Annotated in this window: 54 protein-coding genes and 1 pseudogene; 34 read left to right on the top strand and 21 right to left on the bottom strand. The window is 35.3% G+C overall.

Translation table 11 applies throughout. The features are described from left to right. Positions 1–1061 (top strand): FkbM family methyltransferase (locus tag Q0Y61_RS05300; RefSeq protein WP_297812489.1); only part of this gene is annotated, 1061 nt, incomplete at its 5' end. A 104-nt stretch (positions 1062–1165) separates the two neighbouring features. Here the strand turns inward: Q0Y61_RS05300 and ligA are convergent. The 5 genes from ligA to Q0Y61_RS05325 form a co-directional block, all read right to left on the bottom strand. Next, positions 1166–3151: an NAD-dependent DNA ligase LigA gene (ligA, locus tag Q0Y61_RS05305; RefSeq protein ID WP_297812492.1), complete on the bottom strand. Its 1986-nt coding sequence runs from the start codon at positions 3149–3151 to the stop codon at positions 1166–1168. Continuing rightward, positions 3148–3633 (bottom strand): S-ribosylhomocysteine lyase, encoded by a 486-nt coding sequence (gene luxS / locus Q0Y61_RS05310; protein ID WP_297812496.1) that lies wholly within the window; start codon positions 3631–3633, stop codon positions 3148–3150. The genes ligA and luxS overlap by 4 nt, the downstream gene beginning before the upstream one ends. A 50-nt stretch (positions 3634–3683) precedes the next feature. Further along, the gene (locus Q0Y61_RS05315) at positions 3684–4787 is read right to left on the bottom strand and encodes an A/G-specific adenine glycosylase (protein ID WP_297812499.1); all 1104 of its coding nucleotides are present in this window, start codon (positions 4785–4787) and stop codon (positions 3684–3686) included. Further along, entirely contained in the window at positions 4787–5785 is a 999-nt protein-coding gene (locus Q0Y61_RS05320; RefSeq protein WP_297812502.1) for an LLM class flavin-dependent oxidoreductase, read from the bottom strand. Before Q0Y61_RS05320 ends, Q0Y61_RS05315 begins: the two co-directional genes overlap by 1 nt. Before the next feature lie 82 nt (positions 5786–5867). Then, positions 5868–6263: a hypothetical protein gene (locus Q0Y61_RS05325; protein ID WP_297812505.1), complete on the bottom strand. Its 396-nt coding sequence runs from the start codon at positions 6261–6263 to the stop codon at positions 5868–5870. 89 nt (positions 6264–6352) lie between these two features. Between Q0Y61_RS05325 and Q0Y61_RS05330 the strand changes: the two genes are divergently transcribed. Continuing rightward, positions 6353–7558 (top strand): 2,3,4,5-tetrahydropyridine-2,6-carboxylate N-succinyltransferase, encoded by a 1206-nt coding sequence (locus Q0Y61_RS05330; RefSeq protein WP_297812508.1) that lies wholly within the window; start codon positions 6353–6355, stop codon positions 7556–7558. A 155-nt stretch (positions 7559–7713) separates the two neighbouring features. Here Q0Y61_RS05330 and Q0Y61_RS05335 read toward each other — a convergent pair whose 3' ends face one another. Continuing rightward, positions 7714–8928, bottom strand: coding sequence for an NAD(P)/FAD-dependent oxidoreductase (locus tag Q0Y61_RS05335; RefSeq protein WP_297812511.1), 1215 nt, complete (start codon positions 8926–8928; stop codon positions 7714–7716). 238 nt (positions 8929–9166) lie between these two features. Between Q0Y61_RS05335 and Q0Y61_RS05340 the strand changes: the two genes are divergently transcribed. The 5 genes from Q0Y61_RS05340 to Q0Y61_RS05360 all read left to right on the top strand — a co-directional run bounded on the left by Q0Y61_RS05340 (position 9167) and on the right by Q0Y61_RS05360 (position 14378). After that, entirely contained in the window at positions 9167–10915 is a 1749-nt protein-coding gene (locus Q0Y61_RS05340; protein ID WP_297812642.1) for a Na/Pi symporter, read from the top strand. 143 nt (positions 10916–11058) lie between these two features. Then, positions 11059–11412 (top strand): hypothetical protein, encoded by a 354-nt coding sequence (locus Q0Y61_RS05345; protein ID WP_297812514.1) that lies wholly within the window; start codon positions 11059–11061, stop codon positions 11410–11412. A 3-nt stretch (positions 11413–11415) separates the two neighbouring features. After that, positions 11416–12084: a response regulator transcription factor gene (locus Q0Y61_RS05350; protein ID WP_297812517.1), complete on the top strand. Its 669-nt coding sequence runs from the start codon at positions 11416–11418 to the stop codon at positions 12082–12084. 24 nt (positions 12085–12108) lie between these two features. Beyond that, on the top strand, positions 12109–13437 hold the full coding sequence (locus Q0Y61_RS05355) for a histidine kinase dimerization/phospho-acceptor domain-containing protein (RefSeq protein WP_297812520.1): 1329 nt from the start codon (positions 12109–12111) through the stop codon (positions 13435–13437). Further along, a complete protein-coding gene (locus tag Q0Y61_RS05360; protein ID WP_297812523.1) occupies positions 13437–14378 on the top strand; it encodes a phosphatase in 942 nt (313 codons plus the stop codon). The genes Q0Y61_RS05355 and Q0Y61_RS05360 overlap by 1 nt, the downstream gene beginning before the upstream one ends. A 40-nt stretch (positions 14379–14418) precedes the next feature. Here Q0Y61_RS05360 and Q0Y61_RS05365 read toward each other — a convergent pair whose 3' ends face one another. Genes Q0Y61_RS05365 through Q0Y61_RS05375 form a run of 3 tightly spaced genes read right to left on the bottom strand, consistent with a single transcriptional unit; the run spans position 14419 to position 16806 of the window. Then, on the bottom strand, positions 14419–15057 hold the full coding sequence (locus Q0Y61_RS05365) for a protein-L-isoaspartate(D-aspartate) O-methyltransferase (protein WP_297812526.1): 639 nt from the start codon (positions 15055–15057) through the stop codon (positions 14419–14421). Next, on the bottom strand, positions 15045–15788 hold the full coding sequence (locus Q0Y61_RS05370; RefSeq protein WP_297812529.1) for a carbon-nitrogen hydrolase family protein: 744 nt from the start codon (positions 15786–15788) through the stop codon (positions 15045–15047). Before Q0Y61_RS05370 ends, Q0Y61_RS05365 begins: the two co-directional genes overlap by 13 nt. Then, on the bottom strand, positions 15778–16806 hold the full coding sequence (locus Q0Y61_RS05375) for a ribonucleotide-diphosphate reductase subunit beta (protein WP_297812532.1): 1029 nt from the start codon (positions 16804–16806) through the stop codon (positions 15778–15780). The genes Q0Y61_RS05370 and Q0Y61_RS05375 overlap by 11 nt, the downstream gene beginning before the upstream one ends. Positions 16807–16915: 109 nt before the next feature. Between Q0Y61_RS05375 and Q0Y61_RS05380 the strand changes: the two genes are divergently transcribed. The 3 genes from Q0Y61_RS05380 to Q0Y61_RS05390 are packed head-to-tail and all read left to right on the top strand — an operon-like array spanning position 16916 to position 20546. Further along, entirely contained in the window at positions 16916–19057 is a 2142-nt protein-coding gene (locus tag Q0Y61_RS05380; RefSeq protein WP_297812535.1) for a cation-translocating P-type ATPase, read from the top strand. After that, positions 19045–19950 carry a flagellar basal body P-ring formation chaperone FlgA gene (gene flgA / locus Q0Y61_RS05385; protein WP_297812538.1) on the top strand — a complete coding sequence of 302 codons (906 nt, stop codon included), beginning with the start codon at positions 19045–19047 and terminating at the stop codon, positions 19948–19950. Before Q0Y61_RS05380 ends, flgA begins: the two co-directional genes overlap by 13 nt. Next, the gene (locus Q0Y61_RS05390) at positions 19947–20546 is read left to right on the top strand and encodes a UbiX family flavin prenyltransferase (protein ID WP_297812542.1); all 600 of its coding nucleotides are present in this window, start codon (positions 19947–19949) and stop codon (positions 20544–20546) included. The genes flgA and Q0Y61_RS05390 overlap by 4 nt, the downstream gene beginning before the upstream one ends. Positions 20547–20571: 25 nt before the next feature. On the opposite strand, the gene Q0Y61_RS05395 is transcribed toward Q0Y61_RS05390, so the two are convergent. The 4 genes from Q0Y61_RS05395 to Q0Y61_RS05410 all read right to left on the bottom strand — a co-directional run bounded on the left by Q0Y61_RS05395 (position 20572) and on the right by Q0Y61_RS05410 (position 22820). Further along, on the bottom strand, positions 20572–20955 hold the full coding sequence (locus tag Q0Y61_RS05395) for a prepilin-type N-terminal cleavage/methylation domain-containing protein (protein ID WP_297812545.1): 384 nt from the start codon (positions 20953–20955) through the stop codon (positions 20572–20574). A 1-nt stretch (position 20956) separates the two neighbouring features. Further along, on the bottom strand, positions 20957–21427 hold the full coding sequence (locus tag Q0Y61_RS05400; RefSeq protein WP_297812549.1) for a type II secretion system protein: 471 nt from the start codon (positions 21425–21427) through the stop codon (positions 20957–20959). 322 nt (positions 21428–21749) lie between these two features. Further along, positions 21750–22412 carry a 16S rRNA (uracil(1498)-N(3))-methyltransferase gene (locus tag Q0Y61_RS05405; RefSeq protein WP_297812552.1) on the bottom strand — a complete coding sequence of 221 codons (663 nt, stop codon included), beginning with the start codon at positions 22410–22412 and terminating at the stop codon, positions 21750–21752. Next, positions 22413–22820, bottom strand: a complete 408-nt coding sequence (locus Q0Y61_RS05410) for a hypothetical protein (RefSeq protein ID WP_297812555.1) — start codon at positions 22818–22820, stop codon at positions 22413–22415. It lies immediately after the preceding gene. Between the two features lie 136 nt (positions 22821–22956). Between Q0Y61_RS05410 and Q0Y61_RS05415 the strand changes: the two genes are divergently transcribed. From Q0Y61_RS05415 to Q0Y61_RS05440, 6 genes are all read left to right on the top strand, one after another. Then, positions 22957–23808 carry a YaaA family protein gene (locus Q0Y61_RS05415; protein WP_297812557.1) on the top strand — a complete coding sequence of 284 codons (852 nt, stop codon included), beginning with the start codon at positions 22957–22959 and terminating at the stop codon, positions 23806–23808. Positions 23809–23842: 34 nt separating this feature from the next. Then, positions 23843–24586, top strand: a complete 744-nt coding sequence (fabG, locus tag Q0Y61_RS05420) for a 3-oxoacyl-ACP reductase FabG (protein ID WP_297812560.1) — start codon at positions 23843–23845, stop codon at positions 24584–24586. 70 nt (positions 24587–24656) lie between these two features. Continuing rightward, positions 24657–24890 (top strand): acyl carrier protein, encoded by a 234-nt coding sequence (gene acpP, locus Q0Y61_RS05425; protein ID WP_026944368.1) that lies wholly within the window; start codon positions 24657–24659, stop codon positions 24888–24890. An 83-nt stretch (positions 24891–24973) separates the two neighbouring features. Continuing rightward, positions 24974–26209, top strand: coding sequence for a beta-ketoacyl-ACP synthase II (locus Q0Y61_RS05430; RefSeq protein WP_297812565.1), 1236 nt, complete (start codon positions 24974–24976; stop codon positions 26207–26209). Positions 26210–26212: 3 nt separating this feature from the next. Further along, a complete protein-coding gene (gene accA / locus Q0Y61_RS05435; protein ID WP_297812568.1) occupies positions 26213–27139 on the top strand; it encodes an acetyl-CoA carboxylase carboxyl transferase subunit alpha in 927 nt (308 codons plus the stop codon). A 27-nt stretch (positions 27140–27166) separates the two neighbouring features. Further along, positions 27167–28387 carry an aminoacetone oxidase family FAD-binding enzyme gene (locus tag Q0Y61_RS05440; RefSeq protein ID WP_297812571.1) on the top strand — a complete coding sequence of 407 codons (1221 nt, stop codon included), beginning with the start codon at positions 27167–27169 and terminating at the stop codon, positions 28385–28387. Positions 28388–28411: 24 nt separating this feature from the next. Here Q0Y61_RS05440 and Q0Y61_RS05445 read toward each other — a convergent pair whose 3' ends face one another. Beyond that, on the bottom strand, positions 28412–28759 hold the full coding sequence (locus Q0Y61_RS05445; protein ID WP_297812573.1) for a rhodanese-like domain-containing protein: 348 nt from the start codon (positions 28757–28759) through the stop codon (positions 28412–28414). A 50-nt stretch (positions 28760–28809) separates the two neighbouring features. Here Q0Y61_RS05445 and Q0Y61_RS05450 point away from each other — a divergent pair, with 50 nt between their 5' ends. The 16 genes from Q0Y61_RS05450 to Q0Y61_RS05525 all read left to right on the top strand — a co-directional run bounded on the left by Q0Y61_RS05450 (position 28810) and on the right by Q0Y61_RS05525 (position 45198). After that, on the top strand, positions 28810–29529 hold the full coding sequence (locus tag Q0Y61_RS05450) for a uroporphyrinogen-III synthase (RefSeq protein ID WP_297812575.1): 720 nt from the start codon (positions 28810–28812) through the stop codon (positions 29527–29529). A 227-nt stretch (positions 29530–29756) separates the two neighbouring features. Further along, positions 29757–31106 (top strand): MATE family efflux transporter, encoded by a 1350-nt coding sequence (locus Q0Y61_RS05455; protein ID WP_297812578.1) that lies wholly within the window; start codon positions 29757–29759, stop codon positions 31104–31106. Positions 31107–31236: 130 nt separating this feature from the next. Then, positions 31237–32643: an aspartate ammonia-lyase gene (locus Q0Y61_RS05460; protein WP_297812580.1), complete on the top strand. Its 1407-nt coding sequence runs from the start codon at positions 31237–31239 to the stop codon at positions 32641–32643. Positions 32644–32653: 10 nt separating this feature from the next. Next, positions 32654–34000, top strand: a complete 1347-nt coding sequence (locus Q0Y61_RS05465) for an anaerobic C4-dicarboxylate transporter (protein ID WP_297812583.1) — start codon at positions 32654–32656, stop codon at positions 33998–34000. A gap of 246 nt (positions 34001–34246) precedes the next feature. Beyond that, positions 34247–34714, top strand: a complete 468-nt coding sequence (nrfH, locus tag Q0Y61_RS05470) for a cytochrome c nitrite reductase small subunit (RefSeq protein ID WP_297812645.1) — start codon at positions 34247–34249, stop codon at positions 34712–34714. 18 nt (positions 34715–34732) lie between these two features. Then, positions 34733–36586, top strand: a complete 1854-nt coding sequence (locus tag Q0Y61_RS05475; protein ID WP_297812586.1) for an ammonia-forming cytochrome c nitrite reductase subunit c552 — start codon at positions 34733–34735, stop codon at positions 36584–36586. Positions 36587–36806: 220 nt separating this feature from the next. Further along, entirely contained in the window at positions 36807–37622 is an 816-nt protein-coding gene (locus Q0Y61_RS05480) for a peptidyl-prolyl cis-trans isomerase (RefSeq protein WP_297812589.1), read from the top strand. Between the two features lie 9 nt (positions 37623–37631). Beyond that, positions 37632–38555 carry a class II fructose-bisphosphate aldolase gene (locus tag Q0Y61_RS05485; RefSeq protein WP_297812592.1) on the top strand — a complete coding sequence of 308 codons (924 nt, stop codon included), beginning with the start codon at positions 37632–37634 and terminating at the stop codon, positions 38553–38555. Between the two features lie 13 nt (positions 38556–38568). Next, positions 38569–39132, top strand: a complete 564-nt coding sequence (efp, locus tag Q0Y61_RS05490) for an elongation factor P (protein WP_297812595.1) — start codon at positions 38569–38571, stop codon at positions 39130–39132. An 8-nt stretch (positions 39133–39140) separates the two neighbouring features. Next, complete coding sequence (locus tag Q0Y61_RS05495) at positions 39141–39707, top strand: DJ-1 family glyoxalase III (protein ID WP_297812598.1); 567 nt, start codon at positions 39141–39143, stop codon at positions 39705–39707. Further along, positions 39704–40954, top strand: coding sequence for a murein transglycosylase domain-containing protein (locus tag Q0Y61_RS05500; protein ID WP_297812601.1), 1251 nt, complete (start codon positions 39704–39706; stop codon positions 40952–40954). Before Q0Y61_RS05495 ends, Q0Y61_RS05500 begins: the two co-directional genes overlap by 4 nt. Positions 40955–40957: 3 nt before the next feature. Further along, positions 40958–41671: an arginyltransferase gene (locus Q0Y61_RS05505; RefSeq protein ID WP_297812605.1), complete on the top strand. Its 714-nt coding sequence runs from the start codon at positions 40958–40960 to the stop codon at positions 41669–41671. A gap of 2 nt (positions 41672–41673) precedes the next feature. After that, positions 41674–42486, top strand: a complete 813-nt coding sequence (locus Q0Y61_RS05510; RefSeq protein ID WP_297812608.1) for a phosphatidylserine decarboxylase — start codon at positions 41674–41676, stop codon at positions 42484–42486. Beyond that, on the top strand, positions 42487–43479 hold the full coding sequence (gene nadA / locus Q0Y61_RS05515; protein WP_297812611.1) for a quinolinate synthase NadA: 993 nt from the start codon (positions 42487–42489) through the stop codon (positions 43477–43479). It begins immediately after the preceding gene. 14 nt (positions 43480–43493) lie between these two features. Then, the gene (gene nadC / locus Q0Y61_RS05520) at positions 43494–44321 is read left to right on the top strand and encodes a carboxylating nicotinate-nucleotide diphosphorylase (protein WP_297812614.1); all 828 of its coding nucleotides are present in this window, start codon (positions 43494–43496) and stop codon (positions 44319–44321) included. Between the two features lie 7 nt (positions 44322–44328). Beyond that, positions 44329–45198: a thiamine-phosphate kinase gene (locus Q0Y61_RS05525; protein WP_297812617.1), complete on the top strand. Its 870-nt coding sequence runs from the start codon at positions 44329–44331 to the stop codon at positions 45196–45198. A gap of 44 nt (positions 45199–45242) precedes the next feature. Here the strand turns inward: Q0Y61_RS05525 and Q0Y61_RS05530 are convergent, their stop codons facing one another. The 6 genes from Q0Y61_RS05530 to Q0Y61_RS05555 all read right to left on the bottom strand — a co-directional run bounded on the left by Q0Y61_RS05530 (position 45243) and on the right by Q0Y61_RS05555 (position 50097). Next, positions 45243–45386, bottom strand: coding sequence for a hypothetical protein (locus tag Q0Y61_RS05530; protein ID WP_297812620.1), 144 nt, complete (start codon positions 45384–45386; stop codon positions 45243–45245). Then, on the bottom strand, positions 45380–45823 hold the full coding sequence (locus Q0Y61_RS05535) for a DUF1104 domain-containing protein (RefSeq protein ID WP_297812622.1): 444 nt from the start codon (positions 45821–45823) through the stop codon (positions 45380–45382). Before Q0Y61_RS05535 ends, Q0Y61_RS05530 begins: the two co-directional genes overlap by 7 nt. 76 nt (positions 45824–45899) lie before the next feature. Beyond that, complete coding sequence (locus Q0Y61_RS05540) at positions 45900–47225, bottom strand: RNA polymerase factor sigma-54 (protein ID WP_297812625.1); 1326 nt, start codon at positions 47223–47225, stop codon at positions 45900–45902. Beyond that, entirely contained in the window at positions 47222–47944 is a 723-nt protein-coding gene (gene lptB / locus Q0Y61_RS05545) for an LPS export ABC transporter ATP-binding protein (RefSeq protein ID WP_297812628.1), read from the bottom strand. The genes Q0Y61_RS05540 and lptB overlap by 4 nt, the downstream gene beginning before the upstream one ends. Positions 47945–47947: 3 nt before the next feature. After that, positions 47948–48355, bottom strand: coding sequence for a tRNA (adenosine(37)-N6)-threonylcarbamoyltransferase complex ATPase subunit type 1 TsaE (tsaE, locus tag Q0Y61_RS05550; protein ID WP_297812631.1), 408 nt, complete (start codon positions 48353–48355; stop codon positions 47948–47950). 17 nt (positions 48356–48372) lie between these two features. Next, complete coding sequence (locus tag Q0Y61_RS05555) at positions 48373–50097, bottom strand: DNA polymerase III subunit gamma/tau (RefSeq protein ID WP_297812634.1); 1725 nt, start codon at positions 50095–50097, stop codon at positions 48373–48375. Between the two features lie 142 nt (positions 50098–50239). On the opposite strand from Q0Y61_RS05555, the gene Q0Y61_RS05560 reads away from it, so the two are divergent. Both Q0Y61_RS05560 and Q0Y61_RS05565 read left to right on the top strand, forming a co-directional pair. After that, positions 50240–51484, top strand: a complete 1245-nt coding sequence (locus tag Q0Y61_RS05560) for an aromatic amino acid transport family protein (RefSeq protein ID WP_297812637.1) — start codon at positions 50240–50242, stop codon at positions 51482–51484. A gap of 8 nt (positions 51485–51492) precedes the next feature. Then, on the top strand, positions 51493–53181 hold the full coding sequence (locus tag Q0Y61_RS05565) for an N-6 DNA methylase (RefSeq protein WP_297812639.1): 1689 nt from the start codon (positions 51493–51495) through the stop codon (positions 53179–53181). A gap of 67 nt (positions 53182–53248) precedes the next feature. Here the strand turns inward: Q0Y61_RS05565 and Q0Y61_RS05570 are convergent. Continuing rightward, a pseudogene (locus Q0Y61_RS05570) lies at positions 53249–54808 on the bottom strand (major outer membrane protein). Between the last annotated feature and the right edge of the window lie 12 nt (positions 54809–54820).

Here is a 54820-nt window from a genome sequence, read left to right on the forward strand (position 1 = left end):
CCCCTCCTTTCCCCCCCCCCCGCGCCCCCCCCCCGCTCCGCCCGGCGGGGGGGGGGGCCCTTTTCTTTAGGCTTTTGAAAGTAATTCAAAAGCACAAAAAAGAAATCAAAGATTATCAACAAGCTATTCAACATTCCCCCTCTTTGAAATATCCCCCTTTAAAATCTCTCAAGGATTATGCCCAAAGTGTAGAGATTCAAAATCAGCTTACTTATCGTTTAGGAGAAGAGTTCTTAAATGCCTATAAATTTTGGTGGTGTGGAGGATTGCTTTATTTCTTGCTTAGGATTCCAAGCATTAAGGCGGAGGCGAGAAAGCAACCTCAAAACCAATGGAATCGATCTGAAATTTATTTGAAAGAACTTTTGGTGCGCATAAAACACATTGAAGCCATCAGCGATATTTTTTGGACTTCTAAGCTTAAAGACATTGCGTTTCGTGGGCAATTAGGACAAGACGCATTGGCTTATGTGCTAAATGGCTGCAAAAAAGAGGGATTTTTTGTGGATATTGGAGCGCATAATGGGTTGATGATTTCCAATTCGTATTTGTTTGAGCAGATTGGTTGGAAAGGAATTTGCGTGGAGGCAAATCCTAATACTTTTGCGAATTTGGAGAGGAATCGCAAATGCGATGTCTATAATCTCGCTGTATTTTCTAAAAATATCGGAATTACACGTATGGCAATTTCAAAGAATAGTGGATTAGATACCTTGGAGATAAATCTCACAGAAGCACACAAAAGGAGAGTGGAAAAAGGAGGGGAAATATCTTATGTAGAGGTGCAAACGGCAACTTTTAATGAGATTATGGCAAAGTATCCCGAAGTTTCGCATATTGACTTTATGTCCTTAGATGTAGAGGGTGGGGAGCTAGAGGTGCTAAAGGGGATTGATTTTGACAAATATACTTTTGGTTGTATTGCCATAGAACACAATTATTTCAAAGATGCACAAAAAGAAGTGGGTGGATTATTAAAAAGCAAGGGTTATAGAATCTTGATGTGGAATGGTTGGGATTATCTTTTTGTTAGAGATGAAAAGATTCGGTGGAATTGGTAATTCATCATTATTCAAGATAAAATTTGTTAAAAAGTAAAATAATGGAATCTTGTTTTTAATTTATTGGTTTTGTCGATGTTGTGCCTCAATTATTAGAGGGTTTTTTAATTTAGTAAAGTCTTGAAGTCCTCTTCATTGATGATTTTAACACCCAAATCTTGCGCTTTGGTCAGTTTTGAACCTGCATTTGCACCACAAAGTAGAAAATCGGTTTTTTTAGAGACACTCCCACTAACTTTTGCACCAAGTGATTCTAATAATTCCTGATAATCTTGGCGTGCTTTGGAAAGTGTGCCTGTGATGACAAAAGTTTTGCCTTTAATTTTAGAGTCTTGCACAAGGGGTTGTGCGCTACAAAGAGGAGAAATAATCTTTAATAAACGCAAAAGTCGCTCAAGATTGACTTTGCAAAACTCACTTAAGGAAGCCGCCATTTCTTCTCCAAATCCCTCAAGAATGATAAAATCCTCATAAGTTTTTTTGTAAAACTCTAACCCAAAGGCATTAGCTAGTTTTTTGCTTGCTCCCTCACCAATGTGTTCAATCCCAAGCGCATTAATGAAACGCCATAATTCTACCCCGCGCGTTGCTGCAATAGCATTTAGGAGATTACCAATTTTTTTATCCTTAAAGCCTTCTAATCCCTCTAAATCATTTGGTTGTAAATAAAATAAATCTTCTATGGAATGAATTTTTCCTGTATCAAAAAGCATTTCAACGATTTTTTCTCCCAAACCATCAATGTTTAATGCCTTTTTGCTTGCAAAGTGGATAATAGCATTTTTCACACGCGCTTCACAGCTAAGATTTTGGCATTTAATAAGTTTTTCTTCAATCAGTAATTCACTCTTGCAAATGGGGCATTTTGTTGGAATTGGACAAGGAGTTTGTGTGCCATCACGTAGGGCAGGTAAGGATTTGATGATTTTAGGAATCACATCACCACTACGAATTAAAATGACAAAATCATTGATTTGAATATCTTTTTTGGTAATTTCATCAAAGTTATGCAAGGTCGCACGACTGACTTTTGCTCCCTCAATCCTTATGGGTTCAAGTTCTGCAACTGGTGTGATGACACCTGTTCTTCCTACTTGCAGAGTGATTCCTAGAATTTTTGCCTTTTTTTCAATGGCTGGAAATTTATAAGCACAAGCAAAACGAGGTGCTTTGATAGTAAAGCCAAGTTTCCCTTGCAAAGGAATAGAATCCACACACACTACCATTCCATCTAAGGTAATAGGATAGGAATCGCGTTTGGAGATTAAATGAGAATAGGCTGTTTCAATTTCTTGAATGTTGTTACAGAGTTCCACGAAAGGAGATTTTTGGAATCCTAAAGTATAGATTTGTTCCATAAGCGCAAAGAAGCTATTTTGTGAAGTCTTATTCATAGATTCCATAAAGTCTGCAATATCATACGCACCTACGCCCCAAGGAATAAATTGTAATTTTCGTTTTGCAGTGATTTTGGGGTCAAGTTGGCGCAAACTCCCTGCTGCTGCATTGCGTGGGTTGGCAAAGAGATTTTCTCCTTGTTGTAATCGTTCAAGATTCAGCTTTTCAAAGTCATCTTTGGCAATTACACATTCTCCACGAATTTCAATGCGTCCTTTGTAGGCAATTTTTAAAGGAATGCTTGGAATTGTGCGTGCATTTTGCGTTACATTCTCTCCGATAAAAGCATCTCCTCTTGTTGCAGCGCTTTTTAAGATTCCATCTTCATAAAGGAGATTTAAGCTTGCTCCATCAAATTTAGGGCTGATAAAGAAATTTAAAGTCTCACAATTACTTCCACGCAAAATGCGTTCAATCCAATCTTGTAGTTCTTGGAGATTAAATACATCTTCTAAACTCCACATTCTTTGAATATGGGTAGATTTGCTAAAGAATTCTAACACTTTATCACCCACGCGTTGTGTAGGTGAGTCTGGGGCAATCTCGTGAGGGTTTTTTAATTCATAATCTTTGACTTTGCGATAAAGTGTGTCGTATTCCTCATCACTCGCAATAGGGTCGTCTAAAACATAATAATGTTTTGCCCATAAATTTAAATGTTCAATGGCTTGTAAATATTCTTCTAAAGTCATTTTAGATTAAGTTTTAAGGCTTCATTGTCCATAATGCCAATGCCTTTAGACAATGTGTTTTTGGCAATTTCTTGTGCTTCTTGTAAAGAGTGCATTAAGTAAGTTCCACATTGCAGAGGATTTGCCTCTGGAATCTCATTAACTTCTAAAATGTCTTGCATACTTTTCTCCCACGCATTACGCACTTCTTGTGGGGTTGGTTTGCCAATAAGGCTCATATAAAATCCTGTGCGGCAACCCATAGGGGAAATATCAATAATTTCTACCTTTTGGCTGTTTAAATGGTCACGCATAAAGCCTGCAAAAAGGTGTTCTAATGTATGGATTCCTTTTTCGCTTAATATTTCAACATTGGGCTTACAAAAGCGCAAGTCAAACACACAAATTTCATCGCCTTTTGGTGTGTGCATAACCTTCCCAAGACGCACTGCTGGAGCTGGCATAAGTTTATGATCTACTTTAAAGCTATCTAAAAGTGGCATTGAATATTCCTTGATGTTAAAATGGAAGCAATAATGTTAGCAAATTTCTATTAAAATAAGCCTTTTGTGTGTAAAAGGTTTAAGATTTTCAGGCTTAAGGCAGAGAGAGGTAAGGATTGCAAGGAAGTTTGTGTGAAAAACTCTAAGGAATCGTTAATTAAAGAATTATTATTTAACAGAGAATCAAGGCACTCAAAAGGACAAAGATATATTTCTATTTTAAGATTGTATTTTGTGTAAGAATGTTTTGACCCCCCAATTTTTTGACTTACTTCAATTATAGGTGGTGGAATTTGAGGAAAGTTATAAAGTCCGAAATAGAGCTTATCTTGGCTTTTTAAAAGTGCAATTTTGGAATCTTGAATGAAAATCCCAAAATGCAGAGTTTGTTTGATTGTTTTTGTTTGTTTGGTTTGTGTAAAAGTTTGCCAATTTTCTTTACCTAAGCAAAGATTATTTAAAGGACAAATTTCACATTTAGGAGATTTTGGCAGACAAATGAGTGCGCCTAAATCCAATAAAGCTTGATTGTGATTGAAAGCGTCTTTGGGATTTAAAATTAACTTGGCTTTGGATTCTAAAATAGAGGGAGTAGCAGAATGTAAGGCAAAAAGTCGCAAAAGAATGCGTTTGATGTTAGAATCCACAAAGCTAACAGGTAAATCAAACCCAAAACACGCAATTGCTCCAGCAGTGTAAGCTCCGATTCCAGGAAGTTGGCGCAAGAGATGTATATCGCAGGGCAAAGGATTTTCATAAGAAATAAGAGCCAAATTGTTTTTAGAATCCTTATGCAGATTCGTATATCGTGTTGCATTATTTAGGTGATGAATACAAATTTGTGCGAGTTTGTGTAGATTTCTTGCACGGGAGTAATAACCAAGTCCTTGCCAAGCGTGTAATACCTCGGTAATATCCGCTTTGCTTAAAGCTTGGAGATTTGGAAAACGTTGTAAAAAAGGGAAATAGAATCTTTCTAGCACTGTTTTGACTTGTGTTTGTTGGAGCATCATTTCACTAATTAATACGCAATAGGGGCGATTAGGGGCTAGTCTATCACGCCAAGGCAGATGATGGCGACCTTGTTTTGCATACCAACTTAAAAGTGCTTTTTGAGCATTTTTAAGCTTATTTGCATTGAGTTTGGAATCCATTACAGATAAGGATCAACGCGTTCTTTATAAAGTTTAAGGATATTTTTGGAATCTTGAAGTTCGGAGGAAAGGAGTTTTAGGGATAGAGTGTTGAATTGAATTTTTTTGCGCAATTCCAAAATTTGTTCTATGCAGTCCTCTGGAGTGCCGACAATCATACATTCCATAATTTTATTTTTATTAAAAAATGCTGCCCTAAACTCCTCGTAATCACTTGTTTTAATAATGGCTTCAAAGGTTGGATTGGATTCATTGGCACGAAGCATACATTGTGTGAAAATATCTACACCTATTTGTGCTTTCTCTTGCGCGACACTTCTGTCTTCATCAATATAAATTGCGCGCGTTAGCACAAACTCCAAGTCTTTTGCTCCATTTTGGGCAAAAATATCATAAATCTCTTTAGCTCGTTTTGCTTCAAGCGTTAAAGCTCCTAAGAAATTATAGCCTCTTTGTGCCGAAATTTTCAATGTCTCCTCGTGGTCACTTGCGACATAAAATGGAATCAAGCCTAGCGGATGAGGACAAATGCTAATATTGTTGAGGTCAAAAAATTCTCCTTCGTGTGTTACTTGATTTTTAAAAAGCAAGTTATGCACAATCTCGGCATTTTCTAACATAATTTTACGATTATTTTGAGGATTGTTTCCCATTGAAATATCAAAAATTGGAAAAGCCCCACGTGCGAAGCCAAAAAGGAATCGCCCACCGCTTAATAAATCTAGTGTAGCAATTTCTTCTGCTAGTTGAATAGGGTGGTAATGGGGTAGTAAAATAGCAGCACCTCCTACTTTGATTCGCTCCGTGCGTGCAAGTGCATAGCCTATAAGTGCAAGAATGGAAGGGCAAAGTGTGAAGCTATTAAAATGATGTTCTCCAATCCACGCTTCATCAAATCCCAATTTATCAGCATATTCTATTAATTCAATCGCATCTGAAATGGCATTTGCTTCATTATTTTTCCAATTTTCTACTAACTCAAAAATGCTACTTTTCATTTCTTAACTCCCCTTTTGTCTAAATGAAATTTTAAAAAAGTTATAATTATATCATAAAGATAAAGAAAAAATAAACCACGCTCTAACGGTGTTTTAACCCCACATTTAAAGCTTGTTCTAGCAGTTCTTTGCGTGCAGGATTGGCTTGTTTAAAATGTCGCTCTACTTCTAGGATTAATTTGGCATTTACCCCTTTATGTGAAGTGAGAATAGCAAAAAATTCTAAGTCAAAGTCTGGCATTTCCTCCATATAGCGGTCATAGTGGATAAAGGCTAAATCCGCGTATTTTGCTAGTGTGTTTAAATCGTTATTTTGCTTCTTTAAAGATTCTAAAAGAGTGCTGGCATTTGGTATCTCAAAGTTGCTTTCCTCCTGGATTTTTCTTGGTTTCTCTCTTTTTAATGCAATAAATAATGCAATCAATAGAACCAAAACGATAACAAATATAGAACTAAAAATTAAAATTTCTTTTTGCATTTTGCGCCTTTGTGTATAGTCTGTGAAATTATAACAAATTTAAATTTTATAGAGTTTTGGTTATAATCCTAAATTTTAAGGAGTATTATATGAGTAAAGAAAATTTTAAAGCCAAAGTAGAATCATTGCAAAAAGAACCAAACTATAAACAGCCTTTGGGATTTGGAATTTGTTATGCTGATGTAGGAGTGATAAGTAATAAGGTGTTACAAGCGACTTATCCTGTGCTAAATTGGGGTGAAAACTTTGGTTCTTATGCGATTTTTGAATCTCTAAAGAGCGAATGTGAAGTGCTAGAGGAATGTGAAAGTGAATTAGTACTTGGAATCACAGAAGAGTTCGTCCTAAAAGTCCTAGAAAACTTCGCACCTTTTTTGGCAGAGACACAAGAGAATCCAAATGCGCATAAAAATGTCGCAGTGGTTTTAGAGTTGCAACGCGCTTTGCAAGAGGATAGAATCTATACAGAAAATGGAGATTTTCGCTACCGATTTTGTGCAATCTACCAAGATGTGCAATGCAAAAGTGTAGAATCTGCTTATCTGAAATTACTTGCCCTCTCACTTGGCAAAGCACCGCTTAGAAGTTTGCAACTAGAGGGAATCTTTGGGCTATTAACCAATGTGGCGTGGAGCGGTAATGTGCCTTTTGAATTGGAATGGCTAAGAGAAAATGAGATTGCCTTAAAGATGCGCGGAGAGTTTCCAGCCATTGACTTTGTGGATAAATTTCCACGTTACTTAATGCAAGTGATTCCACAATATGATAATATTCGTCTGCTTGATACTGCTAAAACTCGCTTTGGAGCGTATTTAGGCAAGGGTGGTTATACACAAATGCCGGGTGCGAGTTATGTGAATTTTAATGCTGGAGCAATGGGTGCTTGTATGAATGAGGGGCGCATTAGCTCTAGTGTGGTCGTAGGTGAAGGAAGTGATGTCGGCGGAGGTGCTAGTATTTTGGGTGTCTTAAGTGGTGGAAATGCTGACCCAATTAGCATTGGTAAAAATTGCCTTTTAGGAGTGAATAGTTCCACAGGCATTAGTCTAGGCGATGGTTGTATTGTAGATGGTGGAATCGCAGTTTTAGCTGGGACAATCTTTAAAATCAATGAAGAGGAAGCGAGAAAAATCGCGGAAATTAATTCAAATTTTGAAGTAAGAGAAAGTGGAATCTATAAAGGTAGAGAGTTGTCCGGCAAAAATGGAGTGCATTTCAGGCAAGATTCTAAAACTGGTGCAATGATTGCATTTCGTTCTAATCGTAAGATAGAGTTAAACTCGGCTTTGCATTAGATGATGTTAGATATTCCTTGTGCGTGGAGCGAATATTTGCTTACCTTACCTTTTTCAAAGAAGTGCGTGGATTAAAGAGGGAGTTGAAATAGATTGCCACGACTTGCATTGCAAGTCTCGCAGGGACGCAGTAAGAGATGAATACCATCTTAAAGCTAATTGCTTGTGCGGTAGCGGAATTGTCCCTTCTTAAGCACCATATCCATTCCCCCGATACTATAAAGCCATTTGTTTTCAATTGTATTTTTCATAAATGCTGCCATTTCTCCTTTGACATTTTTATGATAAACAATGCCTACACCATCGGTATGCCCGATAGAACAAACTGTCCCACGATGATTAAATTTGAATATTTTTTCAAAAGCTTTATTTTCTAGTTTTGCACAAAGGAGTTCGGCTAGATAATCTCCCATTTGTGCTGATAATTGTGCAGTGGGTGCGTGAATTGCATCTTTACTAGCAACAATTGCACAATCGCCTACTACATAGATATTTGGAAATTTCTCGCATTGTAATTGAGGATTGACTTTGATGCGTCCTTTTTTGTTTGGGATTTCAGAATTTTCTACAATATCACTTCCTTTGACTCCTGCACTCCAAATGATGGTGTTACCATAGACTTCTTGTGTTTGTCCCTCTTTTTCTACGATGACTCTCCCTTCTTGGATTTCTTTAATAGTTGCCCCTGATAGAATCTCTACACCAAGTGTTTTGAGTTTTGATTCTGCAGTTTGAACAAGGTTTTCATTGAACACTGGTAAAATATGTGGGGAGCGCCCAATACAAGTAACTTTTGGAATTTTTCTATCAATCCCGCAAATGAGGCAGAGTTCCTCTAGTTGTGTCGCAAGTTCTGCTGCGAACTCAATGCCTGTAAAGCCTGTGCCGCAAACAATGACTTGTAAATCTTTTGGATTCTTTGTATGCACAAATTCTTTAAATTTATTTTCAATATTTTTTGTTAGTTTGAGTGCTGCATTGAGCGAAGAGAGTTTATAAGTATATTTATCAACGCCAGGGATTCCAAAATTATCAGGCTTGAAGCCAAGCCCAATGATGAGATAATCATAAAAATACTCTCCGCCATTGCCTATTACTTTGTTTTTTTGTGGTTGAAGATTCTTGATTTTATCTTTAATAAATTCCACTTTTTGTGGATTGAGAATCTTGCGATAATAAATTCTTGCTTTTCGTGCGCTTAATGTTCCAATTGCTACTTTATGTAACAATGTGGTTTGGTAGTGATAATCGTGTTTGCTAATTAAAGTTATTTTTGCATTGCCACAATATTTTCTTTGTAATCCTAAAGCAACTTTTAATCCACCATAACCGCCCCCAATAATTAATATCTTTTTTGCCTCTCCACTCATTTGACACTCCTCGTTTGAAAGTCTAAAATTCTATCTTAAAATATTATTGTTAATAAAATCCTAAAAGGTTAAAAATTATTTTATTTCTTAAAGTTAAGTTAAATTAATAAACTGAAATTTAAATTAAATCATAAAAATAGTTAAACTTTTCGTTATAATTAACGATTTAATTTTATATTATAAGGAATGGGGATTGCAAAACTTTAAACGATATTCTCTAATTGTTGTTATTATCTTAATGTTGTATTTTTTGGTTGTGTTTCCAGAAGTGGCACAAATTCTTGCAGGTGTTGCGATTTTGCTCATTGGTATGATGAATTTAAGCTCTGGATTTAAGTCATTTAGTGGGGGACTTTTAGAAAAGATTTTAACTAAATCTACGGACACGCGTCTAAAAAGTATCGTATTTGGTGTAGTTACAACGATGTTAATGCAGTCTTCAACGCTAGTTTCTGTCATTTCTATCTCTTTTCTCTCTGCTGGCTTGATTACGCTTGCGCAAGGAATTGGAATTATTTTTGGGGCGAATTTAGGCAATAGTGCTGGTTCTTGGTTAATTGTAGGATTGACAAGTATTAATATTTCCATCTTAGCGATTCCGCTTATTGTGTGTGGGACGATTTTAAACTTCCAAAAAGACAAAGTTTTTAAAGGAATTGGACTGATTTTTATGGGTCTTGGATTTTTCTTTTTGGGTGTAGATTATATTAAAAGTGGTTTTGAATCTTACAAAGAGATTATGGACCTTTCACGGTTTAACTTTGATGGATTTAAAGGTGTCATTATCTTTGTAGGACTTGGTGCGCTAATGACAGGGATTGTGCAAAGTAGCCACGCAACTTTAGCGATTATCATTTCTGCATTAGTCAGTGGGCAGATTGGTTTTGAAAATGCACTTGCTGCTACGCTTGGAACAAGTGTTGGCGGTGTTGTAACTGCCGTGATTGCAAGTCTTAGTGCAAATATTGAAGGAAAAAAGCTTGCAATTGCAAATTGTATTTTTAATTTTAGTATCGCAATAATTGTGATTATCTTTTTCCCTTATTTTGTCCATTTGGTTAATATAACCGCAGATTTTTTAGGGCTTGCTGCTGATAATGTGGGATTAAAAACTGCACTATTTCATACATTGTTTAATCTTGTAGGCGTGATTCTTATTTCTTTATTTATTCGTCAAATTGTATTTATTTTAGACAAAACAATTAAAGCACCTCGTGATAGAGAGATGGATGCTCCTTTATATTTGGATAACAATATTATAGAATACTCTGACACCGCTATTGAGGCTTTACAGAAAGAATCTGTGCATTTGTATAATAATGCTTATGCGATGATTGCACATACAATTGGCTTTAATCGTAGTGATATTCGTGGTAAAGAAAGTTTTGATACGATAGTAAAAACGAAGAAATGGTTTAGCGGAAATGTAGATTTAGATTATCTTTATAAAAGAAAAATTAAAGTGCTATTTGATGCGATTCTTGAATTTTCCACTAAAGTGCAAAGATATGTAGAAGATGAGGAGAAAAACCAACGCATTTATTCTTTTAAAATTGCAGCACGTAATATCACAGAAGCGACTAAAAACTTGAAACTTATTCAAGCCAATATGAAAATATATTCCGTCTCTACTAATCCTTACTTGGCAGAACAATACAATACGATGCGCAAAGACTTGGGAGAATTGCTACGTAGTATTGAAGAGCTAAAGCTAATGAAAGATGAGAGTGCATATGTGATTTTAAAGCAAATTAGCGCAGCAAAAGATTTGCTAAGAGAATATGACCATCATATAATGCGTGATGTAGAAAAACTCATTTCAGAAGAGAAAATTAGTGCAACTAATGCAACATCAATTCTTAATGATAGTTCTTTTATCGGAGATATCGCGATGAGTTTAATGGAAGCAATAGAGGTTATTTTTACTAAAGAAGAATGGCTAGAGACTCAAGAAAATACAGAAGAAGAGCAAAAAAGCCAAGAATAATTTTCCTAATTACAGGAATAAGGGCAATGGCGTGTCCCACTCTTTCCTTGTGAGTATAAATAAGAATGATGTAGCGGAGTTGTTTAAGTGTAGCTTTATTATGACGCTTTTATAATTTTATATTTTAATTTTCTAGGATATTAATGCGAATTTTAATGATTTTTTGTTTGGTATTTTGTATTCAAATATGGAGTAATGATATTGAAAATACTTTAAAAACCTTGAATCTAACTCCCAAGATACAAGAAAGATTAAAAAGTGCAATGGTGGAGTTTTATGCAGAGAAACACGCCTATCAACAAAACGTTTATCGTATTCGGAATAGATTATTGCTAGACTTAAAAAATAAATCCAAAGTAGATTTGGAGCGATATAAACAAGCATTCAAAGAAGTGAGTGATGAATATATAGAAGCTAGAATTATATTTTATCATTCCATAGTAGAAATTTTAGATACAGAGCAAATGAATAAACTTTTAGAAAAGATTTGGGAGTAGTTGATGTATAAGATTTTGCTTGTAGAAGATGATTTAGAAATGCAGAAATTATTAGTAGATTATTTGCGCCAAAGCGGTATGGAAGTCTTGGCAACGGATAGTCCAAATACAGCGTTAGATTGGGTTAAAAATAAAAGTGGATTTCATTTAGCAGTGTTAGATATTATGTTACCTGAAATGGACGGATTAGAATTGTGTCAAAAATTGCGTAAAATTAGCGATATGCCTATTATTATGTCTTCAGCACGTGCAGATATTAGTAGCAAAATTTTAGGATTTGAACGAGGAGCAGATGATTACTTAGCAAAATCTTATGAACCCATTGAACTTGTTGCGCGAATTAATGCCTTATTAAAGCGATATTCACAACACAAAAGTGTGCGATATGGAGATTTGGAAGTAGATATTGATAAACGCAAAGTAAAAATCGCAGATTATAATGTAGAATTGACACCAGCAGAATTTGAGATTCTAAGCTTGTTGATTGGACACAAAGGAAAGCCTTATTCACGTGAATCTCTAGCTCAAGCAATTTCTAGCATTGCCCCAGATTCCTCTTTACGAAGCATTGATACACATATTAGGAATTTAAGAATAAAATTAGGTGATGATGCAAAAACACCTAAATATATTCAATCTATTTGGGGGATTGGTTATAAGTTTTGTGATTAAATCTTTTTAAAGGGATAATTTAAAATGAAAGATGAGTTGAAAATCCGAGGTTTCATTCCTCCTCTTTTTGTGCAAATTTATCTTTTATTTATTGTTTCTATTGGTATTAGTGGGACGATTATCTATTTAATTAATGTTAATAATCTAAAAAAAAATGAAGAAGCAATTCTTTCTAAAACAACTTTTTTAGCTCAACAATCTTTATTAGAGTTTATTAGCGGCAACACAATACGTTTGCGTGAGATTGTAACAAACAACCATTACAAAATCGTGCGTCAAATGCCAAAAAATGCAACGATATTATTAGAGAATCACGATTCTTTTGTAGAAATGAAGATTTTTAAGTTTGAAAGTCATTATGGCTTTGACTTAGAATACTTAGGAATGAATTTTGTTGCATTAAGAGATTACGAAGTGGAATTGTCTATGGATAGTGGTTTGAATTTATGGATTCTTTTAGATTTTTTAATACAGCTTTTAACCTTTGCAATTCTTTTAGTGTCTTTGTATCCTTTAAAGATTTTGCGAAGTGCTTTGCAAGAATTTACAAAAGGAAATTATAAAATTAAGATTCCAGTGCCAAAAGAGCCACAACAAGCGCAGTTGGCATTGAGTTTTAATGCGATGAGTGTAAAGATTTCTAAACTGATGATGGCACGAGAGTTTGTGCTAAGAAATATCGGACACGAACTAAAGACACCAATTTCTAAAGCAAAACTCGCATTAGAAATGATGCCAGAAAATTTACAAAAACCTCTTGTAATGAGATGTGTTCGTAATTTGGATAATCTTACAAGTCAGATTTTGACTTTTGAGAAAATTCAAGAGGGAGGAGATTTACTTGTATGGAGTAAGTTTGATGTGGAAACATTGATTGTGGAGACTTTACAACATTTATTTTTAGAAGAAGAGGAATTAGAAATTGACATTGAGGAGAATTTCAAAATCAATGGAGATTTGCAGTTTCTCTCTATTGCTTTAAAGAATTTAATTGGAAATGCAAAAAAATATAAAAGCAATGGAAAGATTATTGTACAAGCAAAATTAGAAAAAGGGCTTGAAAATATAATAACTTGGGGTTTAATGTCAGGAGTTAATGAATCTTTTGCGATAAGTGTTAGTAATTTTGGCGCACCCTTAAAACAACCCATTAATTATTATTTTGAGCCTTTTTCACGCGAAGATACCCACGCTTTGATTCAAGGCTATGGGCTTGGGCTTGGAATTTTAAAGGGTATTTTAGAATTACACCATTTAGGATTTGGTTATGTTTATGAGAAAAATCAAGTAAATGAAAACTCAGTAGAGGGGATTCATCACTTTAAAATTATCTTTCCAAAAGGAGTAGAATAATGGAAATTATAGGGATTGATTTGGGGAGTAATTCTTTACGTGGAGTGAGAATCCAAGTCATAGAGAAAGAATCCCACAAGGAATTTCTATTTTTAAGTGAATATGATACAACTGTGCGCACGGCAGAGAGATTAGAAGAGAGTGGTGAAATTTGTCAAGAGGCAAAAGAGAGGATTATTCAAGGTTTGCTTACGTTAAAAAGTGCATTAAAGATTACATCACAAGATAAAGTGATTGCATTAACAACACAAGCAATGCGTAAAGCACGGAATCGTGAGGATATTTTACAAGCCATTTGGGATTCCACACAGATTCAATTTCAAGTGATTTCAGGAGCACAAGAAGCACAAATTACTGCTCTTGCTCCAAAAATTGCAGTGCAAAAAATTGCAAGAACAAATCCAAAATACCAACAAGATTGTTTTTTGCTTGTAGATATGGGAGGAGCAAGTAGTGAGTTTATCCTCTGTGGAGAGGATATGGATTTAGCAAAAAGCTTTGAGATTGGAATCATTAGCGCAAAAGACCGCTATAAGAGTATAGAAAACCTATTAAAACATAAAGAAGAGTTTTTGAAGCCAATCCTTGCATTTATACAAGAATGTGCTAAAAAAGGCAAAAAAGCACATTTTATGATGGCAAATAGTGGAACACCTACAATGGTATGCGCATTTAAATTGGGACTTCAAACTTACAATGCTAGAGCGATTTTTGGGCTAGAATTGACAAGAGAAGATTTTGCAATAGAACTTACAAAGTTTTTAGCACTTTCAAAAGAATCCCAAATAGGACTTGTCGGAATGTATAAAGCCGATGTCGTGCCATTTGGAATCGCATTATTTGCTTGCTTTATGGAAGCTTTAGAATTTCAAGAATGTTTAGTGATAGATGAGGGTTTGCGTGAGGGCGCAGTGATTGCACATACGCTAGGATTATTGTAGTAGAATCTAAAGCGAATTTAAAAAGATTCAAGATAGTTAATTAGGATTCTTTATCTAGTCCATTTAAGACGGGGACAAATACACAATGTTCTAGCTCCTCTCTTTGATTTAAGATTCCGTTGTGTTTGATAAAACGCGTAATGATTTGGGCATTGCCTCTTTCTATAGGTGCGATGAGGATTCCATCTTCACCTAATTGCGCAACAAGACTTTGAGGAATTTCTTTAATAGAAGCAGAAAAAAGGATTCTATCATAAGGAGCATAAGTATTCCAGCCATTTTGTCCATCATCTAACTTGGTGTTAATGTTAGAAATATTGCACTTTTTGATACGCATTCTTGCTTCTAATAAGAGCTTTTCAATGCGTTCAATACTAAAAACTCTGCGAATAAGTTTGCTAAGAATTGCAGCTTGATAGCCACTGCCACAACCAATTTCTAGCACAGAATCCGCACCTTCGCATTGTAGGTATTCTGTCATTTTTGCTACAGTCAAGGGAGAGCTAATCCATTGACTAGCTCCCATAGGGAGTGCGTCAAGCGTATAAGCAAGATGGGTAAAGCCACTAGGAACAAAAATCTCACGATTCACGCTTAAAAAAGCTTTTTCAACTAATGGGCTAAGAGAGAATCTCTTAGAGATTTCAAGCACCATATTGGCGGTTTTTAAGGATTGCATATTGTTTTACTAAGCCCAATGTCAATGAATTTGCGCGCTTGAGTAATTTCATTAAAGTTCGCGTGCAAAGTAATCACTTCTTGGCTGTCTTCTTTGGTTGCATAGCCAAAAGGCGAGATGATTGCACTTCCTTTTGCGCAAGTATCGTTTGCTCCACTACTTGCAATAACAAAGCTTTGTGTGGTAATGGCTAGAGCTTTGCAGAGAGTTTCAAAGTTATCTTTGCGCTCTTTTCCCCATTGTGCTGGAACAAAGATCATATCGCAACCTTTGACGCGTTGCCAAAGATCAATAAAGCGCAACTCAAAGCAGTTAATTGCTCCACATAAAAGCCCATCAATTTCAAAAGGTGCAATTTCTTCTAAATCCCCGCTTTGAAAATGTAAATGTTCATTACCTAATGGAAAAAGTTTGTGTTTGCTTTGTTTGTGTAGCAATTCTCCTTTGTGAAAAACTTTTAAATTATTATAAAATCCCTCACGATATTTTTCAATCATTGTTAGGATAATTGTCCTATCACAACAAAGACGCAAGAGCGATTCTGTTGCGACTTTGGCAAACTCCGCTGCTTCGTCCATTCTCTGATAACAAAAGTTTGTTAAGCAAACTTCTGGTGCTAAAATGATAGAATTGCTCTCGCAATTTAAAATGAGATTCTTTAAATGCGCCAAGTTTTCTTCAAAATTTTGCTTTGTTTTAAGCTGTAATGAATAAAGTTGTTTAGAAATCATCAAAATTTATACTCCCTTTTGCGTAATTGGTTACATTTCCTTCAAAAAAATTCGTTTTTTGTTCATTAAAAGAGCTAAAAGAATCTACCCATTTAATAGGGTGTTTGGCATTATAAAGCGGGGGGAAACCCACACGCTTTAATCTATCATCAGCTAAGTAACAAATATATTCGTGAATAATTTCAGTTGTAAGTCCTAAGATTTGCCCTTGTGTAATGTATTCTCCCCAATTTGATTCAACTTTTACAGCTTCTCTAAACATTTCAATAACTTCTTCTATTAAATTTTTAGTAAAAGATTGTGGCATTTCTTTTTTAAGTGCATTAATCATATTTTGAAATAATAATAAATGTGTAACTTCATCTCTTTGAATAAAGCGAATCATTTGAGCACTTCCTAACATTTTCCCACTTCTAGCAAGGGTATAAAAAAAGGTAAATCCACTATAAAAATAAATTCCTTCTAAGATTTGGTTTGCAAACATCGCTTTAATGAGTGTATATTCTGTAGGATTAATGGCTAATTCCTCATAAACATTGGCAATATAATCATTTTTATTTTTTAATTTAATATCATTTCGCCACATCTCATAAATTTCATCAGTATTAGCTGAAATAGATTCTACCATTACAGCATAGCTTTGAGAATGCAATGCTTCTTCAAAAGATTGACGCACTAAAATTAAATTAATTTCTGGACTTGTAATATAAGGATTCACATTATCAATTAAATTATTAGTTTGCAAAGAATCCATAAAAATTAATTGAGCTAAAGCTCTATCATAACCGATTTTTTCTTCTGGTGTCAAACCATCTGTATAATCCCGTTTGTCTTGTGTCATATTCACTTCTTCTGGAAACCAAGAGTTTGCAAGCATTACTTTCCATAAATTATAAGCCCATTGGTATTTAATTTTATTTAATTCAAAAATACTTGTAGGATTTCCACCAAAAATTTTTCTTTCATTAACACTTTCTTGTGAGTTTGGATTATAAATTTTTTTGCGGTTAATCATCAAATTGCCTTAAATAAACATAAAATATTAAGTATAAAATAAAAGTAGAAATTATAAAATTTTAAAGATTTAAATCTTATTAATTATTTATGAATCACGCTTAAGGTAATCAATGAAAATCGTTAAATTAGATGTTAGTGGAATGCATTGTAGTGCTTGTTCTTCTACGATTGAAAAAAATTTGCAAAAAATTCCAAGCATTCAAAATATTAAAATCAATGCGATTAGTGGAAGGGCAAAAATTGCCTATGATGAAACTCAAATTTCAGAATCCAAAATTATTTCACTCATTACTTCTTATGGATTTCCAGCAAGTCTTGATGATTCTAAAGAGCAAGAGATTGCTTATATTAAAGGACTAAAGCAGAAATTATGGGTTGCGATTCCTTTATTTTTAGTCATTTTTTTATTACATATGCTAGGGGTGCATAGCACTTGGAGTGGAGTGGTGCAATTAGTGCTTGCAAGTGTAGTGCAGTTTTATTGTGGTTCGCCGTTTTATCAAGGGGCGAAAAGTTTTTTTAAAACAAAATCTGCGGATATGAATGTCTTAATTGCGCTTGGCACAAGTGTAGCTTATCTGTATTCGTTGTATCTTTTCATTAGTGGTGAGAGTGGATTCTATTTTGAGGGAAGTAGTGCAGTGATTTGCTTTGTTCTCATAGGAGAATATCTCAAATCAAGTGCGAAAAGAAAAGCAAGTGATGAACTGGAGATTCTAGCCAAGCTTTTACCGGCTCAAGCAAGGTTAATCAAGGATTTCAAAGAGGAACAATGGATTGCAGTAGATAAAATACAAAAGGGTGATAAATGTTTAGTAATAGGGGGTGAAAAGATTCCACTAGATGGTATTATCCTCTCTGGTAAGGCGGAAGTGAGTAGCGCACATCTTAATGGTGAAGAAGCGCCAAAAACATTGGAAGTAGGGGAAGAAGTTATAGGTGGGAGTTTGGTTCTTAATGGAGAGATTCTCATTCGTGCGAGTAAGGATTCTAATGAGTTTTTTGTTTATGAAATGTTGGATTTACTTGAACTTGCGCAATCTCAAAAGCCTCCCATTGGCGCACTTGCAGATAAAATAGCAAGTATATTTGTGCCGAGTGTTGTGTTGCTTAGTCTTGTTTGTTTTGTGGTTTGGTTAGCATCTGGGCAGAGTTTGGGGTTTGCATTATCTATTGCTGCTTGTGTGCTAGTTATCTCTTGTCCCTGCGCACTTGGACTTGCTGTGCCTTTAGCGATTGTGTGTGCAAGTATGAGGGCAAAAAAGGCAGAGATTCTCATAAAATCTCCAGAAATTTATGAAAAAGCTAAGAAGATTAAAACAATTGTGTTTGACAAAACAGGCACATTAACAAAAGGCGAGATTGTCGTCCAAGAATTTAAAATTTTATCCACTGATTATTCTAAAGATTTTATTTTAGGTTTGATTTATGCGATGCAGAGTAACAATCCTCACCCGATTGCTAAGGCAATTTTGAACTTTGCTAAAGATTCAACTACTATAAGCTTGGAATCCAAAAACTATGAAATAGGCAAGGGAGTGCAAGCAAGATTAAATAATACAAACTATTTTTTAGGTTCATTAGAATGGGTGGAATCTCTATGTGCAAGACAATTACAAGAGATTCCACGCGAGAATTGTATTGCACTTGGAGGGGAAGAGGAGATTTTAGCACTCTTTTATTTGCAAGATTCTATTAAAACGAATGCTAGAGCTACGATTGAGGCTTTAAAAATGCGTGGAGTGGAATCCGTGATTTTAAGCGGAGATAATGAGGCAAGTGTGGCAAAAGTGGCAAAAGAACTTGGAATCACACAATTTTTTGCTAGTGTCAATCCACAGCAAAAAGCAGAAACAATCACCCATTTAGCACAAAATGGCGCAGTTTGTTTTGTGGGAGATGGGATTAATGATGCCCTTGCATTAAAAGAAGCAAGTTTTGGAATCTCTTTCACACAAGCGACAGAATTAGCTCAAGAAGTGGGAGATGTTTTGTTGCTTAAAGAGGATTTATGGGGAATCGTGGAAGTCTTTGATGTAGCCAATGCAACTTTGACAAACATTAGACAAAATTTATTTTTTGCATATATTTATAATATTGTTTTGATTCCTGTGGCGGCAGGGGTGCTTTATCCTTATTTTGGAATCGTTTTACAACCTCATTATGCCGGAGCAGCAATGGCTGTAAGCTCACTAAGTGTAGTTACAAATGCGCTTAGAATTTCGCGTTTAAGGCTTAAATGTTGCGCTTAATTTTCATTCTTTTATTTTTTGCGAATTGGGTTTATCCACTTCCTTATTCTGTGCTAGAGGCAGAATATAGATTTAAGAATCAGACGATTTATGCTAAAGATTTATTACCTGATTTACAAAACAACTTTTTACTTTTTGAGATTCCTAAAAGTATCAATAGCTATCAAGTTAAAAGCTCTCAAATCGTTGAAAAATTTGCAAATGAGGGAATCTCTGTGGGAGCGAAAGCGCCAATTATTACTTTTAAACGCATAGTTGGAGGAGAAATTGAGGGGATTAGGAAATATATTTTAGCAGAGTTTTTGCGTGAATATCAGCAAAATAAGATTAAAGTAGATGCAGTGCATTTAGAACAGATTACGCCAATAGATTTTAACGAGGAAGCAATTGTGTCTATTGACTTTCACTCTAAGCTTCTTAAACGTAGGGAGGGGAGCTTTGATATAGTTGTGCAAGAAAAGAATGGGGAGAAACTAAGGAATCGTAAAGTTTATTTCAAATATGCAATAGATGCGACTTTGCAAGCTATTCAAACAAGTGAAGCGATTAGTGGAAGACAAAGTATTAATCACCATAATGCACGTTTGATTCGGATTCCTTTTGAACGAATCAGTAGTGCACTGATGAAAGAAAGCGAAATGGGCAAAGTAGCAGTGCGTTCTTATACGCCAAAGGATATTATTGTTACGCAAGATCGCTTGATTCTTAAACGTGTAGTAAAAAAGGGAGATAAGATTTCCATTAGTGTTACAGAGGAGGGTATATTGCTAGAGTTTATATTAGAAGCACAAAAAGATGGTGCGATAGGAGATGTGATTAAAGCACGTGCTTTACAAGGAAAGAAAACTTATGAAGTAGAGATTATAGAAGCAGGAAGAGGGCGGTTGCTATGAAACGTATTATTGTAGGCATTAGTGGAGCAAGTGGGGTAGAGTTAGGTTTAAGATTCTTAAGCTTTTTGCCAAAAGAGTTAGAAAAATATTGCGTGATAACACAGGGTGCGAAAGATACAATAACTGCAGAAAATTATAAGATAGAAAGCATTCCTAGTTTTTCTACGACTAAGGATATCGCAATTCCTAATCTCCTAGAATCTTTGCAAGGGATTCCTAATCTTGTTTTGTTTGATGATAAGAATTTAAGCGCCAATATCGCAAGTGGTTCGTTTATTTGCGAAGCAATGGCAGTGATTCCATGTTCGCAAAATACTTTGGCAAAAATTTCTTACGGAATTTGCGATTCTCTGCTAACGCGTGCCGCAAGTGTGATGATAAAAGAGAATCGTAAATTGCTTCTAGCCCCTCGTGAAATGCCTTTTAGTCCTATTGTATTAGAAAATATGCTAAAGCTCTCAAGGTTAGGAGTTCAAATCGCTCCACCGATTTTTGGTTATTATGCTGGGAAGAGTTTGGAGGAAATAGAAAGATTTTTGGTAGGTAAATGGTGCGATAGTTTGTTGATTCCTTTTGATTATAAGCGTTGGGGATAAGACGGAATGAGTGCTTATTAAGTCATTAAAAGATGTCACATAGGGATTCACCATTGTGCAAACGCGCACTTTTGGTGTGTTGGCATTCTAAAATGAGATTTTTTAGCACAAAATAAGCTTTACGCCCATTATCATTGGCAATAAAGCCGTTTTTTTGCTTTTCAAAAGAACAAGAGCTAGGTTTCAAATCAAGATTTTGATAAAGTACGTTCCAATCTGTTGGAAGTTTTTGCTGCTTTTGTGCTTTTAGGGTTAGTTTGAGATTTAAGACTTGAAGTTGTAGCTTTTTAATGCAAGCACTTTGGGTGTAATGGCTAAATTGTGGAATCCCAAAAGTAAGTAAAATGCCAAGTAAGGATAACACAAGCACCAATTCTAGTAGGGTAAAAGCAGGTTGATATTTTGACATTTTAAAACACAATAGAGCTACTAAGTAGTGGAATCCTAAGGGTTTGAATTAAGTTAATACTTTCAAGTAATTTTTCACAAGTATCGCCTTGTGCATTAGGATTGGTTTGTGTGGAGAGTTGTAAGAATTGCACATTTTTAGGATTGTTGGTAGTAGAATGGTTAGAATCTAGCAGAGTTGCACTCACACAAGGATTGCCATTTTTGTCTTGCAATTTGCTTGTAATGATATAATCCTGAAGATTCCAATTCGCACTACTTAGTGTAACAGCAGTCATAAAAGTGCCTTCCCCTTGAGCGAGAAAATAGGCAGGAAAAGAGGTTTTAAGCGTATTAATATCACTCTTAAGCGCAACGAGTTTCGCGTCATCACGGCTTGCAGAAATTTTTGGAATCGCAACAGCAGCCAAAATACCTAAAATCACCAAAATAAATACAAGCTCTAGCATAGTAAAAGCTTTTTTCATTTGCATAATTTTCCTTTGATTTAGAATCCTAGAGCTTTAATTTCTTGAGCTTGGATTGTAGCTGTTTTTAAATGGTTTGTAAAGGAATTGTGAAAAATTAAAGACAATCCATTGTTTATTATAGCTTTTAAAATGCTTTGCAAGATAGCAAATCTAAAGTAATCTGTACTAATCTATAATTTTGAATCAATGGATTACTGGAGGCGAGATATTAAATGATAGATTGCCACGATTCTTTACGGAATCTCAAAATGACGAAAAGCTAAGCTGTACCCTTGCAAGGAGAAGCGATAAGTCGCACACCATTTGTGATTGCGCGGAATCGTAGTTAAATCAATTTGCTTGTCGCATAAAGTGCGGCAGTTTCACTACGCAAAATATTGCAATTTGGTAAGCTAAAGCTTGGCTTATCTTGTAAGATTTTGCGTTCTTCTTGACTAAACCCTCCTTCACAACCAACCATTAATGGGATCTCTAAAAGAGAATTTAAAGGTTTTCCCTCAAAGTCTAAAATTGCAAGATTTGGATAATTCCTTAACACTTCGTTTAAGTTTGGTAGTATTTCAAGTTTTAATTTCATAATGCGTCCGCATTGCTCACAAGAGTTTTTTAATATTTTATCTAGACGTTTAAAATCTAGTTTGAAATGTTTTTGTGAATATTGTGCATAAAAAAATGTGATTTTATCTAAATTCAATTCATTGAACATTGGCAAGGTTTTTTCAATATTTTTTGGTTCAATCATCGCCCAAATCAAATGTCCTTTAGGAGGATTTTTAAGTGGAGTTGCTTGGGTTCGTTGTAAGGTCAGTTTCGCTTCTTTTTTGCCTATTTCTGTAATGATATAAAGATAGAGATTCAAATCTCTCCCATTGCGCAAATGTATAGATTCTAGTTTGCGCGTCCTACGAGAGTGAAAGAGATGATGATAGGCTTCATCTTTAAGGATAATTTGTAAATCCCCCGCATTGTCGTGAAGTATAAATTGCATTTAGATTGCCCAAAGTAATAGAGTTACAAAAGCGCATAAATCAAAGCCATATTTGAATTTTGCCCAGCGAAAAAATGCCTCTCGTTTAAGTTTATCCGCTTCTATTCTGATTAATTTTTGATGTTTATGACGTATAATTTCAAGTCCAAAGCATACTAACCATAAAAAGAGCATTGCTAAGATTTTCAAAGTCATCACAAATCCTAACATTGCCCAAATCACAAGTCCGCTAAAGAGACAAGCACTAAGTAATGTGTAATAAGCAGGTGCAGTGATAGCTAGAGCGCGGAGCTTTTGCGTATGGGATTCTTTGGAAAATAAGCAGTAGAGATTCCAAAGAGGTGGCAAAAGCAGAGGAAAAGATAAAAATAGATGAATAAAAAGTAGCTGTTCTCCGACAAATTCCATTGCATTTCTTTTGACTAAAATTTGTGTGAATTGTAACAATAAAAGTTTTCTTTGTAAAGCGTCAGGAATCGTGGAGTTTTAAAAATTAAAATATGTTAAGATTCCTTTTATTTATGTTGCTATTAAAGGAGTTCAAATGTGGATTTTATTTTCTCCAAGTGAGAAAAAACGACTAGAATATCAAGCGTTACAACAAGCAAAGAATCAGCCCTTTTATCAAAATTTTATTTGCAATCTCGGTTTAGAAAATGTTTTAAAGGCTTATATTGGGGTATTACGATGTGGGAAAGAATCGGAAATCCAACAAATATTTGGCGTGAAGAATATCATTTTAAAAGAGTTGGCTGAAGCACAGAATCTAATGCACTCTCCTTTATTACCCGCGGTTTTACGTTATATTGGGGTAGCTTTTAGCGCACTAGATTTTGAGCATTTAGAAAATTATGCCCAAGATTATCTCAAGAAACATTTATTGATATTTTCTAATCTTTTTGGTTTGTTGCGGGCAGGCGATAGGATTCCTTATTATGATTTGAAACAAGGGACAGGATTTAAATGGGGTGCGGTAGAGTTTAATACAAAGAAATTTTATCTTGAAAATTTTAATAAAATTTGGGAATATTTAATTAATAATCAAAAAGAATTGTCAAAGAGTTTTAACGGCACTTTAGAGATTTTAGATTTGCGTGCAGGATTTTATCAGAAATGCTTTGATTTGAGTAAAGTTCCAACTTATTTCCGTTTAAATGATTTATCCGTGTATGAACCAAATTTCATCAAAAATGGCAAAGTCGTGAGCCATTATGCTAAATATTATCGTGGCATACTTCTTAGAACTTGCGCAAAAGAAAGATTAGTGGATTTGGCAGATTTGGAAAATCTTTATCTTGAGGGTTTAGAGTTAGAATCTATCCAAACGAAACAGGATAAAAAGCAAAGACGCGTTGTTTTAACTTATGCGATAAAAAGCAAAGAAAAAAGTGTATAATACTTGCTACCTTTTTATTTTAAGGATTTAAACAATGAAGTTTTGCGGAAAAAATGTTTTAATTACAGGAGCTAGTAAAGGCATTGGTGCAGAGATTGCCAAAGTGTTAGCAAGAGAGGGCTTAAAAGTATGGATTAATTATCGTTCCAAGCCGGAACTTGCCGATACATTAAAACAGGAGATTCAAAAAGAAGGAGGAGAAGCTGCAGTAGTGTGTTTTGATGCGACAAAAGAAGAGGAATTTTTATCTGGAATCAATGCAATCCTTAGCAGTGAAGGGGAACTTGCATTCTTAGTTAATAATGCAGGAATTACAAATGATAAACTCTCTATGCGAATGAAAGTAGAGGATTTTACTTCTGTGTTAGAAGCTAATTTAACTTCAAGTTTTATTGGTTGTAAAGAAGTCTTAAAGATTATGCGTAAGCAAGGTTATGGAGCGGTGGTAAATATCTCCTCTATTATTGGGGAAATTGGCAATGTCGGGCAATGTAACTATGCAGCAAGCAAGGGTGGAATGATTGCGATGACGAAATCTTTTGCAAAAGAAGGTGGCAGCAAAGGAATCCGATTTAATTGCGTAACACCTGGTTTCATTGAAAGTGATATGACGAAGTCATTAAAAGAGGAGATTAAAGAAGCCTATGCACAAAATATTCCATTAGGAAGATTTGGCAAAGGAGAAGAAGTCGCAGGTGCCGTGGCATTTTTGCTTTCAAATAACGCAAATTATATCACAGGAGAAGTATTAAAAGTAAATGGAGGGTTGTATATGTAGCTCTAAGAAGTTTTTTAAGAAAAACTTAGCTACAATACTAACTTATTGAAATTTTTTAAGGAGAATCATAATGGCAATGTTTGATGATGTAAAAGCGGTTGTAGTGGAACAACTTAATGTGAATGAAGGAGAAGTAAAGCCCGAGTCAAAATTTGTAGATGATTTAGGCGCAGATTCTTTAGATGTCGTAGAACTTGTAATGGCATTAGAAGAAAAATTTGAAATTGAGATTCCAGATGAGGAAGCAGAAAAAATTCAAACTGTGGGTGATGTCGTAGCCTATATTGAAAAAGCAAAAGCTTAATTTCTAAAGAAGCAATCATTAAAGTTTAGCATACCTTATAAACTTTAGGTATGCTGTTAAAGCTACTAAAATTAAGGAGAAATATGAGACGTGTTGTGGTTACCGGGATAGGAATGATTAATGCTCTCGGATTAAATAGAGAAGATTCTTTTAAAGCTATTGTAGATGGAAGATGTGGAGTTAAAACAATCTCCTCTTTTGATGTCTCTCTCTTTCCTGTAAAAATTGCTGCTGAAATTACGGATTTTGACCCAACCTCTGTAATGGACGCTAAGGAAGTTAAAAAAGCAGATCGCTTTATTCAGTTAGGAATTAAGGCTTCCCAAGAAGCTATGCAGGATAGTGGTTTGCTAAAGGGTGATGGCAAATTACAAGAAAATATTAGTGCGGAGAGATTTGGGATAAGCTCTGCTTCTGGAATCGGAGGCTTAGGAAATATTGAAAAAAATTCAATCGTAAATTTTGAGCGTGGTCCCAAACGAATTTCGCCCTTTTTTATTCCTTCTGCTCTTGTGAATATGTTGGGTGGATTTATCTCTATTGACTTTTCTCTAAAAGGTCCTAATCTTGCAAGTGTTACTGCGTGTGCAGCTGGAACACACGGAATCAGTGAGGCAGGGAAAACGATAATGCTAAATTGTGCAGATAGAATGTTAGTTGTTGCAGCAGAATCTGCAATTTGTGGTGTTGGTATTGGTGGGTTTGCTGCAATGAAAGCCTTATCAGATAGAAATGACGCACCTGAACTTGCAAGTCGCCCCTTTGATAATGAACGCAACGGCTTTGTAATGGGTGAGGGCGCGGCAGCATTAGTGCTTGAAGAATATGAAACCGCAAAGGCAAGAGGAGCAAAGATTTATGCAGAACTTGTAGGATTTGGTGAGAGTGGGGATGCAAACCATATTACTACACCTGCTCCAGAGGGAGAGGGGGCATATCGCGCGATGAAAATGGCATTACAAATGGCAGGGATTCCTATTGATTATGTCAATGCACACGGAACAAGCACGAAATACAATGATTATTACGAAACTCTTGCACTCAAGAAAGTTTTTAATGGTGCAGTTCCTCCTGTTAGCTCCACCAAAGGGCAGATTGGGCATTGTTTAGGCGCTGCTGGAGGATTAGAAGCAGTGATTTCTATAATGTCTTTGCAAAAAGGAATCTTACCACCAACCATTAATCAAACCCAAAAGGACCCAGATTGTGATTTGGATTATATTCCAAACAACGCAAGAGAAGCAAAAATTAATGCAGTGATGAGTAACTCTTTTGGTTTTGGTGGAACTAATGGAGTGGTAATTTTTAAAAGAGTATAAGTCGTGGCAACTTATTTAGATTTTGAAATAAAGATTAAAACAATTCAGGAGAATATTGCAACGGCGCAATTAAAAAATGATACACCAGCTATTGCAATTCTACAAAAAGACTTGGATAAAGAAGTGGAAAAAGTTTATTCCAACCTTTCAGATTATCAGAAACTCCAGCTAGCGCGCCACCCTGACCGCCCTTATAGTATGGATTATATTACTTTGCTTTTAAAAGAGCCATTAGAGATTCACGGAGATAGGCACTTTTGTGATGATAATGCTATTGTGTGCTTTTTGGGTAAAATTGAGGGACAAAAAGTGATGGTGATTGGAGAAGAAAAGGGACGCGGGACGAAAAATAAATTGCAAAGAAATTTTGGTATGCCAAACCCAGAGGGTTATCGCAAAGCATTGCGTGTAGCTAAACTAGCTGAAAAATTTGAAATCCCCATTTTAATGTTTATAGATACACCTGGAGCATATCCTGGTATTGGTGCAGAAGAGCGCGGACAGAGTGAAGCGATAGCTAAAAATTTGCAAGAGTTTAGTAAGCTAAAAGTGCCAACAATTTCCATTGTAATTGGAGAGGGGGGAAGCGGTGGAGCATTAGCAATTGGCGTGGCGGATAGGCTTGCAATGATGCAATATTCTGTGTTTAGTGTGATTTCTCCAGAGGGTTGCGCGGCAATTTTGTGGAATGACCCAAATAAGATTGAAAGTGCAACACAAGCACTTAAAATTACTCCAGAATCTTTAAAGGAATTTCATCTCATTGAAGCAATCATTAAAGAACCACAGATTGGCGCACATAGGGATAAAGAGGGTGCTGCTCAAGCAATTAAAGATTATTTTTTAAGTGCTTTAAAAGAAATCCGAGCCGATTCTAATTATTTACAAAACCGCTATAATAAATTAATGGCTTATGGGAGTTTTCAATAATTTTTTAGCCCATTTTAGGAAGAAGTTTTGCAAGAGATTCCAAAGGTTGCTATTATTGGTGGAGGAGCAAGTGGAATCTTTTGCGCTATTTGCCTTTTATCTTATGGGATTCCAGTAGTTTTGTTTGAAAAAAACAAAATTTTAGGCAAAAAGCTTCTTGCCACAGGCAATGGGCGTTGCAATATTCATAATCGGCACACGAGCGCAAATCGTTATCAAACCTCAACTTTTAGCCTAAAAGAGATTCAAAATATTTTAGAGAATTTCAATTTTAAAGCCTTTGTAAAAATTTGTCAAAAATTTGGAATCGCATTGGAGATTTGCGAAGACGGCAGGGTTTATCCGCAAAGTAATTCCGCAAAATCCGTGCTAGAAGTCTTTAGCAATATATTAAAAGATTCTGAAAATTTTACAATGGCTTTAGAAACTGAAATTTTGGAATTGCGCCAAACACAAGAGGGATTCTTGCTTAAAAGCTCTCAAGGGCAAGGGGAATATTCTTGCGTAGTGCTTGCCTGTGGAAGCGAAGCCGCACCAAAACTTGGAGGAAGTGATAAGGGGTTGGAGTTAGCCAAAAGTTTGGGATTGGACATTGTCCAAACTTATCCCTCTTTGGTTTCTTTGAAGTTGGAATCCTCGTTGATTTGCGCTCTAAGTGGTGTGAAAATTAAAGCCAAATTGACGCTCAAAAAAGCCAATCAAATGCTAACTGAAGTGTTGGGAGATGTGCTTTTTACAGATTATGGAATCTCGGGTTTTGGGGTTTTAGACATTTCCTCTTATGTCCGATTGGAAAAGGATTTGCAAATAGTTTTAGATTTTTTGCCAAGCTTTGAGGAAAGAGCATTGGAAAATCAGCTCGCAAATCTTGTAAAAACTTATCCTAATCGGAATCTTATTTCGCTACTAAGCGGATTTTTGAATCCTAAAATCGCCAAAGTCTTTGCACAAAACTTTTCTTGGAATCCTAAAAATACGAAGCAGTTGAAGCAATTAGTGTATAGACTGAAAAATTTTGAACTTAAAAATCCAACGACAAAGGGCTTTGAAAACGCAGAAGTAAGTGGCGGAGGCATAAGTGGAAAGGAAATCAATCCAAAAACTATGGAATCCCAAAAATGCCCAAATCTCTATATCATTGGAGAAATGCTAGATATTGTCGGGAATCGCGGAGGATATAATCTTGCCTTTGCATTTTCAAGTGCTTGGATTTGTGCAGAGGCGATAAGGGAGAAATTTTGCCATTAATCAATGGAAGCCTAAAAGATTTTATTATTTAATTTTAGGAATCGTAACATTATCACCCTCTAGCGTAATTCCATATTTTGCAAGGTTAAAGTAATTCTCATCTACATAATAGATATTATGGAATCCCTGCTGTGCAAGCTGTGTGCCAAAGTCTGCTGCAGTCGCTCCGCTGTGGCAATAAAGCAAGATTTTTTTATTTGGATTTTCTTGTGCGATGAAAGCAATGCGCTTGAGGGATTCTATATTGAGTGCGTCTTCGATATGGCTTATCAAAAAATAGCCTCTTGAACGCAAATCAATCACGACAAATTCACTTAGGTTAATGTTTTCTAAATCTGCAGGTATTGCTAAACTTTGATTTTTGATATACATTTTGTGCCTTTTGCTTTGGAATATTCTTTAAATTTTGTTAAAATAAACCGATGAGAACGATTTATTATATCACAAAATTGCCCCCAGATTTGGAAAATTTTAGTAGGGATTTAAAGGAATCTATCACGATTTTGCCACTTTTAGAAATTCAAATACTCTTGGATTTCCAAATTTTAGACAAATTTCAAGCTTGTGATTCTTTAATCTTCACCTCCAAAAATGCTATTTTTGCATTAAAGAAGAATTTAGAATCCTTGCCTAATGCCACAGAAACAATGCGGAGATGGCACAATCTGCCAAATTTTACTTTGGGTAGTGGGTGCAATGAGACTTTAAAGAGATTGGGGTTAAAGTCTGCCTTTCGTGCGAGTAAAGCTTATGGTAATGAGTTTGCTCAAGAGCTAATTCCACATTTGCGAGGAAAAAAACCATTATTTGTTCGGGCGCACAAAATTTCTTCAAACTTCCCGCAAATCTTAGAAAATGAGGGAATCTCTTTGCAACAATCTATTTTATATGAGACTTTGCCACTTCAGCTTAAAGAATCACAAAAGAAGCCTTTGGAGCGAGATTGTGTGATATTTTTTAGCGCACCTTCACACTTGCGTTCCTTTTTATTGAATTACACTTGGGATTCTAGTTTTATCGCGTTATGTATTGGAAAAACTACACAAAAGTGCGCTTTGGAACTTTTGGATAAAGAAGCAAAGATTCTCCTGTCTCCTGAAGTGAGCAAAAAAGCTGCATTGGAATTTGCAAAAACGCTCTAATAGGGTAGAATTACGCAGTAGCTAGGATTTGACTACCTCGTCATTGCAGTGGAAGTTTTTAGAATCTTGCCTGTAAAGATTCCATTGCAGAATCAAGGGTGTATAAAATTTATAGATTGCCACGATTCCACAGGCAAAGTTAAAGTTGTGGTATAATCTGAAATCAATTTAAATTCTTAAAACAAACTTCCTTGCAATTTCAAAATTTATGGAGCAAATTCACATTAATGAAAAAAGCGAATCTTAAAACAACAGCAATTCCAAAGTTATTTTTTACTTATTTTTTGCCCTCACTGATTGCAATGCTTGCACTTTCTACTTATTCTACGATTGATGGAATTTTTGTTGGTAAAAAACTAGGGGAAAATGCACTTGCGGCGATTGGAATTGCTTGGCCTATTTTTCCAATTTTGATTGCTTTTGAATTGCTCTTTAGCGTAGGGGCTGCGGCAATGGCTTCTTATTTTCTAGGACGCGGAAAAGCCTTTCGTGCTAGAATCGTGTTTAGCAGCGTGTTTTATTTCGCGTTAAGCACAAGCGTAATAGGAGGAGTTGTGCTGTATTTTTATAGCGATTCTATTGCTCTTCTGCTTGGAAGCAGTGAGACACTTTTACCCCTTGTTTGTCGTTATACTGAAGTAATTTATCTAGGGGCTTTTATTATTGTGTTGCACCCAATGCTTGATATTTTTGCGATTAATGATAAGCAACCTGTCCTTGCAAGCTTTGCAATGATTGTTGGCTCATTAGTGAATATTTTATTAAATTATATCTTTTTGTTTGTATTAGAACTTGGAATCACAAGTAGTGCATTAGCAACATTACTTGGACACGGGATTGGAATGTGTATTTTGTTACAACATTTCTTACGTAAAAGGGGTGATTTGTATCTGATAAAAACTTTTGATATTTATGCGCTTTTGAGCGCAACTAAAAATGGAATCCCACAAAGTAGTTCCGAGATTAGTGTTAGTATTATGATGTTAATTTTTAATCGCACGATTATGGAGATTGCAGGAGATAGGGGATTGGCAATTTATAGTGTTTTAATGTATATAGGGATTATTCCTTTCACGATTCTGCTTTCTATGGCGCAAGGTGTGCAACCTATTGCAAGTTTTAATTATGGTGCAGGATTGATGGGGCGAGTGAGAGGAATTTTTAACTTTGGTTTAATTTTTAGTTTTTTAGGAGGAATCGTGCTTTATATTTTGTTTTTTGTCTCCTCTCCTTTTCTCGTGTCTTGGTTTTTGCCTAGTGATATTGCAATGCGTGATACAAATTTATTAAATGATACACAAAATGCAATGAAATTTTATTTTTTGAGCTATATTCTTTTGGGTGTAAATATTGTCAGTGCAATTTTCTTTCAATCTATTCAGCGCACATTGAGTTCTTTTGTGATTACCTTTGCTTATACATTGCTTTTTGCGCTTTGTTTTGTGATGATTTTGCCTAAAATCTATGGATTTTATGGAGTGATATTATCGTATCCATTGGGAATTTTATGCGCAACTTTTGTTGTATTAGGAATCATTATTTATGAATATAAACGAGGTATTTTAAAGAATTATTAAATAAATATAAAATTTTTCTATTATATTTTATGTTTTATAAGTATAATAGTTTATTAAGCGTAGTATTACACTTAATAAAGATTATTCGAGGTTAATCTTTAAATTTTAAACTTTTGAAAGAAGGGTTATCATGGGAACTAGAAAAGAACATGACTTCATTGGCGAGTTAGAAATTGATGATTCTGTTTATTATGGAGTGCAGACTTTTAGAGCTGTGGAAAACTTCAAAATGACAGGGAGAACTCTTAAAAACTATCCTTTTTTTGTTAAAGCATTCGCACAAATTAAAAAAGCAGCAGCATTAGCAAATAAGGAAGTAGGAGTGCTTGATGCACAAAAAGCAGATGCGATTGCAAAAGCAGCTGACCGATTAATTGCTGGTGAATTTATTGATCAATTTGTCGTAGATATGATGCAAGGAGGTGCTGGAACTTCTACTAATATGAATGTAAATGAGGTTATCACTAATATTGCATTAGAAAGTATGGGACACAAAAAAGGTGAATATCAGTATCTTCACCCTAATGACCATACCAATTTGGGACAATCTACAAATGATACCTATCCAAGCTCTATTAAAGTTGCAACTCACGAGAAGTTAGGACATTTACTTGAGGCAATGGAAGAGCTTAAAGCAGAGCTTGAAAAAAAAGCAAAAGAATGGAAAGATATTATTAAAATGGGTCGCACAGAGCTAGAAGATGCTGTGCCAACAACACTTGGGAATACATTTAACGCATTTGCAAGTTATATCAAAAGTGATATTACAAAAATTAAAGCAGCAAGAGAATCTATGGCGGTGCTTAATATGGGCGCAACTGCGATTGGAACAGGAATCAACTGCCACCCAGATTATAAATTTGTAGTAGAGAAAAAATTAAAAGAAATCACCGGTGTAGAATTTAAACCCGCAGAGGATTTCATCGCTGCTACACAAGATACAGCAGATTTTGTGCATGTCAGTGGCGCACTTAAAACTGCAGCAGTAAGACTTTCTAAAATTGCAAATGATTTAAGATTAATGAATAGCGGTCCTAGATGCGGACTTGGAGAAGTGAATTTACCAAAAATGCAGCCTGGAAGCTCTATTATGCCCGGTAAAGTGAATCCTGTAATCTGCGAAGTTGTCGGTGAAGCGTGCTATGAAGTGATTGGGAATGATGTAACAATTATGCTTTGTAGCGAAAGAGGTGAATTTGAGTTAAATGCGTTTGAACCTGGTATTGCTTATGCGCTTTTCAACTCTGTGATGGTTTTAGAAAATGCGATGAAAACTCTAGCACAAAAAGCAATTAAGCATTTGACTGCAAACCCTGAAGCTTGCAAACAAGCAGTGCTTAATTCTATTGGAATCGTAACTGCATTTAACCCTGTATTGGGCTATGAAAAGTCTGCAAGTATGGCAAAAGAAGCATTGCAAACAGGCAAATCAGTTGCAGAGATTTGTTTGGAGAGAGGTTATTTGCCAAAAGATGAGATTGATAAAATCTTAGACCCACAAAATATGCTCAATCCACAAATGAAATCAAAGAAATAAGGAATAATTAATGGAAATGTTAATGCTTATCTTGCAAGTTATTGTGCTACTTGGTGCAATTTTTGTAGGAATTAGACTTGGAGGAATTGGGATTGGTTATGCTGGAGGTTTAGGCGTTGTGATTTTGGGATTAGCATTAGGTATGAAGCCCGGTGCGATTCCGTGGGATGTTATTTTAATTATTATGTCTGTTATTGCGGCAATTTCTGCAATGCAATTAGCTGGAGGGTTAGATTATTTGGTTCAGATTGCGGAGAGAATCTTACGTTCAAATCCGAAGTATATTAACTATCTTGCTCCAACTGTTACTTACTTTTTGACTATTTTAGCAGGAACTGGACATACTGCATTCTCTATGATTCCTGTTATCGTTGAGGTAGCAAAAGAGCAAAACATTAAACCCTCCGCACCTCTATCTATTGCGGTGGTTGCAAGTCAAATTGCGATTACTGCAAGCCCTGTAAGTGCAGCAGTTGTCTATATGACAGGTGCATTAGAGCCACTTGGTTGGAGTTATCCACTTTTGCTTGGCATTTGGATTCCGACAACTTTTATTGGTTGTATGCTAACCGCATTTGTGGTTACAATGTTCTCAAATCTTGATTTGAGTTCAGACCTTGTATATCAAGATAGATTGGCAAAAGGCTTGGTAAAGCCATCAGTTGGTGCGCAAAATATGCAACTCAAAGAGGGTGCAAAACTTTCTGTTGGGATTTTCCTTGTTGGCGTTTTGGCTGTTGTTTTGTATGCGACTGCAATTTCAAAAATCGCTGGTAAGCCCGTCTTTATTGAAAATGTTATCGTGCCTAGAGATGCGGCGATTATGAGTTTTATGCTTGGTGTAGCAACTTTTATTACGATTCTTTGTAAAATTGAAGTAGGCAAAATTGCAGAATCTAGTGTCTTTAAATCTGGTATGATTGCGTGTGTGTGTGTGTTAGGTGTAGCTTGGCTTGGAAATACATTTGTAGATGGTTATAAAACACAAATCGGTGAGCTATCTAGTGATTTAGTTAAACAAATCCCAGCTTTACTAGCAGTCGCTTATTTCTTTGCAGCAACTTTACTTTATTCTCAAGCGGCAACTGCAAAAGCAATTACTCCGGTAGTTATCGCAGCACTTGGTATTAGTGTGGCAAATCCGGGAGATTCCTATATGATTGTTGCTTCTTTTGCAGCGGTTTCTGCGTTGTTCGTATTGCCAACTTATCCTACATTGCTTGGTGCGGTTCAAATGGACGACACGGGTTCAACAAGAATCGGTCATTACATTTTTAATCACGCTTTTTTAATTCCAGGTGTATTGGCAATTGTATTTAGCGTTGTCTTAGGATTTGTTGCAGTTGCTTTTGTATAAATCCTAAACTCTCAAGTTTCCCTTGAGGGTTTTTTGGAGCTTTTTACTTTCATTCTACTTCTCTTTAATTCTATTTACTAACCATTTACTTTTTGATTTAAGTCAAGGAGTTCTTACGAAAATCCGATTAAAATAACTCTCTTGAATTTAGAATCTATACTATGAAATGATTTTAGATTCAAAAAATACTAAAAGGAGCGTCACTTGAAAGGTAAAGAGCCTAAAAAACCGCTCTCATTTGTCGCTTTGTTGCTCGGGGTTTTGTGTGTATTTGCTTGTATTATAGGGTTATATACTTTCTATAATGCAAATAGTATGTCCTATTTTAGCAATGAAAGTGAAGCGTGTAACAACTGCCATATTATGAATGATGTTTATAATGATTGGTTAAAAAGTTCGCATTCAAAGAAAATTGCTGGAAAACCACTTGCAACTTGTAATGATTGTCATTTGCCGCATAGTTTTGTAGAGAAGTGGATTGCAAAAGCGGAAAGTGGAATAGGGCACGCGTATGCATTTACCTTTAAACTAGATGTGTTGCCAACAAATTTGAGTGCAACACAAAAATCTAAAGGAATGATTCAAGATAATTGCGTGCGTTGCCATAGCGAAATGGTGAGTAATGTCGTGAATCCTACGACTAATCCACACGGAAATGAGTCTCTTAGTTGTGTTTCTTGCCATACAGGGGTAGGACATAAACGAGGTTTTTAAATTATTTAGGAGGTTAAAATGCAAAAAAAATCGCCTTTAATGCCAATTTTGGTGGTGATTGTTTTAATTGTGATTGCTGGAATGTTTTGGCTAAACTCTGATATTAGCAAGAAACAAGTAGAAAGCACAGGTGGGTTAAGCTCTAAGGGCTTTGTAGAGATGAGTGATGAAAATCCAACTTTTGACCATTGGGGTAAGAATTTTCCAGATTATTTGGATATGTATTTGACGGTAGAAAAGCAAACTCCTATTTCAACAGAGTTTGGTGGGAATTTAGCTTATTCTAAACTAATTCGCTATCCGCAACTTACGATTCTTTGGGCAGGTTATCCTTTTAGCATAGATGCCAATGAAGAAAGAGGACATTTTTGGATTCAAGTAGATCAAATGGATACGGCTAGAAATAACAAAGATTTTTTAAATGCACACGGCTTTGCAGGATTTGGCGGACAACCTACAGCTTGTATGAATTGCCATAGTGGTTGGAGTCCTTGGTTGCTTAAAAATGTCGGAATCGGAGAGACTCTAGAAGAAAAGTGGATTTCTTTTAACTCTACTAAATATTGGACAATGATTAAAAATGTTCCAGCTGTAAATGGAATTGCTGAAAATTCACCAGAACATAGCGGACCTCACGGCGGAAAAAGAATGGGTGTAACTTGTGCAGATTGTCATAATCCAACAGATATGCAGCTTCGTTTAACACGTCAGGCTGCAATTAATGCACTTGTAAGTCGTGGCTATGAAAAAGACCCTATAACAGGAATCAAAGCAGGTCGCGATGAAATGCGCACACTCGTTTGCTCACAATGCCACGTAGAATATTACTTTAAACCAACAGGCACAAAAGTTAAGGTAATGGGAGAATCTATTGCAAATGATTCTAGTAAAAAATGGTGGAATGGCACACAAAAAACTTATGATGAATTTGATTCTTGGAGAGATGGCAACCAACCTACTGAAATTGAAGTTGCAGGTTTAGAGCTAGTATTCCCTTGGAGTGCTTGGAAGAAAAATGAGCCTTTTAGAATTGAAATGTTCGATGAGCATTATGAAAAAGTGCGTGATATTTTCCCCCAAGATTGGCAACACAAAATCACAAAGGCTCCGATGTTAAAGATTCAACACCCAGAGACAGAGCTTTTTAGTGGTGGTGTCCATGCGGCAAATGGTGTAAGTTGTGCGGATTGTCATATGCCTTATAAGCGTAAAGGGGCAAAAAAAATGACAGAACACAATATCACCTCTCCATTGCAAGACATTAACGCCGCGTGTAAAACTTGTCATACACAAAGTGAAGAATATCTAAAAGCACAAATTTTTGATATTCAAAAATCCATTGCATTTGATTTAAGAAGTGCAGAATATGCAACGGTTAGTTTAATTGAAGACATTAAAGTTATGCGTGAAAAACTTGGTGCATTGCCCACTTTCCAAACTGATGGCAAAGCAGATGATAAAAAGATTTCTGTGGCTTTAAAAGAACCATTAGAATTGCATCGCAAAGGGCAAATGAGAGGAGATTTCGTAGGCGCGGAAAACTCCACAGGATTCCATAACCCAAGAGAAGCAAGCAGAATGCTACTTCAAGCAGTTGAAATGGCTAGAATGGGACAAACAAAACTTGTTGAAATTGCAAATGCAAATGGAATCAAAGATTTTGAAACTTCTAATTTAGGATTTGAGGAGATTCAGAAGTATAATCCAGGCGAGATTCGCTACAAAGTGGATTTGAATGGACATAAGGCAGGAGAACGTTATTATCAACATAAAGAAATCAATGGTCCAGCTCCAAAAGAATTAATGGAGTTAGACAAAAACAATAAACCTTATAATTATAAGGTCATTGATTCCAAAACTTCTTCTTATTGATTTTATTTTAAGTTAGAGCGGAATCCTTCGTGATTCCGCCTAAGGTTTTTTTATCTTCTATATATTATCTAACAGATTTTGCTTTGCCAGGTTTTAGGCACTTTTTTCTTGAATAGTAAGGGACAAGGAAATATAAATTTTTATTAAGTTTTAGTTTTATTAATTAAATATTAAAATTTAAAAGGTAAAATTTCACAAATTTTAAAACTAAGGTTAAAACATGAGAAAAATTCTTATTAGTTCTATTGTGGCGTTGTCATTAATGCAAAGTGCAAGTTTTGCAAAAACTTATGCAGAAGTAAATGGTAAGCCAATTACCGAAAAAGATGTCGCTGCTCTAATGCGTTCATTGCCTGGGGTCGCCTTTGAACAGCTCCCAGAAGATGCTAAGGGACAAATCATTAATCAAGCAGTGGAGCGCAGACTTTTAATTGACCAAGCCAAAAAAGATAAAATTCAAAGTTCTAAAGAATATAAAGAGGCACTTGCAAATGTGGAAGAAGAGTTAGCACTTGAAGTTTGGACGAGAAAACAGATTGAAAAAATCAAAGTAACCGATTCAGAAATCAGTCAATTTTATAATCAAAATAAATCAAAATTTATCCAACCAGAAATGGTAAAAGCAAGTCATATTTTAGTTAGCAGTGAAAGTGATGCTAAAGCTATCATTGCAGACCTTAAAAAGACAGGTAAAAATGCTAGTGCAAGGTTGAATGCAATTATTAGAGAAAAAATGCAAAATGGCTCTGCAAAAGACGGAGGGAATTTAGGATATTTCGCTAAAAATCAAATGGTTCCAGAGTTTTCTAATGCAGCCTTTAAACTCAATAAAGGAGCTTATACTACAACACCAGTTAAAACGCAATTTGGCTATCACGTGATTTTGGTTGAAGATAAGAAATCCTCTGGCACTTTAGCATTAAATGACATAAAAGGGCAGATTGAACAAAATCTAAAAATTAAAAAATTACAAGAAAATATTAAAAAAGAAGGTGAATCTCTACGTAAAAAAGCAAAAGTTGAGATTTTTAAATAAGGAATCTTAATGCTAGTTTGTGGAAATGCAATTTTAGAAAAAGCAAATAAAGGGAACTATGGTGTAGGTGCTTTTAACTTTGTAAATTATGAAATGCTAAGTTCGATTTTTGAAGCAGCGAATCTTAAAAATTCTCCTATTATTGTGCAAGCAAGTGAGGGCGCAATTAAATATATGGGTATTGATATGGCTGTTGGAATGGTTAAGATTCTATCTAAACGTTATCCTCATATTCCTGTGGCATTGCATTTAGACCACGGAACAAGCTTTGAATCGTGCGTGAAGGCAATTCGTGCAGGCTTCACTTCCGTGATGATTGATGCAAGTCATCATTGTTTTGAGGAAAATTTAAAAGAGACCAAAAGAGTAGTGGAAGTTGCACATATTGCTGGAGTGAGTGTAGAAGCAGAACTTGGACGTTTAATGGGGATTGAGGATAATATTTCAGTAGATGCAAAAGATGCGTGTTTGGTAAATCCAGACGAAGCAGAAGAGTTTGTAAAAGAATCCAAAGTAGATTTTCTAGCTCCAGCAATTGGCACAAGCCACGGCGCATTTAAGTTTAAAGGTGAGCCTAAACTGGATTTTGGACGTTTGATTGAAGTCAAAAAACGCACAAAGATTCCATTAGTATTACACGGAGCAAGTGCGATTCCGCAAAATGTTAGCGAAGCATTTTTGACAAGTGGAGGAGATTTAAAAGGAAGTAAAGGTGTGCCTTTCACATTTTTACAAGAAGCAATTAAAGGTGGAATTAATAAAATCAACACAGATACAGATTTAAGAATCGCATTTATATCTGAAGTAAGACGCGTGGCTAATGAAGACAAGACGCAGTTTGATTTAAGAAAGTTCTTTGCCTCCGCTAAAGAATTTATGATTAAAGTAATTGCTGAGAGAATGGATATTTTGGATAGTTCTAATAAAATTTAAATAAAGGAATAAAATGGCTTATTCAATGGGAGATTTAAAAAAAGGTTTAAAAGTTGAATTAGAGGGGATTCCTTATAGAATCACAGAGTATCAGCACGTAAAACCTGGGAAAGGTGCAGCATTTGTGCGTGTGAAAATGAAATCATTTTTAGATGGTAGAGTATTAGAAAAAACCTTTCACGCAGGAGATAAATGTGAAGAACCAAATTTGCAAGAACATTCTATGCAGTTTTTATATCACGATGGGGATTATTTTCAGTTTATGGATAATGAAAGTTATGAGCAAGTTGGTTTGAGTGCAGAGCAAGTAGGAGAGGTTGCTAAATGGATGATTGATGGAATGGCGGTTAGTGTTCTATTCCATAATGGCAAAGCTATCTCTGTGAATGTGCCACAAACTGTGGAGCTAAAAATCATAGAAACTCCTCCCAATTTCAAAGGCGATACAACAAGTGCTGGTAAAAAGCCTGCTACACTTGAAACAGGTGCAGTGGTGCAAGTGCCTTATCATATACTAGAGGGGAATGTAATTCGTGTCAATACAGAAACAGGTGAGTATTTAGATAAAGTTAAATAAGGAAAATGATGAGTGCAAGAGTTTTAATTCCAATTGGAAAAGGATATGAAGAGATTGAGGCAATCTCTGTGATTGATGTATTAAGACGTGCAGGTTGTAAGGTAATCCTTGCAGCAGTTGATGAGGAATCTCAAAAGACTTTGGTGGTAGAATCTCAAGGGGGCGTGAAGCTTGTTGCCGATATTAAAATTATAGAAGTTTTATCAAGTAGCATTGATGGTATCGTTCTACCAGGTGGTTGGGAAAATACACAGAATCTTATCAAATCCAAAGAGTTAGGAAAACTCTTGAAGGATTTAAGCAAGAGAAACAGAATTATAGGAGCGATTTGCGCCGCGCCTCTTGCGCTTTTTAAACACAATATCTTAACAACTCAAAGATTTACTTGTTATCCAGGTATTGAAAAAGAAATTAAGAATCCTAACTATGAACCTAATTCTAATGTCGTGTGCGAGGGTAATCTTATTACTTCAAGAGGACCCGCAACCGCATTGGAGTTTGCCTTTTTCTTGGCAAGTGTTTTTGCAGGAGAGCAGCAATCTGAAGAAGTGCAAGTAGGAATGTTGAACGTTTGAAGCCTTTTAAAATCATTAGAAATTGGAGTATTATCGCAGGAATAGGAATCCTGACGAGTGGTTGTTTGATTGGTTATAGAGATTTGATTTATAATCCGCAAATTCTAACACAAGGAATTTCAAAAGAACAAGTGATTAAAAAAGCAGTGAATTATGCACTCAATCCAGAACAACTTGAAAATGATATTAAAAATCTACAAGCAAATTTCAAAAAGGTTGTTGTAACTTTGACGCAGAATGCTTCTAAAAAATGGGGTGAGAATAATACACCCACTGCCTCACAAGATGTTTATGTAAAATACACGGATTCTTATCTCTCAAGGGCGCAAGTAGATTTTACTAAAGGTGTTATTTCAGTAGCGACACTTGATACAGAGAATCCAAAAGATTCACTCAAAAAAGCAATAGTTACAACACTTCTTACACCAGAAGACCCAGAGGATGTAGATTTGTATTCTGATAAAGAGGTTGCTTTTACAGGTAAGCCTTATTTAGCAGATTTGGTAAAAGATAATGAGGGTGAAGTTGTGCTTTATCCTTGGAGGGCAAATCGTTATGCGGATTATTTGATAGAAAATAAATTGCAAACAACAGAGATTACAGAAAAAGGTGAGAAAAAAAAAGTCTATTTTGTGCAGTTTGATATGGTGGAAGACCATATCATTCAAAGTGAGCATAAATATGGAGAATATGTTGCGATTTTTGCTAAAGAGTATAAGCTAGAGCAAGCATTGATTTTTGCAATTATTAAGACAGAATCTAGCTTCAATCCCTATGCCGTCAGTCATATTCCTGCTTATGGGTTAATGCAAGTTGTGCCAGCAAGTGCAGGAAGAGATGTTTATAAGGCATTAAATAATAGAGATGGAATCCCAACTAAAGAAATGCTTTTTACGCCAAAAACAAATATTCAATATGGCTCAACCTATCTTAATATTTTATTTACGCGCTACATTAAAGGAGTCAAAAACTCTTTATCACACGAATATTGTGTCATTGCGGCATATAATACAGGAAGTGGCAATGTGTTAAGTGTGTTTAATAAAGATAGAACAAAAGCAGTTCAAGTGATTAATTCTATGACTTCTGCTGAAGTTTATCGCAAACTTCGCACTTCTTTAAAGTATGAAGAGGCGCGGAATTATTTGCATAAAGTAACAAACGCTAAAAAAGAATTTCAATCACAGAGCCTTACTCAAAATATGGAATCTCAAATCAACCAAACTCTTCATTTAAGTTCAAAATAATCAATGGAAATTTATGAGCTGATTCAAACCCCTAGATCTTGTAGTTATTTGCCTAATTTAGAAGCATTTTTTCGTTATTTTTATATTAAAGATTGTAAAACCTATTTGTATCACGCATTATTGGAACGTGGTTGGAGACGCTTTGGCAATTATTTTTTTGTGCCGATTTGTAAGGCTTGTGATGCCTGTATTTCTATTCGTCAAAATTGTGTGGATTTTGCGTTTTCTAAATCGCATAAGCGCACATTAAAATCCCCACTTACTTTGCAAATCACGCGGCCAAGGGTTAGCGACACACATCTAGCGCTTTATGATAAATATCATCAAATAATGCAAAAGAAAAAAGGATGGGAATATCAAGGAATCACTTTAGAATCGTATTATGATACTTTTGTGCAAGGTTTTTTAGACTTTGGTTATGAATTTGATTATTATATTAAAGATAAATTGGTTGGTGTCGCGTATGTAGATATTTTGCCTCCCGCAATTTCAGCAGTTTATTGTTATTACGACCACGATTTTGAACATCTTTCTATTGGCACTTATTCTATTCTTAAACAGATAGAAGTTGCAAAAAGGTATAATATCAAATATCTTTATCCTGGTTATTGGATACAAAACCATCATTCAATGGGCTATAAAGAGCGGTTTAAGCCTTTTGAGATTCTTTGTAATCGTCCGGATTTACACGAAAATCCCCTTTGGGCTAAGGAGTAGTTTTGCATTATACAAATAGACTTTCTTGGTGTTTTGAAAAGATTGCCCATCACGCATTTTATCCAACAATACAACGATGGATTAATAGAGCGTATGTAAAAATCTTTAATGTAAAGTTAGAGGAGTTTGATACTTTAGCAAATTATCCTACACTTAATGCGCTTTTTACAAGGTCGCTTGTTAGAATGCGAAATTTTGATAAAACCGCTTTTCATTTAATTGCACCTTGCGATTCTGTGGTTATGGAGTTTGGTCAGTGTCAAGAAGATTATGCGATGCAAATCAAAGGTAAAAGTTATCGTGTGAGTGATTTTATTAAAACCAAGTTAGCAGAGGGTTATTATTTTATAAATTTCTACCTTTCTCCGGGTGATTATCATAGATTCCACGCTCCTTTGACTTTGAAAGTTAAGCGATTGGAATTTATAGATGGTAGATTACAAAGTGTTTATGAAAAATCACTTTTAAAGCATAAAGAGGTATTTGTTAAAAATAAACGTGTGGTGTTAGAGTGTGAAGATGAATTTGGAGAGATTTTATACTTTGTTGCAATTGGTGCATTAAATGTGGGTAAAATTCAAATAAATTTTGCCCCAGAAGTGGTCAATTTTAAAACTTCTCAAATATTAAATTTTGAACCACCTGTATTGCTTAAAAAGGGTGATGAAATAGGAAGTTTTTTAATGGGTTCTACGATTGTGCTATTCACTAAACATTGGCAATATGATTTAAACGAAAAAGAAAAAGTTTATTTTGGACAATGTATTGCAACACATCTTACAAAAATACAAGCTAAAAACTCTAAGGAGATTTAAGTGAAACAGAGAATTAGAAGTCTATTAAATGAATTAGATGCGCTTTTGGTTGCACATTTTTATCAACGTGATGAAATCGTTGAAATAGCTGATTTGACAGGAGATAGTCTAGAATTAGCACGCAAAGCAAGTCAAAGCGAAAAATCAAAAATTATTTTTTGTGGTGTTGGTTTTATGGGACAGAGTGTGAAAATTTTAGCTCCTCTAAAACGTGTTTTTATGCCAAAAATTGCGTGTTGTTCTATGGCTAGAATGATAGATAGTAGTTACTTTGATAAGTCCATTATGCTTTTAAAGAGTTATGGAATTACCGATATTTTTCCCATTACTTATATTAATTCAAATGCTGAAGTGAAAGCAAAAGTTGCGGAGCTAGAGGGTGTAGTCTGCACAAGTTCTAATGCAACAAAGATTTTGAATTTTGCCCTAAAGCAAAACAAAAAAATATTTTTCTTACCTGATAGATGTTTAGGACAGAATCTTGCGATTCAAAATGGGTTGAAAAGTGCAGTTTTAGGTGTAGATTCTAAGGAGAAAGTTCAAGAAGCGGAGGTGATTTGTTATGATGGATTCTGTTCAGTTCATCAACTTTTTACTCCACAAGATGTTGAGTTTTATCGGACAAAATTTCCGAATATTTTGATTGCTGTGCATCCAGAATGTCGTCCTGATGTTGTCCAAATGGCAGATTTTGTGGGTTCAACAAGTCAAATTATCCAATTTGTGCAAAACTTAGAGGAATCCCAAAAGGTTGCAGTTGGGACAGAGTTTAATCTCGTCCATCGTTTAAGAAAACCCAAGGGAGAGCAAAATACTTTTGTGTTAAGCTCTACAAAACCAGAATGCCCAACAATGAATGAAACCACTTTGCAAGATGTGTTAAAATGCCTAGAGGCGATTAAAGATGGTGAAACTTATAATGAGATTTTGTTGGAAGACTCTGTTGCAAATTGTGCGAAAAAAGCATTGGATAAAATGCTACAATTATCTTAAATAAAGGAGTAAAAATGCATAAAATATTGTTAGATAATTTCTTAAAAGAAGTTTTAAAAGAGGACATTGGACACGGAGATTTATATGCGCGAATGAAAAATGACACAGAAGTGGAAGCTTATGTGCTTGCCAAAGAAGAGGGTATTTTATCTGGAAGAATGTATATTGAACGTCTTTGTGAGCTACTGAATATAAAATGCAATTTTGTTTTTGATGATGGTATGGTTTTTAAGAGAGGAGAGAGAATCGCCTCATTTGAAAGTAATATGAGTGAGTTATTGAGTGTGGAGCGCACAATTTTAAATTTGTTAGAACATTCTAGCGGAATCGCAACGCTTACGCACGAATATGTTAAAAAGATAGAGGATACAAATTGTGTGTTACTAGATACTAGAAAAACGCGCCCACTACTGCGGGATTTTGAAAAATATTCCACGCGCAATGGTGGGGCAGTGAATCACCGCTTGGGTTTAGATGATTGTTTGATGTTAAAAGATACACATTTAACAAGAATCCTTTCTCTTAAAAAATTCATTGAAGATATACGCAATAAGATACCAATCGTTACGAAAATTGAAGTGGAATGTGAGAATATTTTACAAGCCAAAGAAGCATTAGAAGCGCAAATAGATATTTTAATGTGTGATAATATGGAAGTTGAGATGATTAAAGAAGTTGTAAAAATGCGAAATGCACTTGCTCCAAATGTTTTACTTGAAGCAAGTGGTAATATTAACTTGCGTAATATTAGAGAATATGCCACAAGTGGCATAGATGCAGTATCAGTAGGTGCGATTACTCATCAAGCGGTTTGGGTAGATTTGAGTATGAAAATAGATTAGAAGTATAATGCGTGATAGAGAAAAGGCGTTTATCTGTGCATTAAAGCAAAGTGGTGCAACCTTTGGAATCGGAGATGATGGCGTAGAAATTGGTCAATATATTCTTGCTAATGACGCGTTTTTTGAAGATGTGCATTTTAAATTTGAATGGACAGAGTTAGAAAACTTGGTCGAAAAGTGCTTTTTGGTTAATTTGTCGGATATTTATGCGATGAATGCACTACCAAGTTTTTTGTTAATTAGCCTTTGTCTGCCACAACATTTCAAAGAAGTCTCTAAATTGGCACAAATCATAGGTAAAAATGCAAAAAAATATAATCTAAAAATCATAGGTGGTGATACATTAATCGGAGAGAAATTGCATTTTTCTTTAACGATTCTAGGGAGAAAGAGACATAAAACTTTATTAAGAAAAGGTATAAAAAGAGGTAATATCTTAGGATATATTACAACCAAAGGTGCATTAAATCATTCAAAAATGCAGAGTTTTGGACAAAATTTAAAACATTTAAGAAATATCCTACGATTTTATTCTCATAAAAGGATTCCTAAATATTCACGTTTTGCTAAACCGCTTTTATATCCTAAAATGATTTTTGAACTAAACAAAATCGCAAAAGCGGGTATGGATATTTCAGATGGAATATTCTTAGAACTATCGCGTTTAAGTGAAGTGAATCGTTTAGGCTTTAAACTTTTAAAATCTAGTGGGGATTGGTTTTATTCTCCTGAAGAATATCAAATGTTGTATGCAGTCGATAGTAAGAAACTCAAAAAAATGCAAAATACTGCATTAAAATTTCATCATCAGTTCGTGCCTTTTGCTGTGGCGATTCGTGGTAAATACTCTGCAAAAAAGGGAAATTGGCATAGATAAGATTCTATTGTTTTAAAAGTTTAAGAGATGGATTGCCACGAAGTCTAACGACTTCTCGCAATGACTGCGTGGGATTCGTCATTGTAAAGTAGAGGCTGCGGCAATCGTATTTTGCATACTTGCGATGGTTTTTCTATCCTTGCAAGGACAAAGCTAAGATATTCTCGCAAAGGGCAGTGAATTACCAAAAATGGTGGTATCCTTTGTTGTTATAGCAATCACGATAGCCTTTTTTGCTTTTGCCATATCCACCACCTTTGTGATGACCATATCCATAACCCATTAATCCGCTTTCTCTTGCTTGAGATTCGCTCATAGAGCTTAAATGTTTTTGCATTTCTAAATGAATGGCATTATGATAGGCTTGATGTTCTTTTTGTGTCATATTATCACACGCATTCCAATGTGCTTCTCTTAGTCTATCGCGAAATTCTCTTGCGTCTTTGACTTTCATTTCTTGCATTCGCTTATGAATCTCCATTTTGTAATCAGGATAATCTTTGGGTGCAACTTTGCCCGATAGCTTGATGAGTTCCTCATTGCTTGTTTTGGAATAATCTGCCCCAAAGAGAGCTGAAGTTAAAGTGCCAATCAATGCAAGAGATAAGATAATTTTTGTTTTCATTGTTTGCTCCTTAAAAATTTTTTGAACAACGAATTATAATTTGCCAATGTGAAATGAATGTAAAGTGAAAATAAAGTCAATGTGAAGGGGCAGAAATTCTATAAAGTTTTTTGCGCTCACTAGAGCTTGCAATGTTTAGTTGAGCTCGGTATTTAGTAATTGTGCGCCGCACCATTTTGAGATTAAATTTTTCTTCAATGAGTTCTAGGATTCTATTATCACTAAGCGGTTTTTGTTTATTTTCATTTTTGATTAAATCAGAAACAAAATCTTTAATTGTCGTATTTGCAGTTTCTTCATCAATTGCAGTGGCAAAGAAATTTTTAAGAGGAAAGATTCCACGCGAACACTCTAAAAATTTATTAGAAATAGCGCGTGAAATAGTGCTTTGTGCGTGTCCAAACTCTTCGGCTAAATCTTTAAGTTTCATAGGTTTTATCTCACCACCTTTGAAAAACTCATATTGATATTCTACAATCATAAGTCCAATTTTATAAAGTGTAGCTTTGCGCATTTCAAGCGCATCTACAAGGTCGCGTGCTTCTTTAATTTTGGTTTTGACAAAATCATCTTTTAATGCTTTGTCTTGTTTGTTTTGTGTTTGAATTTCAATGCTTGGGTAATATTTTTCGTTGATTTGCACCTGAATATTATTGGTCTCTTCAATCACTAAAATATCAGGGATAATTGCAGCTTCTTTTTGAAAGAAATCCAATGCTGGAGGATTTTTGAAGCTTTGAATCACTTTCATTGCTTTTTCATAAAGTTTAACATTTTTGTGCTTTGTGTGATTTTCTAAATCTTGTAGAATCTCACAAACTAAAGAATAAATTTCATTAGATGCATCCAAGTTTTCTAGTTGAAAATAAAAAGATTCTATCAAATTAATTGCTGCGATTCCGGGTGGGTCAAGATAAGCAAAACGTTTGCGCACCTTTTCAACCTCTGTCGCACTAACAGGAGACTTTAGTAGCTCACTACAAGTTTGCGCAATTTGCTCACAATCTCCTTCAAAATATCCCTCTTCATTGAGATTTTCAATGATTTTTCTAGCAATTTCTTGAGAATTTGTCGTAGGAAATAAGGGTGGGACGATTTGTCCATTTAATACAACTTCTAAAGATTCCTCTTGAACACAAAATTGCTCTATTCCGTCTCCTTCCAAACTAGAACCTTTCGCTCCTCTTAGGATTTCTTTTTGATGTTTTTTTTGATTAGAGTTTTGTGAGCTGAAATCTTGCGCTATGTTGGATTTCACATTGAAGTATGGATTTTCTTTACCAAACTCTCCTAAAGTTTCTTCTAAATCGCCCATTCCACTTTGAAGAATAGGAAGCCAACTTTTGAGTGTAGAAGAGAGTTTCGTCTTTAGTGTTGTTTGGGTCTGTGTGCGTAGCTTCATACTTTGAAATTTTCACCTAGATAATGTTTCCGAACAAGCTCATTTTTATAAATTGCATTAGAATCCCCACTTGCTAGTAAAGTGCCTTTGTTGATAACATAAGCACGATGACAAACTCTAAGAGTTTCACGCACATTGTGGTCTGTGATGAGAACCCCAATGTTTAATTCTAGTAATTTTTTGATAATGTTTTGAATATCTAACACTGCAATAGGATCAACACCCGCAAAAGGTTCATCTAATAAAACAAATTTTGGTTTTTTAACCAAAGCACGTGCAATTTCTACACGCCGTCTTTCCCCCCCGCTTAAATTAATTCCTTTACGATTCCGAATTGGTTCAATACCAAATTCTTCTAATAGCTCTTCAATGCGCTTAATTCTTTCATTTTCATCTTCTAAACAAACTTCTGCCGCAATTAAGAGATTTTCTTCTACGCTTAAATCTTTAAACACACTAGATTCTTGTGGCAAATAACCAATTCCGAGTTGTGCCCGTTTATGCAAACTTAATTTTGTAATTTCTTTATCATCAAAGCAAACTTTACCATTACTTGGTCTTAAAAGTCCGCAAATAATATAGAAAGTTGTTGTTTTACCCGCACCATTTGGACCTAAAAGTCCTACAACTTCTCCGCTTTGCACACGTATAGAAATCTCACTAATGATTTTTGTTTTTTTAATCGTTTTGCTTAAAAGTATCGCTTCTAATGTGTGCATTGATTATCCTTGAATAATATTATATTTTCTTTTTTGTGATTCTATGCTAATGATGATATGACAAAAAGGTAAGCCAATTTGTTGTAGAATTTTAGCTAAATTTTCATCGCCCCATTCAATAAAATGCCAACCTTCCTTCTCAATTTCTTCTAAAAATCCTAGTGCAAAAATTTCCTTTAAATCCTTGTTGTAAATATCATAATGATAGATTTGATTCCCATACTCTAATGCCGTTAGAAAAGTCGGAGAAGTAACCTTTGCTTTACTTCCTAGTGCATTCACCATTGCTTTAACTAAGGTTGTTTTGCCACTTGCTAGATTCCCGCTTAGTAAATAGATTCCACGATGATTTTTTAAATCTAATGCTTCACAGAGTTTAAAGAGTTCCTTTTGACTTAAAATTAATTCCATTCTTTACTCACTAAATTTTATTGGATTGGGCGCACTTTAATTTGCCTAATTTCTAAAATTTCCTTTACACTTTGCAATAGGGGCAATTCTAAAGCGGCATTCACTTCTGCTTGTGCGGTGGTTTGTGGTTGTGAAGTCTGTGATGAGGACAGGGGTTGAGGATTGGACTTTATGTTAGAATCATTGTTTTGTGCAAAAGGAGTCTCGGATTCTTTTAAGGTAGCTTGTGTGGGTGGGGTTAAGCTTGGATTGGAGATAGATTTAATTTGTGTTTTGAGACCAAAAATCTCCAAAACAAAGTTTTTAATAATAGAATAGCTGTTTTTAAGTCTTTCACGATTTGCCCCACTTGCTAAACTCTCCCAAGTAAGCGTATGGTCTATGAAAGAAACAAAGCGAATCTCTTGGGAAAAAATTTCTCCTAATTCATAGTTGCGTTCATAAATTTTTTGTTTTAACAGAGCAAATAAAGCAGAAGCTTTTTCTTCGCTTGGTTGTTCATTGAAATCAAGATTTGTTTTCGCAGATACAATAACTGGGGATTCTATTGTAGATGGGGTTTGTAAGGTAGAAAATGCAGAATCTGCAAGTGATACTTGTGGAGTTGCGCTTTGTGGTGAAAAGAATTCTGTATTTGATGTATTTAAAATTTGTTTGGGTAAATTTTCAAATAAACCTTTTTCTAAGTTAAGAATCGCATTATCAATTTTTTCTATTTTGAGAGCTTCTAGCATTTTAAAAACACTAAGGGTTAAAACAAATTCATCTTCAGAGCCTAAAAACAACAATTCTTTGGCTTGGGTTAGAATCCGAAAGAATCTATCTACAATGAGTGTATTATAACGTGAATCCTCACCCTTTAAAAGCTTATCTTTTAGAAAAATACTCATTTCATCTAAAAGCATTTCGCATTCATATTCAAAAAATGCTTCAATTTCTTGTAATAAAATCTCTCTCTCTTGCTTAAAGATACATTCAAAAAGTGCATTAAGACTTTGAGGGTTGATAAGTCCTAGCATATTCGCACAAGATTCTGAAGTGATATTGTAATTAGAATAGATAATCACTTGGTCAAGCAGGGTTAAAGTATCACGTAAGGAGCCAGAACCACTACGAATTAGCATATAGAGCGCTTCTTCTTGATAGGTAATTTGCTCCTTTTGTAAAATATTTTTAAGATGTTCTAAAATACTTTTATCTGATATGCGTTTGAAGCGAAAGTGTTGCGTTCTGCTTAGAATTGTTGCAGGAAGTTTTAATGGGTCTGTGGTGGCTAGGATAAACTTGACATATTCTGGTGGTTCTTCAAGAGTTTTTAAGAGTGCGTTAAAAGCTTCTTTAGTGAGCATATGCACTTCATCTATGATAAAGATTTTAAAACGTCCCATATTAGGGTGATATTTGGTTTGTTCAATTAAATCACGAATATCATCAATCTTGCGAGAAGAAGCGCCATCTAGCTCTATGATATCAATATGTCGCATTTTATGTGGATTTGCTGCGATGCAGTTAGCACAAACTCCACAAGGTTTTGCGCACGGACCTTTTTCGCATTGTAATGCCCTTGCAAAGATTCTAGCACTAGAGGTTTTGCCACTTCCACGCAAACCAGAAAACAAATAAGCGTGTGAGAGTCGTTTGCTACTTAATGCCAAAGAGAGAGTGCGGCTAACTGCTTCTTGTCCAATAAGTTCATCAAAATCCATTGGGCGATATTTGAGAGCTAAGGCTTGTTGTTCCATAATCATTTTTTCCTAAAGTTAAAAACTAGAATTCTACACAAAGCAAGCTAAAAAATTGTTAATCTATTAAATTTTAAAGACCTCAAGTCAAAGTCTCTTGAATCTTGGATATAATGTTAAAATTTAACTTTAAAAGGATTTGATGTTGGATTTCAAACGTAAGCCGAGTGTATTTGGTGGGACAATGATTATTGCAGGAACAGCAATTGGAGCAGGAATGTTGGCATTACCAACCATTAGTGCGGGAATGTGGATTTGGTATTCTTTGGGATTGTTGGCACTCACTTGGTTTATGATGTTGCTTTCCTCTCAAGCATTGCTAGAAGTGAATCTACACTATAATCCCGGCTCAAGTTTTCATACATTAGTTTTAGACAATTTGGGAAAATTTTGGAATCTGATTAATGGCTTAAGTGTCGCCTTTGTGCTTTATATTTTGATTTACGCTTATGTGAGTGGGGGTGGTTCTATGGTTGTGCATATTTCTATGGTCGCATTAGATTATGAACCACCCAAGCTAGTTGCGGGTTTGTTTTTTGCGCTTCTACTTAGTGGTTGTGTTTGGTGGAGCACTTATATAGTAGATAGATTTTCTATTGTGATGATTGGTGGAATGGTTTTGACTTTTATCTTTGCGATGAGTGGTATGCTAAGTGAGATAAAAATGTCTTATTTGTTGGATTTAAACCACGATGGAAATCCTTACGGAATCTTTGTTTTTGTAGCACTTTCAACTTATTTGACCTCCTTTTGTTTTCACGCAAGTGTGCCAAGCCTTGTAAAGTATTTTGGTAAAGAATCAAAAAAAATCAATCAATGTTTAATTTATGGCACATTGATTGCTCTTTTTGCTTATATAATATGGAATATTGCGTGTGAGGGCAATATTCAACGCAGTGATTTTAAAAACGTGATTGCCGCAGGAGGAAATGTGCGACATCTCATTGAAGCTGCAAGTCTTAGCTTAAATGGGGCATTTTTGCTAAGAATGCTAGAGGGATTTGCTTTTTTAGCGGTTGCAACTTCTTTTTTGGGAGCAGGACTTGGATTATTTGATTATATGGCAGATTTATGTGGGTTTGATGATAGCCGATTAGGACGCACAAAAACTTTGCTTGTTACTTTTGCTCCCCCTATTATTGCAGGTATGATTTATCCTGATGGTTTTTTATTGGCTATTGGTTGGGCGGGGCTTGCAGCAACAATTTGGTCGGTTATTATTCCTGCATTATTGCTTAGGGCAAATAGAATCACGCATAGTGCTTTAGGAATAAACTATCGTGTAAAGGGCGGGAATTGGACAATTTATACCTTATTAGTTTATGGTTGTGTTGTAGGTGTATGCCATATCCTTTTCGTTTTTAATTGGTTGCCTATGTATAAATAGGAAAGAAAATGAAAGAAATATTATTGCAAGTTTTTCAATATATTCAAAAATACAATGAAGATAATTTTGATGTGCTATGTTTGACATTGGAATTTTTACTAGCAGGACAAAATAAATCTTTAAGTTTAGAGATATTAGATTCTAAAGAGAACGAAATCCCTCAAAGTTTCTATCTCTATTTGGAAAAGCATAATGTAGAGAGAGTAGAGATTCACCCAAAACTAAATTATAAAAAAATCTTAAAAATGGTGCAGAATTGCAAAGTAAATGCGCAAGAATTAGAAAGCTTTATCCAAACCATTGCTTTGCAAAAGACGATTTTAAAATTTTATGATTATGCGACACCAGCGGAAATTAACGCATTGGTCTGTGGGTTACTTCATTTACAAAAAAATGAGAGTATTTTTAATCCTTGTTGTGGGATGGGTTCTTGGCTTTTGAGCTTAAGTGCGCACCATAATGAATGTTATTTTTTTGGGATAGACATTCACCCTAAACTCATTAGAATCGCAAAAGTTCTTGCTGTGCTTTTAAACTTTAAAAATTGTCATTTAGAAGTTGCAGATATTTTTAAACAATTCATTTCATTCAAAGGAAAAGATCATTTAAAAAATGAGGTGAGGAAATTTGATAAGGTTTTTTGCCACCCCCCTTTACTAACTCACTTGAATTTAAAATCTCCTAAAGATTCCCCTCTTGCGCCTTATACCAAAATCGCCCCAGAGATTCCATTTTTGGATTTTGTGCTTTCAAGATTTCATAAAAAGGCAGTTATTATTATTCGTTCTGCGTTGTTGAATAAGTCCATAGGGGAGCGATTGCGTGATTATCTTGTCGCTTCAAATCTAATAGAAACAATCATTGAATTACCAACAAATCTCTTTCCTCATCAAATGGGAGAGTTTTGCCTTCTTGTATTGTCGTCTAATAACAAACGCATTTTTTTTATTGACGCTCAAAGTTTTTATTTAAAAGAGGGCAAATACAATAAGTTAATTAATTTAGAAGAAATATTGGATTTGTATTCTTTCAAGCAAGATACCAATGTATCGCGCCTTTTGGATTATCAAAGCTTGAATTTAGAGAATCTTAAATCCTCCTATTATGTGCAAGAATGTGTAGAATCTAAAAATCAAACAATCAATTTAGGTGAGATTTTAGAGAAATGTTATCGTGGAGCGCGTATTGAAAATAAACAAGGTAAAGATTTAATAGGTTGTTATGACTTAGGCATTAAGGATTTTGAAGCTTATGGTATAAGTGATTCGTTTGAGGATTATGTTTTAAAGCCAAATATCAACCGCTTATATGAGCTAAAAGTGCAACCTTATGATATTTTGCTCTCTATTCGTGGTGTAATGCCAAAAGTGGCTATTGTGGGTAAAAGTGCAGCACAAAAGATTCTTTTACCCAATGCTGGAATCTTGGTGCTTAGAGTGCAAAATTCTTTATTAGCTAAAGCATTGTATTTTTATTTTTTATCTGCTAGAGGGCATTTAGAATTGAGTAAAATTTATCAAAGTAACAATGAGCGCATTGGAGAGAAAGAAATTAAACAAATGCCTTTGTCTAGAGATTTTTTGGATTCGCAGATTTTAGAAGATTATAATGAAAGTTTTTATGAGCTTTGCGCTTGTGGGGAGCAAATTAACATTCAAAAGCAAGGAATCGCAAAGTTATTGGGGTATGATGAATAGGTGTAAAATGAGTTAATGGATAAGGTTAGTTAAGCCATAAGCCTAACTAACCTTAAAAAAAGACAGATTAGAAGCTGTATTTTACTTCTAGTCGGACTCTTTGTCTGTCTTCGTCTTCAAAGCTTCTATTTACATTTGTAACAGGGTCAAGATAAGTTCCCTCTGTGGCGTCTGTCATCAAGTAAGCATAGTAACCGCTGATTGTAAGGTTGTTTGTATGTTTCCAGCTGAATCTTGGAGTGATTTCTTGGAAATCAACATCAAATTTGTTTGCTCTAAGTCCTGCTGCTGTTCTTTTCCATTCAATTTCATTGCTTCCCCAAACATAATCTAAACCGATTCTTAGTCTATCGTCAATCATTTTATAACCGATTGCACCATAGAAGACATTTAGGTCTTGCTCACTTCCAAATCCGCCTACACCTGTTGGTAATAATGCAGAAGTGCTTACACCTGTTGCAGTATTTTGCCACCAGATTGCTCCCGCGTATTTGAAGATTGTGCCATCATCGTTAAGTGTAACAGCTGTTCCATCTTGGAAGTTTCCTACATAACCTAGTTTTACATCTAGTGGCACACCAAAGTCTTGTGCGAAATCCGCACCTACATTGAATACAAACAAATCGTTTGCTTCAGAAATATCTGCTCTACCACCTGGAGCACCAGCTGCACCAGCTATCGCATCACTTCTTACACCTTGAAGTAGTCTAAAATAGCTATTTCCTCCGTGCAACGCACCTAGAATTGAATCTTTGCTATTATCTAATTTTGCTAGTGCATATTGTAATGCAGCATTAAAGGTGCTACCTGTCCAAGAAAGCTCACCTACACCAAGTGCATCCACTGCGTCTTGGATATAGAATCCCCAAAGTTGTGCGCCGATTGTCCCGAAGCTTGTTTCTGTGCTATAAATTCCTGCAAGAGCATAAAGAGGTTTTGTTACAGAACCACCATCGTTGTTGCCTGAAGCGTAACCTCTAGTCAATTCTAAATCATCAATACTTCAAGAATCAAATGCACCTGCTGCAAGAGTTAAACCTGTAATATCACTATTTAATGCTAGGATACCTGTTCCTCTATCGTCATCGCCTGCGTTGGTTACAGGAGTTGCAAGTCTTTGCTTACCAATAAGGATTGTTGTCGCTGTGGAATCTGGAGCGATTGTCGCATAGAATGTGCTTACACCAAAGCTTCCATCTTTACCACTTCCTAGACCACCTCCTAGACCGGGATAAGTGTTTCCGTGATTTACATTGTTAGATTCGTTGTTATACAAAATCCCTAAATTTAATCCAATGTTATTGACCACAGGAGTTTTGAAGTCTGCTACGGCTTTCCAGCGGTGAGTAGCGTTGCCACGATTTTTTGAAGGATAGCCATTTGTACCAGGATGACCAATATCGCCATAGTTAGCGTTTGGATTGCCATTGATAGTTTGTCTAGGGTCAATCACTCTACTATTTGGTAGAAATCCTTGATTATCAAATCTATCATCATTGTATCTGTATCTTAGATAACCACTGACATCAATGCCTCGGATTGCTTCTTCTAAAGGCTGAGCAAAACTTGCAGTAGAGAGCGCACCTAAAGCAACACTTGCTGCTAAACTTAATTTTAGAAATTTCATTTTAATCTCCTT

Origin of the sequence: uncultured Helicobacter sp., assembly GCF_947367035.1 — a bacterium.
GTDB lineage: Bacteria > Campylobacterota > Campylobacteria > Campylobacterales > Helicobacteraceae > Helicobacter_D.

Coding starts and splice junctions, on each gene's coding strand:
- ligA (WP_297812492.1), bottom strand. CDS start 3,151: ATGACTTTAGAAGAATATTTACAAGCCATTGAACATTTAAATTTATGG.
- luxS (WP_297812496.1), bottom strand. CDS start 3,633: ATGCCACTTTTAGATAGCTTTAAAGTAGATCATAAACTTATGCCAGCT.
- Q0Y61_RS05315 (WP_297812499.1), bottom strand. CDS start 4,787: ATGGATTCCAAACTCAATGCAAATAAGCTTAAAAATGCTCAAAAAGCA.
- Q0Y61_RS05320 (WP_297812502.1), bottom strand. CDS start 5,785: ATGAAAAGTAGCATTTTTGAGTTAGTAGAAAATTGGAAAAATAATGAA.
- Q0Y61_RS05325 (WP_297812505.1), bottom strand. CDS start 6,263: ATGCAAAAAGAAATTTTAATTTTTAGTTCTATATTTGTTATCGTTTTG.
- Q0Y61_RS05330 (WP_297812508.1), top strand. CDS start 6,353: ATGAGTAAAGAAAATTTTAAAGCCAAAGTAGAATCATTGCAAAAAGAA.
- Q0Y61_RS05335 (WP_297812511.1), bottom strand. CDS start 8,928: ATGAGTGGAGAGGCAAAAAAGATATTAATTATTGGGGGCGGTTATGGT.
- Q0Y61_RS05340 (WP_297812642.1), top strand. CDS start 9,167: ATGTTGTATTTTTTGGTTGTGTTTCCAGAAGTGGCACAAATTCTTGCA.
- Q0Y61_RS05345 (WP_297812514.1), top strand. CDS start 11,059: ATGCGAATTTTAATGATTTTTTGTTTGGTATTTTGTATTCAAATATGG.
- Q0Y61_RS05350 (WP_297812517.1), top strand. CDS start 11,416: ATGTATAAGATTTTGCTTGTAGAAGATGATTTAGAAATGCAGAAATTA.
- Q0Y61_RS05355 (WP_297812520.1), top strand. CDS start 12,109: ATGAAAGATGAGTTGAAAATCCGAGGTTTCATTCCTCCTCTTTTTGTG.
- Q0Y61_RS05360 (WP_297812523.1), top strand. CDS start 13,437: ATGGAAATTATAGGGATTGATTTGGGGAGTAATTCTTTACGTGGAGTG.
- Q0Y61_RS05365 (WP_297812526.1), bottom strand. CDS start 15,057: ATGCAATCCTTAAAAACCGCCAATATGGTGCTTGAAATCTCTAAGAGA.
- Q0Y61_RS05370 (WP_297812529.1), bottom strand. CDS start 15,788: ATGATTTCTAAACAACTTTATTCATTACAGCTTAAAACAAAGCAAAAT.
- Q0Y61_RS05380 (WP_297812535.1), top strand. CDS start 16,916: ATGAAAATCGTTAAATTAGATGTTAGTGGAATGCATTGTAGTGCTTGT.
- flgA (WP_297812538.1), top strand. CDS start 19,045: ATGTTGCGCTTAATTTTCATTCTTTTATTTTTTGCGAATTGGGTTTAT.
- Q0Y61_RS05390 (WP_297812542.1), top strand. CDS start 19,947: ATGAAACGTATTATTGTAGGCATTAGTGGAGCAAGTGGGGTAGAGTTA.
- Q0Y61_RS05395 (WP_297812545.1), bottom strand. CDS start 20,955: ATGTCAAAATATCAACCTGCTTTTACCCTACTAGAATTGGTGCTTGTG.
- Q0Y61_RS05400 (WP_297812549.1), bottom strand. CDS start 21,427: ATGCAAATGAAAAAAGCTTTTACTATGCTAGAGCTTGTATTTATTTTG.
- Q0Y61_RS05405 (WP_297812552.1), bottom strand. CDS start 22,412: ATGCAATTTATACTTCACGACAATGCGGGGGATTTACAAATTATCCTT.
- Q0Y61_RS05410 (WP_297812555.1), bottom strand. CDS start 22,820: ATGGAATTTGTCGGAGAACAGCTACTTTTTATTCATCTATTTTTATCT.
- Q0Y61_RS05415 (WP_297812557.1), top strand. CDS start 22,957: ATGTGGATTTTATTTTCTCCAAGTGAGAAAAAACGACTAGAATATCAA.
- fabG (WP_297812560.1), top strand. CDS start 23,843: ATGAAGTTTTGCGGAAAAAATGTTTTAATTACAGGAGCTAGTAAAGGC.
- acpP (WP_026944368.1), top strand. CDS start 24,657: ATGGCAATGTTTGATGATGTAAAAGCGGTTGTAGTGGAACAACTTAAT.
- Q0Y61_RS05430 (WP_297812565.1), top strand. CDS start 24,974: ATGAGACGTGTTGTGGTTACCGGGATAGGAATGATTAATGCTCTCGGA.
- Q0Y61_RS05445 (WP_297812573.1), bottom strand. CDS start 28,759: ATGTATATCAAAAATCAAAGTTTAGCAATACCTGCAGATTTAGAAAAC.
- Q0Y61_RS05450 (WP_297812575.1), top strand. CDS start 28,810: ATGAGAACGATTTATTATATCACAAAATTGCCCCCAGATTTGGAAAAT.
- Q0Y61_RS05455 (WP_297812578.1), top strand. CDS start 29,757: ATGAAAAAAGCGAATCTTAAAACAACAGCAATTCCAAAGTTATTTTTT.
- Q0Y61_RS05460 (WP_297812580.1), top strand. CDS start 31,237: ATGGGAACTAGAAAAGAACATGACTTCATTGGCGAGTTAGAAATTGAT.
- Q0Y61_RS05465 (WP_297812583.1), top strand. CDS start 32,654: ATGGAAATGTTAATGCTTATCTTGCAAGTTATTGTGCTACTTGGTGCA.
- Q0Y61_RS05475 (WP_297812586.1), top strand. CDS start 34,733: ATGCAAAAAAAATCGCCTTTAATGCCAATTTTGGTGGTGATTGTTTTA.
- Q0Y61_RS05480 (WP_297812589.1), top strand. CDS start 36,807: ATGAGAAAAATTCTTATTAGTTCTATTGTGGCGTTGTCATTAATGCAA.
- Q0Y61_RS05485 (WP_297812592.1), top strand. CDS start 37,632: ATGCTAGTTTGTGGAAATGCAATTTTAGAAAAAGCAAATAAAGGGAAC.
- efp (WP_297812595.1), top strand. CDS start 38,569: ATGGCTTATTCAATGGGAGATTTAAAAAAAGGTTTAAAAGTTGAATTA.
- Q0Y61_RS05495 (WP_297812598.1), top strand. CDS start 39,141: ATGAGTGCAAGAGTTTTAATTCCAATTGGAAAAGGATATGAAGAGATT.
- Q0Y61_RS05505 (WP_297812605.1), top strand. CDS start 40,958: ATGGAAATTTATGAGCTGATTCAAACCCCTAGATCTTGTAGTTATTTG.
- nadC (WP_297812614.1), top strand. CDS start 43,494: ATGCATAAAATATTGTTAGATAATTTCTTAAAAGAAGTTTTAAAAGAG.
- Q0Y61_RS05525 (WP_297812617.1), top strand. CDS start 44,329: ATGCGTGATAGAGAAAAGGCGTTTATCTGTGCATTAAAGCAAAGTGGT.
- Q0Y61_RS05535 (WP_297812622.1), bottom strand. CDS start 45,823: ATGAAAACAAAAATTATCTTATCTCTTGCATTGATTGGCACTTTAACT.
- Q0Y61_RS05540 (WP_297812625.1), bottom strand. CDS start 47,225: ATGAAGCTACGCACACAGACCCAAACAACACTAAAGACGAAACTCTCT.
- lptB (WP_297812628.1), bottom strand. CDS start 47,944: ATGCACACATTAGAAGCGATACTTTTAAGCAAAACGATTAAAAAAACA.
- tsaE (WP_297812631.1), bottom strand. CDS start 48,355: ATGGAATTAATTTTAAGTCAAAAGGAACTCTTTAAACTCTGTGAAGCA.
- Q0Y61_RS05555 (WP_297812634.1), bottom strand. CDS start 50,097: ATGGAACAACAAGCCTTAGCTCTCAAATATCGCCCAATGGATTTTGAT.
- Q0Y61_RS05560 (WP_297812637.1), top strand. CDS start 50,240: ATGTTGGATTTCAAACGTAAGCCGAGTGTATTTGGTGGGACAATGATT.
- Q0Y61_RS05565 (WP_297812639.1), top strand. CDS start 51,493: ATGAAAGAAATATTATTGCAAGTTTTTCAATATATTCAAAAATACAAT.